Source organism: Thermogutta sp. (assembly GCF_039793925.1).
In the GTDB taxonomy this organism is placed as follows: Bacteria; Planctomycetota; Planctomycetia; order Pirellulales; family Thermoguttaceae; genus Thermogutta.
Genome location: NZ_JBAMME010000226.1, coordinates 16,148 through 73,818, shown reverse-complemented (window position 1 = coordinate 73,818; position 57,671 = coordinate 16,148). Strand labels below are relative to the sequence as shown.

Annotated in this window: 39 protein-coding genes and 2 pseudogenes; 27 read left to right on the top strand and 14 right to left on the bottom strand. The window is 55.6% G+C overall.

Features of this window, described 5'->3' with window-relative positions:
• The first annotated feature begins 77 nt into the window (after positions 1–77).
• Positions 78–1,547, top strand: coding sequence for a pectate lyase (locus ABJK56_RS09785; RefSeq protein WP_347244482.1), 1,470 nt, complete (start codon positions 78–80; stop codon positions 1,545–1,547).
• Between the two features lie 118 nt (positions 1,548–1,665).
• The gene (locus ABJK56_RS09780) at positions 1,666–3,552 is read left to right on the top strand and encodes a sulfatase-like hydrolase/transferase (RefSeq protein ID WP_347244481.1); all 1,887 of its coding nucleotides are present in this window, start codon (positions 1,666–1,668) and stop codon (positions 3,550–3,552) included.
• 750 nt (positions 3,553–4,302) lie between these two features.
• On the opposite strand, the gene ABJK56_RS09775 is transcribed toward ABJK56_RS09780, so the two are convergent.
• The 5 genes from ABJK56_RS09775 to ABJK56_RS09755 form a co-directional block, all read right to left on the bottom strand.
• Positions 4,303–5,688 carry a Gfo/Idh/MocA family oxidoreductase gene (locus ABJK56_RS09775; protein WP_347244480.1) on the bottom strand — a complete coding sequence of 462 codons (1,386 nt, stop codon included), beginning with the start codon at positions 5,686–5,688 and terminating at the stop codon, positions 4,303–4,305.
• Positions 5,689–5,909: 221 nt separating this feature from the next.
• Positions 5,910–7,790, bottom strand: coding sequence for a DnaA/Hda family protein (locus ABJK56_RS09770; RefSeq protein ID WP_347244479.1), 1,881 nt, complete (start codon positions 7,788–7,790; stop codon positions 5,910–5,912).
• A gap of 468 nt (positions 7,791–8,258) precedes the next feature.
• Complete coding sequence (locus tag ABJK56_RS09765) at positions 8,259–9,239, bottom strand: GNAT family N-acetyltransferase (protein WP_347244478.1); 981 nt, start codon at positions 9,237–9,239, stop codon at positions 8,259–8,261.
• A 19-nt stretch (positions 9,240–9,258) separates the two neighbouring features.
• Positions 9,259–10,008 carry an NAD(P)H-hydrate epimerase gene (locus ABJK56_RS09760; RefSeq protein ID WP_347244477.1) on the bottom strand — a complete coding sequence of 250 codons (750 nt, stop codon included), beginning with the start codon at positions 10,006–10,008 and terminating at the stop codon, positions 9,259–9,261.
• A gap of 181 nt (positions 10,009–10,189) precedes the next feature.
• On the bottom strand, positions 10,190–11,665 hold the full coding sequence (locus tag ABJK56_RS09755; RefSeq protein ID WP_347244476.1) for a hypothetical protein: 1,476 nt from the start codon (positions 11,663–11,665) through the stop codon (positions 10,190–10,192).
• Between the two features lie 646 nt (positions 11,666–12,311).
• On the opposite strand from ABJK56_RS09755, the gene ABJK56_RS09750 reads away from it, so the two are divergent.
• The 10 genes from ABJK56_RS09750 to ABJK56_RS09705 all read left to right on the top strand — a co-directional run bounded on the left by ABJK56_RS09750 (position 12,312) and on the right by ABJK56_RS09705 (position 25,494).
• The gene (locus ABJK56_RS09750; protein ID WP_347244475.1) at positions 12,312–13,481 is read left to right on the top strand and encodes a glycosyltransferase family 39 protein; all 1,170 of its coding nucleotides are present in this window, start codon (positions 12,312–12,314) and stop codon (positions 13,479–13,481) included.
• 223 nt (positions 13,482–13,704) lie between these two features.
• A complete protein-coding gene (locus tag ABJK56_RS09745) occupies positions 13,705–16,986 on the top strand; it encodes an AsmA-like C-terminal region-containing protein (RefSeq protein ID WP_347244474.1) in 3,282 nt (1,093 codons plus the stop codon).
• Between the two features lie 177 nt (positions 16,987–17,163).
• Complete coding sequence (locus ABJK56_RS09740; RefSeq protein WP_347244473.1) at positions 17,164–17,484, top strand: hypothetical protein; 321 nt, start codon at positions 17,164–17,166, stop codon at positions 17,482–17,484.
• A gap of 207 nt (positions 17,485–17,691) precedes the next feature.
• Positions 17,692–18,546 (top strand): diaminopimelate epimerase, encoded by an 855-nt coding sequence (gene dapF, locus ABJK56_RS09735; RefSeq protein ID WP_347244472.1) that lies wholly within the window; start codon positions 17,692–17,694, stop codon positions 18,544–18,546.
• Positions 18,547–18,552: 6 nt separating this feature from the next.
• Positions 18,553–19,353, top strand: a complete 801-nt coding sequence (locus ABJK56_RS09730) for a lysophospholipid acyltransferase family protein (protein ID WP_347244471.1) — start codon at positions 18,553–18,555, stop codon at positions 19,351–19,353.
• Positions 19,354–19,465: 112 nt separating this feature from the next.
• Positions 19,466–20,740: an exodeoxyribonuclease VII large subunit gene (xseA, locus tag ABJK56_RS09725; RefSeq protein WP_347244470.1), complete on the top strand. Its 1,275-nt coding sequence runs from the start codon at positions 19,466–19,468 to the stop codon at positions 20,738–20,740.
• Positions 20,741–21,178: 438 nt separating this feature from the next.
• Positions 21,179–21,952, top strand: coding sequence for a MotA/TolQ/ExbB proton channel family protein (locus tag ABJK56_RS09720; RefSeq protein ID WP_347244469.1), 774 nt, complete (start codon positions 21,179–21,181; stop codon positions 21,950–21,952).
• A gap of 11 nt (positions 21,953–21,963) precedes the next feature.
• Positions 21,964–22,377 (top strand): biopolymer transporter ExbD, encoded by a 414-nt coding sequence (locus tag ABJK56_RS09715; protein ID WP_347244468.1) that lies wholly within the window; start codon positions 21,964–21,966, stop codon positions 22,375–22,377.
• A 34-nt stretch (positions 22,378–22,411) separates the two neighbouring features.
• Positions 22,412–22,855: a biopolymer transporter ExbD gene (locus ABJK56_RS09710; protein WP_347244467.1), complete on the top strand. Its 444-nt coding sequence runs from the start codon at positions 22,412–22,414 to the stop codon at positions 22,853–22,855.
• Positions 22,852–25,494, top strand: a complete 2,643-nt coding sequence (locus ABJK56_RS09705; RefSeq protein WP_347244466.1) for a hypothetical protein — start codon at positions 22,852–22,854, stop codon at positions 25,492–25,494. Before ABJK56_RS09710 ends, ABJK56_RS09705 begins: the two co-directional genes overlap by 4 nt.
• Before the next feature lie 2 nt (positions 25,495–25,496).
• Here ABJK56_RS09705 and ABJK56_RS09700 read toward each other — a convergent pair whose 3' ends face one another.
• Together ABJK56_RS09700 and ABJK56_RS09695 are read right to left on the bottom strand one after the other, a co-directional pair.
• A complete protein-coding gene (locus ABJK56_RS09700; RefSeq protein ID WP_347244465.1) occupies positions 25,497–28,298 on the bottom strand; it encodes a GDSL-type esterase/lipase family protein in 2,802 nt (933 codons plus the stop codon).
• Positions 28,299–28,482: 184 nt separating this feature from the next.
• Entirely contained in the window at positions 28,483–29,832 is a 1,350-nt protein-coding gene (locus ABJK56_RS09695) for a Gfo/Idh/MocA family oxidoreductase (protein ID WP_347244464.1), read from the bottom strand.
• Positions 29,833–30,504: 672 nt separating this feature from the next.
• Between ABJK56_RS09695 and folE the strand changes: the two genes are divergently transcribed.
• The 8 genes from folE (at position 30,505) to acpS (ending at position 39,509) form a co-directional block, all read left to right on the top strand.
• Positions 30,505–31,176 (top strand): GTP cyclohydrolase I FolE, encoded by a 672-nt coding sequence (gene folE, locus ABJK56_RS09690; protein WP_347244463.1) that lies wholly within the window; start codon positions 30,505–30,507, stop codon positions 31,174–31,176.
• Positions 31,177–31,202: 26 nt separating this feature from the next.
• Entirely contained in the window at positions 31,203–34,394 is a 3,192-nt protein-coding gene (locus tag ABJK56_RS09685) for an FAD-binding protein (protein ID WP_347244462.1), read from the top strand.
• Positions 34,395–34,427: 33 nt separating this feature from the next.
• Positions 34,428–34,895, top strand: a complete 468-nt coding sequence (locus ABJK56_RS09680; RefSeq protein WP_347244461.1) for a YkgJ family cysteine cluster protein — start codon at positions 34,428–34,430, stop codon at positions 34,893–34,895.
• Positions 34,896–35,407: 512 nt separating this feature from the next.
• A complete protein-coding gene (locus tag ABJK56_RS09675; protein ID WP_347244460.1) occupies positions 35,408–35,731 on the top strand; it encodes an HU family DNA-binding protein in 324 nt (107 codons plus the stop codon).
• Positions 35,732–35,928: 197 nt separating this feature from the next.
• Positions 35,929–36,147 carry a hypothetical protein gene (locus ABJK56_RS09670; protein ID WP_347244459.1) on the top strand — a complete coding sequence of 73 codons (219 nt, stop codon included), beginning with the start codon at positions 35,929–35,931 and terminating at the stop codon, positions 36,145–36,147.
• Positions 36,148–36,748: 601 nt separating this feature from the next.
• Complete coding sequence (locus ABJK56_RS09665; protein WP_347244458.1) at positions 36,749–37,687, top strand: dihydroorotate dehydrogenase; 939 nt, start codon at positions 36,749–36,751, stop codon at positions 37,685–37,687.
• 183 nt (positions 37,688–37,870) lie between these two features.
• The gene (gene trpS, locus ABJK56_RS09660; RefSeq protein ID WP_347244457.1) at positions 37,871–38,842 is read left to right on the top strand and encodes a tryptophan--tRNA ligase; all 972 of its coding nucleotides are present in this window, start codon (positions 37,871–37,873) and stop codon (positions 38,840–38,842) included.
• Between the two features lie 256 nt (positions 38,843–39,098).
• Positions 39,099–39,509 (top strand): holo-ACP synthase, encoded by a 411-nt coding sequence (gene acpS, locus ABJK56_RS09655; protein WP_347244456.1) that lies wholly within the window; start codon positions 39,099–39,101, stop codon positions 39,507–39,509.
• A gap of 40 nt (positions 39,510–39,549) precedes the next feature.
• On the opposite strand, the gene ABJK56_RS09650 is transcribed toward acpS, so the two are convergent.
• Positions 39,550–40,692, bottom strand: coding sequence for an LptF/LptG family permease (locus tag ABJK56_RS09650; RefSeq protein ID WP_347244455.1), 1,143 nt, complete (start codon positions 40,690–40,692; stop codon positions 39,550–39,552).
• 364 nt (positions 40,693–41,056) lie between these two features.
• Between ABJK56_RS09650 and ABJK56_RS09645 the strand changes: the two genes are divergently transcribed.
• Positions 41,057–41,575 carry a UvrB/UvrC motif-containing protein gene (locus tag ABJK56_RS09645; RefSeq protein ID WP_347244454.1) on the top strand — a complete coding sequence of 173 codons (519 nt, stop codon included), beginning with the start codon at positions 41,057–41,059 and terminating at the stop codon, positions 41,573–41,575.
• A 182-nt stretch (positions 41,576–41,757) separates the two neighbouring features.
• Positions 41,758–42,828 (top strand): protein arginine kinase, encoded by a 1,071-nt coding sequence (locus tag ABJK56_RS09640; RefSeq protein ID WP_347244453.1) that lies wholly within the window; start codon positions 41,758–41,760, stop codon positions 42,826–42,828.
• Positions 42,829–42,912: 84 nt separating this feature from the next.
• Here ABJK56_RS09640 and ABJK56_RS09635 read toward each other — a convergent pair whose 3' ends face one another.
• From ABJK56_RS09635 to ABJK56_RS09615, 5 genes are all read right to left on the bottom strand, one after another.
• Positions 42,913–44,454, bottom strand: coding sequence for an arylsulfatase (locus tag ABJK56_RS09635; RefSeq protein ID WP_347244452.1), 1,542 nt, complete (start codon positions 44,452–44,454; stop codon positions 42,913–42,915).
• A 95-nt stretch (positions 44,455–44,549) separates the two neighbouring features.
• Positions 44,550–46,934, bottom strand: coding sequence for a PPC domain-containing protein (locus ABJK56_RS09630; RefSeq protein WP_347244451.1), 2,385 nt, complete (start codon positions 46,932–46,934; stop codon positions 44,550–44,552).
• Between the two features lie 108 nt (positions 46,935–47,042).
• Positions 47,043–48,437, bottom strand: a complete 1,395-nt coding sequence (locus ABJK56_RS09625; RefSeq protein ID WP_347244450.1) for a DUF1501 domain-containing protein — start codon at positions 48,435–48,437, stop codon at positions 47,043–47,045.
• A 19-nt stretch (positions 48,438–48,456) separates the two neighbouring features.
• On the bottom strand, positions 48,457–50,049 hold the full coding sequence (locus tag ABJK56_RS09620; RefSeq protein WP_347244449.1) for a DUF1549 and DUF1553 domain-containing protein: 1,593 nt from the start codon (positions 50,047–50,049) through the stop codon (positions 48,457–48,459).
• Between the two features lie 316 nt (positions 50,050–50,365).
• Positions 50,366–51,988, bottom strand: a complete 1,623-nt coding sequence (locus tag ABJK56_RS09615; protein ID WP_347244516.1) for a glycine--tRNA ligase — start codon at positions 51,986–51,988, stop codon at positions 50,366–50,368.
• Between the two features lie 514 nt (positions 51,989–52,502).
• On the opposite strand from ABJK56_RS09615, the pseudogene ABJK56_RS09610 reads away from it, so the two are divergent.
• From ABJK56_RS09610 to ABJK56_RS09590, 5 genes and pseudogenes are all read left to right on the top strand, one after another.
• A pseudogene (locus ABJK56_RS09610) lies at positions 52,503–53,216 on the top strand (DUF5752 family protein).
• Positions 53,143–54,099, top strand: a complete 957-nt coding sequence (locus tag ABJK56_RS09605) for a hypothetical protein (RefSeq protein WP_347244448.1) — start codon at positions 53,143–53,145, stop codon at positions 54,097–54,099. The pseudogene ABJK56_RS09610 and the gene ABJK56_RS09605 overlap by 74 nt, the downstream one beginning before the upstream one ends.
• A 2-nt stretch (positions 54,100–54,101) precedes the next feature.
• A complete protein-coding gene (locus ABJK56_RS09600) occupies positions 54,102–54,398 on the top strand; it encodes a glycosyltransferase (protein ID WP_347244447.1) in 297 nt (98 codons plus the stop codon).
• Positions 54,386–55,192 (top strand): trehalose-phosphatase, encoded by an 807-nt coding sequence (otsB, locus tag ABJK56_RS09595; RefSeq protein ID WP_347244446.1) that lies wholly within the window; start codon positions 54,386–54,388, stop codon positions 55,190–55,192. The genes ABJK56_RS09600 and otsB overlap by 13 nt, the downstream gene beginning before the upstream one ends.
• Positions 55,189–56,697 (top strand): annotated as a pseudogene (locus ABJK56_RS09590) (trehalose-6-phosphate synthase). Before otsB ends, ABJK56_RS09590 begins: the two are co-directional and overlap by 4 nt.
• Positions 56,698–56,897: 200 nt before the next feature.
• On the opposite strand, the gene ABJK56_RS09585 reads toward ABJK56_RS09590, so the two are convergent.
• Positions 56,898–57,671: EF-hand domain-containing protein (locus ABJK56_RS09585; RefSeq protein WP_347244445.1), on the bottom strand; the 774-nt coding region annotated here is incomplete at its 5' end.

Sequence of the window (57,671 nt, the reverse complement as noted above, 5' to 3'; positions counted from 1 at the left end):
GGCGTCAAAGGCTATCGATGCCGCAAAAACTAAAAACTTTAACAAAGGTGTCGGCGAGAAATTGGGGGAGGAAAGCCGTGCGACGTCGTGAATTCTGTCAGCGGATAGGAATTGCCATTGGGGGGTATGCCTTTTTCGGGCAAACTCCCGCATTTGAACCCGAACAACAGAATCCAGCCCTTCGCGGAAAAGCCCATGATGCCCTTGTGCGGGCGGTCCGATTCTTCGATGAGAAAGTTTCGGTGGAAGGGGGCTATGTTTGGGCGTATTCCGAAGATTTACGCTTCCGGGAAGGGGAAGGCCCTGCTTCTCCGTCTACGGCTTGGGTCCAACCACCGGGGACTCCGAGCGTCGGAATGGCGCTCCTCAATGCGTATCGACTGACGCAAGAGTCGATATGTCTTCAAGCGGCCACCCGCACGGCCCACGCACTTGTGAAAGGCCAGCTCGTTTCCGGAGGTTGGGATTATCGAATCGAGTTTTCGCCCGACGCCCGGAGGAGTTACCGTTACCGTCAGCCGCCAGCAGGTGGCGAGAAAGCACGCAATATGTCGACGCTGGACGATGATACAACACAGTCGGCGCTACGGTTCCTCATCGAGTTCGACCGCACAACCGGGATGGCCGATAGACAGGTGCATGAGGCTGTTCTTTATGGGCTGAATTCGCTCCTGGCGGTGCAGCGTCCTAATGGAGGCTGGCCACAGCGATTCAGTGCCCCGCCGCGCCTTGAAGACTATCCGGACGTATCTGCCTCCTATCCCGAGGACTGGCCGCGCCAGTGGCCTGGCACTCCCTACTACGATTGTTACACCCTCAACGACAATGCCCATAACGACGCCCTTAAAACAGTGCTTCTGGCCTGGCGGGTTTACGGAGACGAACAATATCGCATGGCTGCCCGTCGGGCGGCGGAGTTCCTGCTGAAAGCCCAGATGCCAGACCCCCAACCTGCTTGGGCCCAGCAATACGACCCGCAAATGCGTCCGTGCTGGGCACGTAAGTTCGAACCCCCGGCCATATCCGGCGGCGAATCGCAGGGCGTTTTGCGGACACTCATTTTGGCGTTTCACGAGCTTGCCGAGCCACGATTTCTCGATCCTATTCCCCGAGCTCTTGCCTATCTGGAGCAGTCCGCGCTGCCAGATGGAAGATTGGCCCGATTTTACGAATTGAAAACGAATCGGCCACTCTATTTCACGCGTGATTATCAATTAACATACAGTGACGCCGATCTTCCGACGCACTATGGTTTTAAAATAGATAATCATGTTGGGACTATTCGGCAGCTTTATGAACATGCCCGTCGGATGGGGCCACAGCCGCTACTAAGATTGGAACTTCCATTCCCTACTCTCCCTTCTACCCTGGTGCACGCTGTGGAACGCGTGCTGAAAGGAATTGATGAACAGGGACGTTGGGTCGAAATAGGGAATCTCAAAACAAGCGGAAAAGCCGCAACGGGGAGTCGGATCATCACTACGCGAACTTTCATCCGAAATATTGGTGTGTTGGCTCAGTATCTTGCAGCCACACGAAAAGAATAATCGCCCATATTATCGGGGGAACGAGCCTCAAAAAGAGCAGTATGTGAGTACTAAGATGGTTCTGGAAGGACTGTTTATCTAGCGATTGATCGTGCTCGGTGGGGAGGAGTCCGTCATCATGAGACGTCAGCAAACTCTTGTTTTATCAATCGGAGTACTGGTCGTTGGATTGGGCATGTGTGCGGCCACAACTTTGGCATTTGACGCTGCGCCCCGACCGAATATCGTGTGGCTGACCACAGAGGACAACGCTGCATGCTGGTATCGGCTCTATAACCCGGCAGGGGCACCGATGCCCAACGTGGAACGATTGGCGAAAGAAGGAATCGTTTTTAATAACGTCTATTCGTGTTCGCCTGTCTGTTCGCCGGCCCGAAGTACCGTTATCTCCGGCTGCCACGCACCGCGGTTGGGTGCACAGTGGCACAGGAAAATCTTGCCAGCGAAGCTTCCTCCGGGCCTGCATATGTTTCCCTGGTACCTGCGCCAAGCCGGGTATTATACGACAAATAACAGCAAAGAGGACTACAATTTTGCCCCTTCCGAGAAGATAGATGTCTGGGACGAATCTTCACCGCGGGCCAGCTATCGTCACCGCCGTCCCGGTCAGCCCTTTTTTCACGTACAAAACTTTGGCGGAACACACGAAAGTCAGTTATTCCCCAATAAAGACAATTCCGAACTGGAAACGGATCCCAACTCCGTAGTTTTATTTCCCTACCATCCGGATACGCCGCTTTTCAGAAACAAATATGCGCATTATTTGGATCTGCATCGCGAAGTCGATCGGCAGATCGGCGACTTTATTCGGCAGCTTGAAAAGGACGGAGTAATCGATGATACGTTCGTCTTCCAATTTGGTGATAACGGCGGCGTGTTGCCGGGGAGCAAGGGGTACGCCCGGGAGGACGGATTGCACGTTGCTTTGATTGTTTATGTTCCCAAAAACTGGCAACATTGGGTGCCTGTGCCGCGTGGCTCGCGGGTCGACGGAGTGATTCAATTCGTTGATTTGGCTCCGACGGTGCTCAATCTCGTGGGAGTGCCAATCCCGGAGGGAATGGACGGCAAGCCATTTCTAGGGCCGGGCGTGACATTCGCAGAACTCAACCAGCGGAACCAGGCCTTCGGTTATGCCGATCGTTTTGATGAGAAATATGACCTCGTCCGTTTTTTGCGAAAGGGAAAATATACGTACTGGCGAAATTATCAACCTTTCAACTTTGATGGTCTCTATAACGAATATCGCTATAAGCAGGCTGCTTATCGGGAATGGTGGGACCTGTATCGGAAGGGGCAACTCAACGAGGTGCAAAAAACCTTTTTCGAGCCGAAATTGCCCGAGTGTCTTTTTGATATTGAAAAAGACCCCCATGAAACCGTCAATCTGGCGAATGATCCGCAGTACGCCCAGGTCCTTGCAGATTTGCGACGAACGATGCACGATTGGGTCACTGGATTGCCAGATCTCGGCTTTATTCCCGAGCCAATCTTTGTTCGAGAAAGCCAGGGTGATGGTTATTCGTACGGCCAGCGGAATAAGCAGCGCATTGCCAGACTAGTCGAAATCGCCGACTGGCAGCTTCGGCCGTTCGCGGAGGTTGCTCCGATGTTGGAAAGAGCATTGCAAGCCGACGATCCTTTACAGCGGTACTGGGCGGTCATCACATGCAGTGCGTTCGGCAAGGAAGCGCGTGCGTTTGCTGCAACCATCCGCAGAATGGCGGTAAGCGATCCGGATCGGTTGGTGCGGGCGCGGGCGGCCGAGTTTTTGGGGCTGGCGGGCGAGGAAGATCCGCGACCATTCCTGACGGATATCCTTAAGCAGACTGAGGATCCTGTGGAGGCCAACCTGATTTTGAACACGGTTGTGCTTCTCAAGGATGGGCCGCCCCGGCTGGAGTTTGATCTCACGCCTTTGCGTTCGGCAGTCTGGTTTAATGCACCAGGGGAAGTAGCACGCCGGGTCAGATATATGATGGGCGAACGAGAAGAAAATGAGTAGCAGGTTTCGGGGGCAAACAGGGGAAAACACGCTCATTTGGCGGGCAGATTCCGCGATTTCCAGGCGGCGGATTCTATTGCTTCGCAGGCTGACGCTCTCAGCATCAATCGCGCAACGCATCGCGTGGTGGTTTCGCAACAGTGTGCACATCCGGCACTAATCAGGAGATCGGGACTGGATGGCATAAAACTCTGGCAAACAGGGCCTTCCCCAATACGGTCGAAGGCCGCTTTGATGTCGGTGGCGGGAGCACTTCACCCCCGGGGAATGTTACTCGGCGGCTTGACAGAAACCCAGATTGTTTGAGTCGAGCTTGCGTGCAACGTGATCCGCCAAGCATTAAGCCGTGTCGCTGGCTGACTTTTGTCTAGGAGATGGGAACTCGGGTTAAAAAATCGTCGCCAGGGCACTTGATGACGATGTGCAGCGGGTGGCGATGGGCCTCAAACCGTCGCGTCGAGCGAATGAACAGCCGTCAGCCGACCGGAGTTCCAGACTGTGATCACATTCTGGTGATTGGCGGAGATGCGATGCTGCGTGAACTGGCAGCGTGAAGGTTGCACTTACCCCGCTGATCAAGACGGCCAGGAAAAGGATGGTTATCTTGCGCCAATTCGGAACCGGGCGAGGACAAGCGGTGTCTCCAAACAGGACGACGGAACGCGCTGTTACTCAAAAGATACTCACAAACCCGAACTCAAACGTGTTGTTGTCTCTGTGCACGACTTTCCAATAATTGGAGAGAGTCCATCACAGCGTCCATCCCTTGCGGTAAGTCGGACGAAGGAGCGCATCCGCTTCATCATTTCCCACGATACGGCAGGCGACGGGATCGTATTCCAGCGGCTCGTTGAATCGACCAGCCACGTTGGCCGCCAAAAGCAGTTCAATGACAGGACCTGTGTGATCGAAGTTGGAAAACGGCTGGCCTGTGCTGCGACACGCGTCCAGCCATTCGTATTCGTGCCCCCTTACCCTCGGATAACGCTTGGGTGGCTCCGTTTGCTCGGGAAACTTCTCCAAGGGTAGAATCTGACACACTGAATTGTGTGCATTCGTATGGACAATCCCTTTTTCTCCCACGAGGAGGGTGCCGGAACGGGGCGTCCAGCTTTTGTCCTTCCACTCCAGATCTCGACCCGCAATCTCCTCAAGTTTTGTCCAGACGCCCTGCCGTCGCAGTTCATCCTCGTTGGCGTTGTACCAGTGGATGATCGCCGGAGGCTGAGAAGATCGGGCGGGAAGATAAAACCGTACGAACTGCCAGCGAGGGAAGCCGTGAGGAGCTTTCTCAGGAATCTCGCTTTCAATCCGGATTCGCTTGGCAGAGCTTGCAGGAGGATCCCATAATTCGCGTAGTTTCAATGCCTTAAAGGCAAGGTTAAGTGAGTGCGAACCACCTCCGCCCAGGCACCCGGTGCCAAAATCCCACCATCCACCCCAACCCGAAACATACTCCGGATGATAGGGGCGTTCCGCCGCGGGTCCCAACCAGAGCTCCCAGTTCAAATGTGCGGGAACCGGTGGTTGATCCTTCGGGGGAGTTCGTGCCCCACTTCCTCCGAATACGAACCATACGTGGACCTCCCGGATGTCCCCAATGATGCCATCTTCCAGTAGTTCCAGGGTACGGCGGAACGAATCGGTTGCCATCCCCTGATTGCCCATCTGGGTGGCTACTCGCTTCTGATTGGCCAGCTCGCGCAATACTCGGGCTTCGCGAACGTCGTGACTGATGGGCTTTTCACAATAGACGTGCTTGTTGAGATGAAGCGCAGCCGCCGTGATAACCGCATGCGTGTGGTCCGGCGTCGCAACGACCACCGCATCGATCTGGCTGCTCTTTTCATCGAACATTCTTCTGAAATCCTGATACGAAGTAGCGCCCGGCAGTTTTGCGGCGAGCTTTCCTAGCTGTTCCGTGTTGGCGTCACACAATGCAACGAGCTTCGCTCCGATTCGGGCGAAGGTGGGTGCAAGGTAGCTTCCCCGTTTGCCAAGCCCCACTGCGGCGTAGGCTACTTTTTCATTCGCCTCATAGGAGAAAACCGCTCTACTAGAGGGCAAAATGCACCAGGCAGTACCGGTGGCGAGCGACTGTTTGAGCCACCTGCGGCGAGTGATTCGGCGGGCCATGAGTCAATCTCCCGGCTCCAGAGCGATGCATACATCGCGCGAGTGGAAGCCGTCTCCCGACAGCTCGTGACACGCTTCGAGGCCTTGGTTGGTCTGCCGTTAGTATAACCGCCTCTGTCCGGCAAGCAATGCTCGAAAGCCGGCGCCGGGTGTGATAGCTTGGCGTGGCAGTGCGATGCGGACCTGGAGCAACTGTCGCCGTCAGTCGAGCACAGATTGGATCATCCTGTACGAAGCCGGCGTTCAATCTCGTGAATCGTCTGCCAAATGGAACGATGCCCATCTGAGACAGCGGCGGTCTCTTTGCCCGAAAGCCATTCTTCCACACGCTTTTGGGCCGAGATGACCGTGGCGTGACTCCGTCGTCCGAAAAAGCGACCAATCTCCGACAGATTGGCTCTTGTGCATTTCCGAGCGAGCCACATAGCGAGCATACGCGGCTGCGCCACGGTGCGATCTTTCCTGTCACTTTGAAGTGCGCCGGGGGGAAGAGCAAACGCTCGACAAACTTCGCGTTCGATATCGGCGAGCGTCACCTGCTTGGTGCCTTCTGGTAGAAGATCACTGAGGATCTCGCTGGCGAGCTGGCAATCGGGGGCCCTCTTGAGCGCCTTGGCAGCGGCCTCCAAGCGTCGCAGGGCACCTATGAGCTGACGTACGCTTCGCGCGAACGACTCGGCAACCCACTGCTGGACCTCCCGATCTAGGGCAAAACTCGCCGCAAGGCAGAAATTCTCAACGATTTTCGCCCGTGTGGCAAAATCTGGCGGATCGATGCGACAGACGATTCCCCCCTCCAATCGGCTCCGCAGCTCAGGGGTCAATTCTCGAAGTTCAGAGGGAGGTCGGTCGGCAGCACACACCACCTGGCAACCATTCTTCATTAGGCTGTCGAGTGTGTAGAGAAGCTCGATCTGCGTCTGCCGCTTGCCTCCGAAAAATTGCAGATCATCCAAAATAAACAGTTGGACACCCCGGTATTTCTGACGAAAAACAGGGATTGTTCCTGATTGGAGAGCCTCCACGTAAGCGCTGGTAAATTGCTCGGCAGAAAGATATAGCGCGGCAACCCGGGGATTCCTTTTTTTCACTCCCTTCCAAATACCCTCCAGAAGGTGTGTCTTACCGACACCGCTCGGTCCGTGAATCACCAGGGGGGAATAACTCCCCAGCTTTCGTGTCACTGTCTCAGCAGCGGCATACGCCAGTCGGTTGCAATCCCCTACAACAAAAGTTTCCAGGTCAGCGAACCCCGATTGGTCGGCTCGATGGCCGGGATTCGATTGGGGATTGAGGGGCGTCGGCGTAGTTCGCGCTCTGTGGACATGCGAGGTCTTTAAGGGTTCTTCCCCGGTTGCAAGCGCGTCGTCTTGCCGATTACGGCCGTTGGATGTTACGTCTGTGGTGTGACAGATTATCCGCAAAGAAGGTTGTGACGAGACGCAGTGGCCGGTTGTAAGCGGGCTCTCATCCTTGCCGGGATTGACTGGTCCTTCCGCATAGATGTGAGGTGCGAAGCATTCAGGCTCACGGGGCGCGTCCTCGAATGTTTCCCGAGTACCAGGGGTTTCCTGGGTACCGACTCCCGACACAGATGGTTTGCCCGTCGTAGGTGAATCGCAAGTGATGCACCCAGGACTCGCGGCGTCATTTTCTGCGGAATGCTCACAGGAGCGCGCTGCATGAGCGAAGAGTGGCAAATCGTCCAGTGAAGGCGGATGAGTGTGAGAGGAGGTGGTCCGGCGTGAACTGGCCCTCTTTGCTGTCGCAGTCACTGCTCGAGTGCCGTCATGGTTCGAACGTGTGGTCGGCCTGGAAAGTATGGGCTCTTCATCCTCCGTTACACTGAGATTTTCGTTCCACTCATAGTGAACTTCAGGGATTTTGCCGAAGACTGCCTTGCAGGCTTCCTCGATCGCGTCATGAAAGACGGTTCGAATCCAATCCACATAAAAACTGTTTGCAACCTGGAGCGTAAGCCGGGCACCATCCCAAAGGAAGCGCGTACGTCGGCCGAACCATAGGGCATAGCGATCATATCCGACCTTATCGGCCAGCACCTTTCGGAGGGCCGATATGACTTCCTTTTCATCCCTGGTCACTGCTCCACCGCTCCTGCTGCGCGTACCTTCAGCGCACTGGTTCCAGTGATTGCTCCATGTGATTGCCGCTGAACAGGCTGCGCAATCAGATGAGTTGCGCGTGAGGGATGAACTGAGTCATCCTCAGCCTGCATGTGTGTCACCCGATGAGCGTGATTCTACCGCTGACAGCACTGCTGTCAAAGCCCCGCAACTGGGTTGGCGGACGGAATTTTCTGTGGTCGTGTTTCAAGGGTAAGACCACTCCGCAAAACACAAAACGTCTTTGCCATCGAAAAACTTTTTAGAGGGTTGCCCATCAACCGTGGCGTGGGGAAAGATTGTTACGGAATCAGTCACGTCGTGTTGCACGACCACATGCGTGCGTCATATATTATAGAATGGATTCAAGTTGTGATTTTTTGTGAATCTTTCAAGAGAATGAAGAGCAGTATCCTGGTGCACGAGGCCTGGCGTGTCAATCCGGCGTCACCCGGTGACGGGACCTGCTGCCCCGCGGTCGTCGTTAAAAACGAACAGGAAGATGTCCCGTTCCTCCAGAGGTTGCATACCCAGCGACTCGTAAACACGCAAGGCCGGAATGTTTCGGGTATCAACAGCGAGGAGGAGCCCGCTCCGCTTTCGTATCCGAGCCATCCATTGGGCGTAACGAACCGCTTCCCTGCCCCAGCCGTGTCCCCGGAACTTTGGAATCAGTCCCATGTAAACCAGCTCGAGTTGGTCAAAATCTGGATGATCTGTGAGAACCAGGCACCCGACCGGCTCATTTTCATGTGTGATTACAAACCACAAGTCGGGAGAATAGACCCCCGCCGCGCGGTAACCGGCTAACACATCTTCCGTTTCTCGGATTCCGTTAAGTTCAGGGCAGTCAAGGGTACCGACGTAGGTTTCTTCGACAATTTCCGCGAATTCTTTGCCGCCCCATGATGTTACAGGCACGAAAGACAGCTCCGACGAGGGAAGCTCGCGTGGAAAGTCGCGCGCGGGGGAAAGAAGATAGCGAAGCCGTGCAAGGGGAGAAAATCCGGTGTTCTTTAAGGGCTCGTGAAAGATCGTTTGGCCCACTGAAAGATTGGCAAAAATCAGGCGTGTTTGCGAGCTACGCAAGTTGAAAATGATCCCGCTGAAAAGTTTTTCGGCCGTCGTGAGTGGTTCGTTCTCGCGAAGTCCCGGTGCCGAGATCACGGCCGTCCTGCCGGGATACATCGTCCACAGGATGGCTCCGACCACTTCATCCCCTCGCTGGGCCTGAAGAATCCCAGCCGTGCCTGGAGGGGATTTGCGGAGATGATCGAGAAGACGCTGGAGCTGGGCATCGCGGTCATCTGCCGGAAGGTCCTTGCACAGCAACCAAAGGTTAAGACGGAAAGTTTCCCGTGAAGCGGGACGAACCACCAGCCCCGTTTCGCCCGGACTGCCTTTCAGTTGTTGGTTGGAATCCTCCATAGTACTCTCTCGTTTAGCGTCATCTTAGGCGGGAAACTTCCCTCGCGTATTCCTCTGCCACTTGCATGATCAGTCGTCGCGGCACCCCAATGTCCACCACCTCCACGTGGCCCGCAAATTGCACGGCCTGGGGCTTTAAAAATCCTGGTTTCATCACGGCGAAAGTCACCGTGTGATCTGCTCGCACACAGGGCTTTCCCGGTTCCCCAGTGTCGCAGTCCCAGCCGCTGGGAAGATCCAGGGCGAAGACGTGGGCCCCTGCATCCTTGGCGAAGTTGATCGCCTCTATGAAGCCGTCGAACGGTGGCCGGGGATCTCCAACGGCCCCTGTGCCCAGCAGCCCATCCACGATCCACTCGGCCTGCGTAAGATAGCCCTTCAACTCCTCGCTGTTCAAATCTGCGCCGATTACTTTCATCGGCAACCCGGCACGGTCCGCGATTTGATAATTGAGCAGGGCATCTCCTGTGAGAGACTCACCCGGAGAGGCCAGTAGCAAAAGCACGTCAAACCCTCGCAAATCGAGGTGCCTGGCCACCACGAATCCGTCGCCCGCATTATTGCCCTTCCCACAGCAGACAACGACACGGCCATTTATTCCCAAACGTTCCAGCACGTCGGTGGCTCCCCGGCCGGCGTTTTCCATGAGGACCGGCCCTGGGATTCCGAAGTCTTCGACGGCCCTGCGATCCAGTTCCCGGACCCACCGTCTGGGAAGCACAACATCGCGCAACCAATCGCGCTGCCGACCGTGGAAGTCCCCGTCCATGTGTGACGGTCCTGTACAACGTGGGTCGTGATTTGCCGATAAAACTCTGAACTGTACCACCAGTTTACCAGAAGAGGGCCCTGTTTGGGCCCTCCCAGTGTGCATGGCGAGGTTTGGCCTATTTAGTTAACCCAGCAAGTTCGCGATGGCACGTTACTTATTGCCGGGCTGCCCTCCGATTTCAGTGCACATCTCGGGGCATTTCGAGTGTCCGGCTTTCAAGCCCCGCAAATGCGAGGCCCAGGTATACCACGAATCCTACCAGGAATGCGGCAACTGGTGGGCATGGGACAAGGTTGATGTTGAGCACCAGATTGACCGCGCCCACGCAAAAGCCCAAGATCCAGGAGACCCAGCCTGCCGGGTTGAAGCCTGCTCGCGGTCCTGCCCAGCGGTTGCCACTGAGCAGATAGTCGGCAGCCATCGCCCCACATACAGGACCGAACGATGCGCCGATCACGGAGAACACCTTCACAGCATTGCCGGCATATCCGGAGAGTACGAGAGCGATAGAACACAGGGCCCCAATACCGCAGGAGACGAACGGATTGACCTTGGGCAGCGTGGTTTTGAAGCTGTTGGCTGCAATGAAGCTGGAGAAACATGCCGGCGGGAAGGCCGCAATAGCAAGCAGGTACCAAAAGACGGCTGGGGTCGTTGCGCCCAAAACGGGCGAAAGTTTTTCCATGAGCAGCGTCGTTTGCAAGACAGGAGGCTTCCCTGCGAGCTGTGCGCCGACTGCACCGGCAGCGATCACAAGGGAAAGCCCCCCGGTCAGGATGATGGCCCCAGCAATTCCCACCAAACCACCCCATTTCACGTCATTTTCGTCCCGGTTGCCCATCCCGAAATCGACACCGGCGGCTCCGGCTGTGGCGAAGAACCCAACCACATAGGTGGAGACCGCCAGAAAAATACCCCATACTGTCAGCGAATCGTGAGCCTTAACCTCTTTGGCGTTAGAGTCCTGGTCCGTTGCCAGGGTGCCATCGGCAGCTACCTTCACAGGAGTTTGGCCATCCTGCACAAGCTGCGCGTGATTCATCCTGGTGACGCCGCCCAGAGACGCCAGCGTGAGGATAATCAGAATCGAAAGTGGCAACAAAGGCAGATAAGTAGCGACGCGCCCCACATATTGAATCCCCTTGATGCCGATGAGCGTCGCCAGGAGTACAAAGGCAATGGCCACTATAGAAAAAGTCACTGAACCCGGTCCCGCGCCGAACGGTTGACACAACAACTGGGTGGTGAAAAATGCATTCACCGCCAACCACCCGAATTGCAGAACCCCCATCAAGAATCCCGGCATGATGAATCCGCCCTGCACGCCGTACGTGGAGGTACCCACGATGTAAAGAGGAAGTCCCGTTTGGACGCCGAGCTTTCCAGGAATGAGATAAAACAGGTAATGACATATCAGGGCGGACACAATCAGCGCCAGAATAGCAATCCCTAATCCTTGGGCGAGTGCACCGCCTGCTGAAGCCGGTATGCCGCTGCCTTTGGCCAGCTCTTCCAGCATCGGCAATTGATGCCAGAAAACGAACCACAGGAAAATGCCCGCGTAGGTTGGCGCTGTACTCGCATACCAGGGTGTCCGCTGGTCCTTGGGCACCGGACGGGCGCTTGCGACATAATCTGGCAACTGTGTTGACATAGAGTATTCCTCCTCACTTGAAGACAAAGCCGGCGAAACCTCCACGTTTCGGGTTCATGCACTGATAGCACAATCTCAGTTGGCATTGAGTATAACTCCCGAAAATGAGTTGTCCATTACCGCCCTGCAGTTTTGGGGGTCGAGAAACGACAACAATGTCTGGCAAAATCTGAGTGAGCCTGGCGCAAACAGGAGGAACCGAACCTGCATTTTGCCAGGGGATTTTTCCGGCAATTCTCACTCGCAGTGTGACGAGACCGGAAAGCAGTAACTTGGTTATTTAGCTTAGTCGCTGCGAATTGCTGAGATTGCCCCTCTATGAAAAAGTTCTCGGTTTTTCCCCTGCTTTTAAGTTTCCCTGGCTTCAATGCTTTGTCCGGTTCGGCGCTGTTCTGCGTTGACGCAATAGGTGAGGTCCTGTAGCATACGTGCGTCTAGCCACTCTTGACCCCACGATGGATGCTGGAGAACCGACATTGTATGCGCCAGAGGATTCCATGGATGGAAAGTCGTATCTCGCCCGATGTGTGAATATCCGAATCCATCGCAAGCTCCGATATCGCCCTCAGACAGGATCTCCGCATGGACGCTAGCGGGAATCTTCTTGCTTGGCCTGGCAGTACGACTGGTCGCAGTGTGTCTCTGGATGTGGCGCTTTGGTGGCGGATTCATCTTTGGTGATAGCGAGAGCTATTGGCATCTTGCCCGCGCCATCGCACGGGGAGAGCCCTACCAATATGGGGTCACCGGGGCGATTTTCCGCACGCCCGGATATCCCCTCCTTCTTGCCCCATTATTTCTCGTTTTCGACGATCCACCCATCTGGCTGGCACGTCTTGAAGGTGCCGTTCTAGGCGCTGTAACGGGCGTGTTGGTTTGTTTGTGGGGAAAAGAACTATTTAACAGGCATACGGGGATCCTTGCTGGAATATTGACGGCTCTGCACCCTGAATTGATTCTGGGATCCATTCCCGTATTGAGCGAAGCAGGCTTCGCGCCGGCATGGGTACTGGGGATGTTTCTCTTTGCTCACAGTTGTAGACAGAGTGATTCAGGTGAAGTCTGCGTTTGGCGATCTGCGTTGGGTGTTGGCGTCGCATTTGGACTGGCCACGCTAATTCGCCCCAGTGCTCTTCTCTGGCTTCCGTTTTTGGCGATCGTCCAGCTCCTCATATGGCGGCATTTGCTGCCCTCCTGGCAGGCCTGGGCAGCCACTGTGGCAGGATTTGCCCTGGTCATGGCACCGTGGTGGGTCCGTAACTACTGGATGACCGGGAGGATCATTTTGACGACGACTCAAGTGGGGGCAAGCCTCTATGACGCCTGGAACCCGCAGGCCAGCGGCGGCAGCAACATGGATTTCGTGGTCGAGAAACTACGGGAGGTTCAACGCAACTATCCGGATGCTGATCCCCTGTTCTGGGAGCTGGAATTGGATCGCAGATTAAAACGTGAGGCCGTGACGTGGGCAATCGAGCATCCCACGGGTGTCCTCTGGCTTGCTTTTGTGAAGGTACGTCGCTTCTGGAATATTGTGCCCAATGATCCGGGGTTCAATGTGTTTCCGGTGAATCTGGTAATGGCTGTCGCCGCAGTGTTGACCTTTGCTCTGGCGATCGTGGGCATGCTCCGAGGGTACACACGGCGCGTGGTGCTGATGACCTGTGTATTGCCAGCGGTGTATTTCACACTTTTGCACATGGTTTTCGTCTCCTCGCTGCGATATCGCATCCCCGTGGTACCGGGTTTGATTGTGCTGGCGAGTAGCGCATTGGCGCTGAGGTCGTTCCCGCGTCGTAGCAACAAGGAAGATTGATCAGATTTGTGGGACGCCGACTGTGGTGGGGTGAAGTATGCAATGGAAAGAGCGAATCACGAGCTGGAAAGCAAATGGCTCTCGAGCGAAGCGGGTGCGTTTTGCGCGAGAGAATGCCTGATGCGCATGCAGCGGTGCAGGGTTGGACATTTCACAGGGCAAGATCGGGACCAAAGACAACTGATGCCTCGGAGCATGGGGCACCACACTGCTGGAGATCTGGTTGCCTCACGGTAACACTGTAAACACCATGACCTGGCGGCGGCTGATTCAAGAGATCGGGTTCTTCCTGAAATGGGGCCTTGCTGTTGCCCTGGTCGCCGGGTTTTTCTTTGCCATCTGGCTCTATAAAAGGGTGGATGATGAGCTCCGCAGCGAAATTGAGCGGCGATGTGCGGTGCTGTCTCCTCATTTGCGTATCCGAATACGATCGGCTCAGTTGTTGCCTGGCGAAGGAATTCAGCTTCGCGGTGTCCGCATTACCGTCACAGATCTACCCAAAGTGACGGCTACAATTGCCGAAATTGAGGAAATCATGCTGGCGGGACCAGTGGCGTACAAGGAGTTGCTGTCTGGTGATGTTCCCGTTGAGCGAGTCATTGTCCGTCGGCCGCATGTGCGCATCGCCTGTGGTACCGATGGACAGTGGAACATTTCTCGTTTACTTCCTCTGCCAAAACTGCCAGGAAGCAAACATCCTCCAGTTTATATAGAAAACGGCATGATGGAGATCATCGACCTTCGTGGGCCGATTCCGAGCGTCATTGCGTATCGGGACATTCAAATGGAGATCTCCAGTGAGTCTCGGTCGCAGTCGGACGGATCGAATGCCGGGTCTCGAAAATTCCGTGGCACAATGACAGGCGATTTTGTACGCCGAATCGATATTGAGGGAACGTTCGATTCCGGAGCGCCGTGCTTGAGACTCACTGGCGCAGTCGACTCACTGGAACTCTCGCCCGAGTGTCAGGCCGCTTTTCCCCGGGAAGTACGACGCACCTTGCGTCCATTAGAGCATCTTCGCGCGCAGCTTTCTTTGACATTTCACATTTTCTGCTCGGCCGGCAGCAATCCGGTGGTGGATTACGACCTTTCGGGCCAAGTTCGTCGGGGACGCCTCGATGATCCACGACTGCCGTATGCCATCACAGATATCCGCGGCTACTTCACCGCCGCACGAGACGAAGTGTCATTCACTGATGTCACGGCATTTTCGGGTTCGACGGCATTTGTGGTGCGTTCGGCCAAACTTTTGAACTGGGATTTGGCACAACTGGCTGATCTCGATATGCAGATCAACCATCTGAAGTTTGATCCGGCCCTCCTTCCGCTTTTGCCCTCCAAACTTCAGGAGGAATGGCCGAAGTACTTTCCCGAAGGCACAGTCCATCTCACCGTGCGTTTGACGTCTTTGCAGGGGCAGCGTCATTTTCACGTCATTGCCAATCTGGAAAGTGCGTCGTTTGCCTATTATCGCTTCCCTTATCGGCTTCAGCAGGTTCAGGGACGCCTCGAACTGACGCCCGAGCGGCTCGGAATCCAGCTCGTAGCGATGGCTGGGAATCAGCCCGTGGAGATTCGCGGCCAAGTACTCAATCCTCTGGCTGGACCGGTGACCCAAATCAGCATCAGTGGCCAGCGGATCGCTCTGGACGAGCGGCTGCTTAATGCGGTTCTGGATACCAAGAGCCGCCAGACCCTGCGGGCGTTGCATCTGAGCGGTTCCGCCGATGTGTGGCTTGGATTGTGGCAGAACGAACCAGGTGGCGTGCTCCATCGACAGATGGAGGCGACGCTCAATGGATGCTCGATTCGCTATGAAGCTTTCCCGTATCCGATTTCCGACATCACCGGTCGCATTGTTATGCGGGATGATGCGTGGTCGTTCCAGGAACTTCGGGGAAGAAGCGGTCCGGCAGAGATTTCTGCCCACGGTACGCTCCTTCCGCAAAATGGAAGTTCCACTTTTCGCCTCGATTTTGAAGCGAAACAGCTTCCTCTGGACAACGAACTGAAAGGTGCCTTTCGCGACAACCACATCCGCCAGATTTGGGAGGAGCTTGATCCAGTAGGCACCGTTCAAGTACGGGGGACGATCCTTTACACCTCGGGTGAACCTCTCGACGTCAAACTGTGGGCCAGTCCGGTGGATCGCGGCTTGACTCTTCAGCCTCGATCTTGCCCGTACCGCCTGGAGGGCATCGTGGGCAATTTGACCTACGAGGCCGGGACTCTCTCGTTTCAGGGGCTCCGTGGACATCACGAGAACACCGAGTTTCAAGCTGACGGATCCTGCGAGCTTGCACAGAGTGGCGGCTGGTCTCTCGATCTCCGCAACCTGTGGGTTGACCGCTTGATCATTGATCGGGCGCTACTTCTGGCCTTACCGGAAGCCCTGAGCCGTCCCCTTGCTCGTCTCAATATCCAGGGGCCTGTGGTCGTGCGTGGGCAGTTCCGGTTGATCAGACCACACCAAGCTTCGCCTGGTAATTCCGTTACCGACGAAATCGCTTCGGGCCGCGATCCAGTCGGCCAGTCGAGCCCTCTCCAGGCAGCATGGAATGTGGTGATCACTTTGGTTCAAAACAGCATAGGGACGAGCCTGGTGTTCGGAAATTTGAACGGAAAAATTCGTTTCCAGGGGGAATATTCAGAGGGAAACTTTACAGCCGATGGGGATTTGGATCTGCACGCCCTTCAGGTGCTGGGGTTGCCGATCACCCGGTTGCAAGGCCCATTCCGAATTGCCAATGAATTGATCATTTTTGGTGGGGACTGGGCTGTAGGTGAATTTGCTCGCAGGAGCCCGACGGTCAGTCAATCGGCAATGTCTCGCCAGCCTATAACGGCAGAACTTTTTGGAGGTACGTTATCCGGGGCTGGTTGGGTCCGTCTTTCCGACAGATTCGAGTACGATGTCGCACTTTCTTTGCTGAAGGCAGATTTCCCGGAGCTCGTCCGGGAGTACCAGTCTAGTTCGTCAATTATCCGTGGGACACTCGATGCAGCCGTCCGATTCAAAGGTCAGGGTGACGATATCCAGGGATTGGCCGGTTATGGGAATTTCCAGCTCCGGGAAGCGAATGTCTATGAACTTCCCCTGATGATCGCCCTTTTGAAGATTCTGAGCGTTCGACAACCAGATGCGACAGCGTTTAGCGAAAGTTCAGGGCAATTTCGAATTGCCGGACGACACGTCTATCTGGACAGCGTTACTTTTTCGGGCGATGCATTCAGTCTGACCGGCCAGGGTGAGGTAGATTTGGATGGGAACCTGCGATTGATTATGCGGGCGATGCTAGGACGTCGCGAGATTCAGGTCCCCGTGGTCAAGGAGTTGTTCCGTGGCGCCAGCGAGCAGATTGTCCTCGTTCATGTAGGAGGGACTTTGAAAGACCCAATTGTGCGACGTGAACCTTTTCCTGGCGTGAACGAGGCCCTCCAAAAGTTCCAACTGGGAAACAGAAATCCGCGTGGCAGTGAAGCCATTCTCGGGGAACGTTGAAAAACGGACCACTTTTGAGGATCCAATTACCATGTGGTGCTTTAGACGAGCTTTCGATCAGGTGGAATAAGCATAGGTTTGATGGGACGAGGAAGAAAGTAGCAACTTGCAGAGAATGCGGCAAAGGGTTCTTCCTCCTCGACTGTGACGACACAATATCAGTGAGGAGGTGGCACGATGAGTGTTGGACCTCTTGGCCCCATTATCTCCGCGATCGCCGGTACACCCTTGGCTCAGGGAAAAAATGAAACCGACACCAACCAGGTGCTGCGCGAAAGCCAGGAGAGGCGTGTGGCAGCAGATCGGCAGGCAGAGGCCGCCGCAGGAATTGGCGAGACGGACGGTGAAAATCACGAGACAGAAGAACGCGATGCTGACGGCCGCCGTCCCTGGGAATTACCCCCTGCGTCGCAGAAAACGGATGAAGTTGAAGATCAAAAGCGGAATCCGGGCGATCCGCACGGTGAGCTAGGACGCCTTATCGATTTGACTGGATGAGTTGAGGCGTAAAGTCCGGGAGATTGGAAACAGAACCATTCTAGCGGTGACCTCCAAGGAGAGGGCTGTTGTACGGTAAGAGAACAACCATGGTGGTCACGGAGGATTCATAACGAGTCCGATCCGCATTCTGCTCCATCGAAATGTGACTGGCATGTACAATCAACGTTTGCGAGGAGAACATCGTGCGGATAAAGGAGCGGACGGATGAAATTTGTGAAAATGCACGGCATTGGAAACGATTACATTTTCGTCGATTGCTTTGAACAATCCCTTCCCGAGGCACCCGAGCTTCTCGCGCCGAGGATCTCCGACCGCCACTTCGGAATCGGCGGTGATGGACTCATTCTGATTCTTCCCTCGGAAGTGGCTGACGCACGGATGCGGATCTTCAATGCCGATGGTTCCGAAGCAGAGATGTGCGGCAATGGCGTGCGATGCGTAGCCAAGTATGTCTTCGAGAGAGGGCTGAGCCGACGGAATCCACTGACGATTGAAACTGGACGAGGCATTTTGCGTCTGCAGCTCAACGTGCAAGAGGGCCGGGTTACGGATGTCACCGTCGATATGGGTGAGCCAATTCTCGATGCAGCGCGAATCCCCACAACACTGCCGGGCAATCCGGTCGTTGAGGCTCCTCTGATTCTGGACGACGGAACTTGCCTGAACGTGACATGCGTATCCATGGGGAATCCCCACTGTGTGATCTTTACTGAAGACCTTACGGACCAAACTTTTCGCCGGCTCGGTCCGATCATCGAAAAGCATTCTGCGTTTCCCCAGCGCGTGAATGTGGAGTTCGTTCGGGTTTGTTCACCCCAGCGGGTGGACGTGCGGGTTTGGGAACGCGGATCAGGCGAAACGCTGGCCTGTGGCACCGGTGCGTGCGCCGTATGCGTGGCAGGAGTTCTTACTGAGCGAACACAACGAAAATTGACCGTTCACCTTCCGGGCGGCGAACTTTTGATAGAATGGGCACCATCGGGCAGTGTGCTCATGACGGGACCGGCGACAACTGTATTCACCGGTGAATGGCCTGCTGACATTGAGCCGACTAGATAAACCGCTATGGCGCAGCCAGGTAAGCTTTCCGGAGATGGATCGCCGAAATGGCCTGTGAGGGTGGCTGCCCACGTGACAGCGCTGCTCCTCCGTACCTGGATGAGTACACTGGACTACCGGGTGTGTTACGAAGATCGCAGTATCGACCCTGTATATCCTGAATGTATAGGCCCAAAACTCTATCTGTTTTGGCATGAATATATTCTATTTCCGCTTTATTTACGGGGACATTGTTATTTAACAATGCTCGTATCCCGGCACAGAGATGCGAATTTGTTGACCGAAGTGGCCAAGGTTTTGGGATTTGATTTTGTTCGGGGTTCAAGCCGTCGGGGAGGCGATCAGGCCCTTCGTCAATTACTGGATGTCGGACGGTGTCGCCATCTCACGATTACACCCGATGGTCCTCGTGGACCACGGCGACAGATGGCTCCGGGGGCAGTCTACGTGGCATCGCGGTTGGGGGTACCGATTGTGCTAATGGGGTTTGGGTACAATAAACCGTGGCGTTTGAACAGTTGGGATCGGTTTGCCATTCCGCGGCCGTTTTCGAGGGCGCGTGCCATCACCAGCGCACCCATCACGATTCCGCAGAACCTGGATAGAGAAGGCATCGAATATTATCGCCAAATGCTGGAGAACCAGTTAAATGTGCTGACGGAGGCCGCTGAGGAGTGGGCTGAGAGTGGCGAGTCTCGGGAGAATGAGATGGCCCTGTTCAAGGCCCGGGCGGCTCATCCACCTTGGGAATGTCGTCGAGAAGGCATCGCAATTGGTGTGGATCCGTTGAATCGGTCGGCATACTAGGCAAAGCCTTTTAAACGATAGCTTCCCACTGGCTTATAAAGATTTTGGTTATCCATCGAAAAAACTGTCAAATTGAGCGCATCCTTATCTCTGTGATTATTTCGGGACAGCGATGTCAGACGAGTATATTTTTCCATCGCGGTTATTCGATAGTCAGTCGCACGTTTTTACGGTCTCTGAACTGACAGTCCTCGTCAAAGAGGTCTTGGAGAATGTGTTTGCCAGTGTGGCCGTCATTGGAGAGGTGGCAGATTTGTCAGTGGCCAGGTCGGGCCATTGTTATTTCACACTCAAAGATGAAGGGGCGCAACTGCCGGCCGTCATCTGGCGATCGCAGCGCGAACGGCTCACGTTCGACCTGCATGACGGTTTGCAGGTATTTTGCCGAGGGAGGCTGGACGTTTATCCGCCACACGGGCGGTATCAACTAATTGTGGAGGAAATTGAGCCGAGCGGCTGGGGTGCCAAAGAGCTTGCCCTCCGGCGACTCAAAGAGCGCCTGGCGCGGGAGGGATTATTCGATGCAGCTCGGAAGCGCCCTCTACCTCGCTGGCCCCGTCGAATCGGTGTGGTCACAAGTCCCACAGGGGCGGCAATTCACGATTTCCTGACCGCCCTGCGGGGACGCTTTCGAGCGGTAGACGTGCTCATTATCCCCGTGAAGGTTCAGGGGGAAGGCGCTGCCGAGGAGATCACGGAGGCATTTCAATGGCTGGAAAAATACGATTGGAACCTGGATGTGATTGTTCTCACTCGCGGTGGTGGAAGTATTGAGGACCTCTGGGCATTCAATGAGGAAAGTGTTGTGCGGGCAGTTGCGAGTTCAAGGATTCCGGTGGTGTCTGCAGTCGGCCATGAAATAGACGTGACGCTCGCGGATCTGGCGGCGGATGTACGAGCATTGACACCTACGGACGCAGCTTCCAAAGTGGTACCCTCCCAGGAAGAATTGGAAGCACTCTTGACAAGCTACGCCATGCGACTTCGCGCTCATCTCAATTTACGGTTGAAAGCGGTGCGGACGCAGTTGGAAGGCCTGGCTTCTCGTCCTGTGTTCCGTTTTCCCAAAGATTTGATTTACAATCGCAGTCAGCAGATTGATGAATGGGAACGGCGTCTCCAGGAGGCTGGCGACCGGCTGCTCGAGCGGAAGCGGATGACGCTTAGCGGTGTGGCCGCGCGACTCGAATCGCTCAGTCCCCTGGGGGTGCTTTCCCGCGGCTACTCGATGACGCTGACGTATCCGCAGGGAGCCGTGGTCCGGGAAGCAGCATCACTCTCCCCCGGTGATGTGGTACAAACTCGGCTGCACCGGGGAAGCTTCCTCAGTCGCGTCGAGAAAATAAACGGCGAGGGCGAACCTGTTCGTTTAGACCGCCCAGTATGATAGAACATTTCTCAGGAGGCAATCTGACCGTGACCCGCGCTGGGAAACGGTGGTTATGAAACGATCGTCAGGCATTTCAGGGTTGTTGGCGAGCATTGGTGGCTAAAGAAAGGATGTTGAAAAATTCGGTCATTTGTCAGCGTCGAGGTTGGTCGCAGAGGACGCCTCTTAGGGCGTTGCAGAGCGGGAACCATGCAGCAGACGCTCGATCGTGAAACAACACACATCAGGCATCGCTTGCGAGCAGGCTGTGTGGGCCTGCTGGGAGCGTTGATCCTTTGCACGGTTCCTTTTTGCGCGAATTCAATTCGCGCGGCTCCAACAGGGCGGTTCGATGGCTTCAGAGTGGGGTTTGAGGCAGCACCATTTCTGCCACTTCCCGAACCAAAGTCTCCGCCTCCGCAGTCGGCAGAAGCGAGGCCGGACTCGGGCGAAACAATGACCCAGAAAGCGCGAACAGCAACTAACTCACAGGAACCGCGGGTTGATCAGCCTTTGGCTCCCAGAGAAGCCGGGGAGTCGCCGTCCCGGCATTCCTCGTTTGGAGTATGGGAGATTATCAAAGCAGGCGGGACGGTCGGGTTTCTCATCATTGGCCTTTCCCTCGTGGCTGGTGCGCTGGTTGTGGAGCAGCTTATAACGCTTCGCAAAGCGGTGCTCATGCCCGCGGAGGTTCTGAGCCAATTGGCGCAGGCTCTGTCGGCTCGCGATCTGAAGGGGCTGGTGGCGATTTGCGAGAGCAACCCGTGCATTTTCACGGAAGTGCTTAAAGCCGGGGTGATCGAGTGGGAAGGCGGATGGCACCAGGTGGAAAAAGCACTCGAAGATGCGCTTACGGAATACACTGCAAGACTGCTTCGCAAGGTGGAGTACCTCTCTGTGATCGGTAACCTGGCCCCGATGTTGGGACTATTGGGAACGGTGGTGGGTATGATCCTGGCATTTAAAACGGTGGCCGAAACGCAGGGTGCCGCGCGGGCAGCGGATTTGGCACAGGCTATTTACCTGGCCCTTGTGACGACCGTGGAAGGTTTGATCGTGGCCATTCCCTCGCTGGCTGCATATGCCTATTTTCGTAATCGCGTGGACGAATTGATGGCAGAGGTAGCCGTTGCCTTGCAGCAACTTCTGGCACCCTTGCGGCGGCGCCGCCTGGCAACAAAGCCTCCTGCAGGTTCTCCAACAACACCGCCCTCGGGGCCTGTTCACTAATGAGAGCGAGCGTGCGTCCCCTTAGATTGCCGGTGAAGCTCAATCTCACGCCGATGATCGACGTAACCTTCCAGCTTATTTTGTTCTTTTTGCTGGCTGGACATCTGGCGCAACAGGAAAGCTCTGTTGATCTGGATCTACCCATGGCACAGACCGGCCACAAAGCGGTGGAAAGTCCTACCCGACGAGTGGTTATTAATGTGACCCAGGATGGAACTCTCATTCTCAGTGGTGAAACAATTGATTTGGAACGCCTGGGTCAAATCCTCGCAGCGGATCGGAGGGCGAACGAATCTATTGAGGTGCGAATCCGTACGGATCGCCGGACACCCTACGGAAAAATAGCACCCCTTCTCCTTCGTTGTGCGGAGAGCGGCATCTGGAATGTTTCCTTTGCGGTTATTGGGGAGGAGATGTCCCCGTAGAAGACCGCAAATTTATGGTGGATCAGGATGCGTCATGAGGCGGCAATCAGTCTTGAACGAGAGACAGGACCTGGATTTGCCGATGACACCTATGATCGACGTCGTCTTTCAGTTGATCATTTTTTTCCTCTGCACAACCCGATTCACACCGCTTGAGCAGGTCCTGCCCACTCCCCTCGATGAAGCCGGCGGATCGCGGAGTGTCGAGTCGCTTCCACCAGAAGTTATGAATCTGACGGAAGTCGTCATCAAGCTGACTGACGGGCAGCCGGTCAAAATTACCCTTAATAATCGGCAGATGGCCAATTTCAACGAGCTCGGGGTGACGCTTCGGGCCGTTGCTCGAGTTCGCGTGGATGTTCCCGTGGTTATCGATGCAAGCTTTGAAGTTTCCATGCAGGACGTCATCCAGACGTACGATTTATGCCGAAAGCTCGGTTTCCAGAGAATCCATCTAGCGGCTCCGCAGCGCTCATGAAATGGTTTTCTGCTTTTCTCGTTATCTTTTTAAATTTGATATTGGTGCCATCGCAGGGCACGGCGGACATTTCGGAAGACCTTCAGTTCATTCAATCATTGCGGTCTCGCCGGCTCTTTCGGATCGCCGAGTATCAGTGCCAGCTCTCGTTGCAAAGACCAGGCTTAAGCACAAGTGACAAGGCGGAACTCACCATCCAGTTTCTGGAAACGCTCAATGAGCATGCCCTTTATGCCGACATTGCCGGGCGGAGCGCCTGCTGGCAACAGGCTCAGCAATTGACCAGTAGCTTCGAGAAGGACCATGCTGATTCTGACTGGAGTCTCGTCGTGGGACTGGCAGGCGTCAAAGTTCTCGTCGAGCAGGGAAAAATCCTGCGGGAGGAAGCCGAGCTGACTCTTCTGGCCACTTCGTCTTCCTCTTCACCTGCGGATGAGATTATGATGCCCGCGCGAACGATTCTCCGAAAGGCTGGGGAGAAACTGAAGACCCTCCGTGAAAAAATTGCCGAATCACTGAGACGGCTGCACAAGGTGCCGGAGACGGAGGGCCTCCGACTTGGGGAACAACAACTTCTGAGCCTCGAAAGGCAAGCCCAGCTCTGGACAGCGCTTGCCGCGTTTGAACTGGGACGGACCTATCCTGCCGGGTCCGACGACTATCTCGCTATGCTCAATGAAGCGGCGAGCAACCTGCGTATGCTCAGCGAGTTGCCGCTGACACATCCGTTGGGTTTTCCCGCACGCCTCTATTACGCGGATGTCAGGCGTTTGCTCGGTCAAAAGGAAGAGGCCTGGAAAATACTGGACAATCTCAATAATGAGGCACTCTCTGAACGCCAACAGCAGCAACTGCTTGCGGCGCGTTTGCAATGGGTTACCACCTTCAAGGAAGAGCAACTGGCCAAAACGCTCTTTCAGAAGGCCGCGGGAGTTGAATTCGCTTCTTCACCGCCTTTGACCTACGCGATGCTTGAGGCGGCTGTTTGGTTTTGGCAAGCTGCAATGGAGAAAAAAGATCATAGTTCTGAGGAGTGGGAGGCGCAAATCAAAAAGCTGGTCGAAATCCTCCGACAGAGCGGGTCCACGTACTGGACGCACCGGGGAGAACTCCTCGTGGCGCGTGCCGCTTCCGCAAGTACCACTGCAAGCAGCACCACCCTCAATCTCTATGTGGCGGACAACGCCTACCGGGCTGGAAGGTGGCAAGAGGCCCTGGCAGCTTATGATCGTGTTGCCCAAGTGGCACAAAAGGCTGGGGAGGAAGACGTGGCTTTTCAGTGCGGTTGGGCTGCTGCGGCTATCGCACAGGAACAGTCACTGCATGAAGAGGCGTGGCAGCGGTTCAGAACGCTTTCGCGGGAGTTCCCTCGCCACGCAAAGGCCCCTGAAGCGGCTTTTCTGGCGGTCGTCAATCTTGGTCGGCTGGTAGCAAAAGACCAAAATAAATACCTGACGACCTATGAGACAGAACTCCGCGACTATCTTAACAGATTTCCCCTGGGTGAAGAGGCTTACCTCGTTCGATTTCGCCTTGCGCAACTCCTTGAGTATCAGTCAAGAATACAGGAGGCCGTTGGTGCGTATCTGGACTTCCTTGAGCAGTTGCCAGCAGAAAGCGCGAATGGAGGAAGCCGCACGCCTGATCAGGATGGCCATTCGAATGGACAGTTACCAGAGAGTACACGACAAGCCGTACTGGAAAAAGTGTTTTTGGGACTCGATCGGTGCCTAGCCGTTCTCTTCGAAGGAGCAGCGCACGATTCATCCGAAGAGGCTCACCAGGTGGCCCAGCGGCTTCATACCTGGAGCATCGCCAACAAAACTGGTACCGCGGATCAACGATATCGACTTATAGCCGAGGAGCGTGCGATCCGTCTGTTGCTGTGGGAGGGAAGAGATCCCGTCCTTGCGGAAAAAATCTTGCTGACACGCTTTCCTGATCCGGATCACTTTTGGAAAGAATTCCGTACGTTGGGCGAAGACATGTCAGTCAAATCGCAGTGGATAACCCTTTGGCTGGAGGTTATGGCACAATTGGGGCAAGAAAAAGAGGCGCAGTATTGGTGCGAACAACTTCGCAATTTGGAGTTCGATGTTCGCTGGGAGTGGGCGACCAGCGTCACGGGGAAACTTTCCCGGACAAAACCGGAGCGAGTTCAGGCTGTCGCGAGATGGGTTGTTGCGGCGGTGCCCGACTTTATCGAGCAATATGCTGCGCATTCCCGAGACTGGAGGTTGGAAGCCGGTCTGAAGTATGCCCGGCTGTTAGTCATGGCAAACTTGCGTGACGAGTCGCTGCAGTGGATGCGGCGGCTAGCCCAGGAGTTTCCCGAAAATGGGGAAATCCAGGAAAATCTTGCACTCCTCTTGGCTTATGCGGACGACGATGCTTTACGAAGCGAGTCCCTCCAGAAATTTCAGGAAATTGCCCGGCGAACTCCGGAGGGATCTCCTCGGTGGTTTCGGGCGAAGTACATGACGGCCTGGCTGCTCCACAATTTGGGGAAAACGCGGGATGCCTGGGACGTTCTGAGTCTCCTCGAAACTCTCCATCCGGACCTGGGAGGAGAGCCACTGCGGAGCAAAATCCTGTCCCTCAAAGAGCAGTGCCAGAGACACTGGACGCAAAGCAGATAGACTCACCCAGATTTTGTCGGTAGCTTGTTGCCCAGCAATTTCTCGACCATCGGTTTCAGAAGCTCCGACCACAATTCGTAGCCGTTATCGCTCAGATGAAGTCCGTCCTTGACGAAAAGCTCTGGTCGTGGATGCCCATCCGGCCCCAGCATTGGTTTTTCTATGTCCAGGAAGTACGCGTCTAATTCTGGATGCGCCCGGCAGTATTCCTCAATGACGTTGTTGGCGGCACGAATCCTCTCTATAAGGTGCCATCGGGCAAGCGACGGCTTGATCCCGATAAAAATGACGGGGGCGGTGACCCTTTCGGAACGGATCGTTTTTAGGAAATCGGCGAAGCGCCGACAAACGATTTCCGGCGATGCCCCGGCAGCAATGTCGTTATCCCCGGCATAGAACACAATCAATCGGGGATGATAAGGAATGACAATGCGCTTGGCATAGTGGGTGACCTCGTGAATCTGTGAGCCGCCAAAACCCCGATTGAGCGCGATCCAATGGGGAAACCACCGAGACACGTCCCATCGAACGATGCTGGAACTTCCCACGAAAAGAATGGCTCCCTTGGGTGGAGGATGAAGCTTGTCCGCCTCTTCGAATTCTCTGATAACGGGTTCCCAACGTTCCGGTCCCGTGTCTTTTTTCTTCTCTTCGTAACTCGCGAGCCTGGCGGAGAGTACATGACGCCGTGACACCTGTGCGTGATCCGTGCGGCGCGGACCGATTTCTTCAAAAGGAATTGTCTCAAAACCTGGAAGCGAGGACTGAACGGGTGCGTCTGGCTTCAGCTGCCAGTCTTCTGCCTCGGGATTGACAAAGAAACGGCTGGTGGCCTCGAGCGGAAGCGTCACATTGTTTTCCATCACGATATACGATCGTGCGCGATTCTCAATATTTGCCCAGGTTCCTCCGAAGCAGAAGTTTTTGCGAATGATATTGCCTTTCGGAGCGGCTGGTTCATCTTCCAGGATATTGACCAGCGCTGGATAGGAGTTTCGCCAGAGCTCACTCTGATAGGGTACGGCTTTAAGGCGTTGCATCATCGTGGTGGGCACGTGGTAGGAAGCCCAGCCAAGGCCTCGGGCGTCCACGTGCACAGCCGGCCGGCAATCGATGAAAATGTTATTTTCTACGAGATTGTCACGCCCGCCTCCGATAAATGCAGCACGTGTTACTCGATAAAAGATATTCCTGACAATCTGGGTTCCGCAGAACATATCGTCGAGGTAAACGCCCATACATCCGCGGTCTTGAAAACCGGATATATGGTGAAAGTAATTGCAAGAGATGACAGTGCCTCGCATGGTCCAGTCGCGGCCGCCGTAGATGGCTCCGGCGTCGTTGGATTCCAGGCACACATGGTCGATCTCATTCCACGAAATCGTATGGTTGTTGCCGGAGAAACCGACTGCCTGGTGGGGCGCATGGTGAATGTGATTGTGGAGGACGTGCTGGCCCACGCCGCCGATCGACACTCCGGCGCGATACATGGGATGAATTTGCCCGTAGTGATGAATTTCGTTGTCCTCGACGACGTGACCCGCGGGCGTGAGCGTGGCCCGATCGCCTCCTCTGGCGGAAACACCCCCTTCACCGAGCTCATGCAGATGACTCTGACGCACCACGCATTGACGACCTTCCCGTATTTGAACCGCCCAACCGCCCGTCAAAAGGAATTCGCAGTTTTCAACAGTACAGTTTTCGCAATTCTCACAGATCAGCGCGGTCCCGCGACAGTGGGCGAGCTTGAGACCCCGCAAGGTGACATTCTTTACCGAAACCAGCCGGATAATCTCCGAGATGACAGACACGGTGGGCTGGCCGCCTTCAAGCTGAGCGGCATCGGTGGGGGAGTCGGGCGGCCAGAAATAGAGCTGGCCGGTCTCTCGGTCCAGGTAGTATTCACCCGGCGCGTCGAGTTCGCTGAGGAGATTGAACGCGTACCACCACTGTCCTTTCCGATAGCCATAGTAATGGTATGGTGGTTTAACAGCAATCAGCGATCGACTGGGGTCAATGACAGCAATCGGATGTCGCTGATCGGACCAGTCCCAAAACCAGTAACCGTGAACCCAGGGGTCTTTTTCCTTCAGCCAGCGGGATGGGCGGTCGCCTTCGTAGATAAACTTGCCGACTTTATCACCCTTTGCACCACGGACATCGACAGGCTGTTCACCGAGGACGTCGACGATTTTAGTAAAACCTTCGTTGGGCCAGCGTCCCAATGTCATTCGGTGGTTGTAATAGAAAAGCTCGAGACCTCCACCTCCCGCCGAACCGTAATCTGAGATACCGAGTGCTTTGAGGTCGGCGATGAACACATGATCGCGCGCCTCTTGAGGCAGAAGCGGCGAGATATTGGCCACCTCACGGGCAGGTTTCCAGTTCGTGAGGAGTCGTCCGCCACTCCACAGAACCGAGCCAGGCGTTGCCGCTTCAAACTCGAGACTGGCGATTGAGTTCGGAAGACCCTGGAGGTTGATGGGTTCGGACAATTCCAGCCGTCCAGGTTCACAAACAATCTTAACCTTGACAGGCGTATTCTTTTCCCCGAGCTGATGCAAAGTGTGGACAAGTGGAGCGAGCGTCTGCCACGGACCGCTGCGATGCTCGGGATCTGGGGAGCGAGATAACCCAGACCAGCCGTCATTTCCCTGGGGAGAAACGTAGAACGTAACTTCACGCTCTGCGACCGGTTCTGCTAATGAGGCGTTTCCCCAGAAGGATAACCAACTGACGGTCAAGGAACTGAAAATCGCCCAGCGCACACGACTGACTTTCATTTGGGCAAGGTGGGAAAACATGATGTCACCTCTGCTTGTTCGACAAAATAAACAAAAGCCACGCACCCCTGCAGCACTATTCCCTTGCGGCACTCACGCGACTTGGGGGAAAACGCCAACGTACAACAACACTCTCCATTGGTTGCAGGCTGCGCCGCAAGGGCGTGCGAAACGCAATCGTACACGCTCTATGTGCCCCGGGTTATCAAACCTGCTCGGGATTGGGGTGTTGCCACGGGGCACGGTAGCTGCGTGCCAGCCGTTGGTTGGCAGCCTCATCGCCGACCACCTGGAGCTTTTCCGGGTCCCAGGTGATGTCGCGCCCAAGCTCCAGGGAGATATTAGCGAGGATGCAGCAGGCGGAGGAAATGAAACCCTGCTCGATGTCGGCTACTGGGCGGCTCCTGGAATCCACGGCGTCCAGAAAGTTTCGAATGTGCCGGCGAATCGCCGGGGCCACATGCCGCTCGAGGTCCTTTTCCGTTCGATCTTCGGGATATTCATCCAGCTCGTACTGCACATCCTGATGGACCGGTTCCCCCTGCCCTTCCGGGATAAAATCGTAACGGAACACGCTCGCGTGGAGAGTACCTTTGTCGCCGTAGAAAGTCGCTCCCCACGGATAATCAGGGTTGGGAGCCTTGCCCCATGTTCGATGTTCCCACACGACCGTCGCGTCGCCGAAATCGAAGACGGCCGTTTGTGTGTCCGGAACATTGGCCATGCTGTCTTTGTCCACGAGAATGCCGCCTGCCGATGAGATCCGTTTGGGCCAACCGAGATCCAGCATCCATCGCACCATGTCCAGCATATGGATACACATGTCTCCAATAATTCCGTTGCCGAATTCTTTGAAGGAACGCCATCCCCGGGGATGAATGGCTGGATTGTAAGGGCGGTACGGCGCGGGACCGCACCAGAAATCCCAATCCAAGTAGTCAGGAGGCTGTTGGTCGGGAACCTGTCCCCGCCGCCTCATATGGTAATAGCAATAAATTTCGACATGGCCGATTTTGCCGAGTTTGCCCTCTTTGATAAAACGGTCCCGGGCTTCGATGAGATGAGGCGTGCTCCGCCGCTGTGTATTGACTTGCACCACGCGGTTGTATTTCCTCGCGGCGGCCACCATCGCAGCCCCTTCAACCACGTCCACGCTGATAGGTTTTTCCACATACACGTCCGCTCCCGCTTTCATGGCCTCGATAGCGGCCAGCGCATGCCAGTGATCCGGAGTGGATACCTGGACGATATCGAACTCGTTTTCCGCCAGCATTTTGCGGAAATCACGATATATCCGGGGCTTTTTGCCGGATTTCTGTCGTTCCGCCACAATCTGAGCCGCTTCCTCGAGCATTCGACCATCGACGTCTGCCAGGGCGACGACTTCGCACGGTTCTACCTGCAGGAAGCGGAGGAGCACGCTCTTCCCATACCAACCGCATCCGATCAAGCCGATGCGCCGAGGTTTGGTGCGAGTTAAGCCCACGGCATAACCCGGCATGGTGGATAGTGTCAGGCCTGCCGCTCCCATTTTGAGAAAGTCGCGTCTGCGCATGGGGTGTCTCCTCGTTGTCCGAAAAATCAACATGCTAATAAAACCTGGCTAATGTCGCGAAACGTAACCCGGATTTCCATTCTCCGAACAATCGTCCGAGGATGTTGTCGATCGAGTGGAAATGACCGGGATCGCTTGCATTGATCCGTTCACGTGCCGAACGTTCACAGCCGCGAACTGTACAATTTGCGGTGAGTGGTCTTTTTTTACATGACTCACCCCGTGCTTGCGGTAGGATACCGGCCGAAGTGGCTCTTGTCCAGTATCGGACCCGTTCGGTCGTTTCGCCTTTCCGCTTGCGGGGTGCGACGTCAGTCCCTACAGAGTTGCCTAGGAAAGCGGTATGATGGTGCTCGGGCCGGTAAATTTTGCAAATCGCGAATCGGAGCTGATCGAGAGTGAAACCGGGTGTGGGACTGCTCAACGGCACTCTTCGCAAGAGATAAGCTGTCCAGAAACATTTTGGGAGATATGATTATTAAATTGATCTGAGATAGTCGGAAAAAGTTGTCGATTCACGCGAGAAGGGGATGTGAGGATTCCGGCTGCCGGAGCACGGGATCGACGGGCGAGGTTCCTCCAGAGTTGATGTCCCAATCCCAAGCAAGACTTGTGTTCTCACCGGTTTTGTAAACGAAGCGCACCAGGCCATATTGTTGAGGGTAGTTACCAATGAACCGAGAGGTTGACGCTATTCAGGCAGCCCAATCGTCGCGGGATAGCCAAGAGGCTAGTACGCAGCAGGCGAAAGAAAAACCGTCGCCCACGCAGGATCATCAGGTGGATTTGCAGCGCATTGAAAAGGCTGTGCGAGAAATCCTTTTGGCTGTGGGCGAAGATCCGGACAGAGAAGGTCTGCGGGAGACTCCGGCTCGCGTGGCCCGCATGTACGCCGAGCTGTTCCGCGGGTTGCGGTTGGATCCGCGTCGGCACCTCAAGAAAGTGTTTACTGAAAAATACGACGAAATCGTCGTCGTTAAGGATATTACTTTCGAGAGTGTTTGCGAGCACCATTTGATGCCTTTTATGGGCAAGGCGCACATTGCCTACCTGCCGGGAGGAAAAGTGGTTGGCCTGAGCAAACTGGCGCGGGTGGTGGAGGACGTTTCGCGGCGTCCTCAGGTCCAGGAACGCATGACGGAAGTCATCGCCGACCTGTTGATCGAGGAGCTCGACGCGAAAGGGGTAGCCGTCGTTGTAGAAGCCATTCACACATGCATGACAGTGCGGGGCATTCGCAAACCAGGGGCCGTGTGTGTCACGTCGGCCCTGCGGGGGGCATTTCGCACGAATCCTTCTACCCGAGCGGAAGTGATGACGCTGATCTATAATGGCCGTCATTGACGGCTCGCTTCTCCGGTGGTCATGGTATGGCGATCGATACCTGGGAGCAACAGCGGGTCCGCGTGTACGAGGACCTTTCCGGGTTGGTGAAAGGAAGGGTCCTGGCGGAGCCTGTTCTCTTGGAATTGTTTGCCCGGGATGCCAGTATCTTTCATATTCGCCCCCTGGTCGTCGTTCGGCCCCAATCGACATCCGATGTGTCGGCGTGCCTCCAGTACTGCGCCGAACACCGCATCCCGGTCCACGCGCGGGGCGCAGGCACAGGGATGGCGGGCGAGTGCCTGGGGCCCGGCGTCGTGCTCGATTTTTCGGCTTACATGCGTCGGCTGATCTCTGTCGAAGAGCGTGGCCAATTCGTGCGCGTCCAGCCCGGGGTGGTGTTCGAACGCCTGCAGCGCCACCTCAAAAGCTTGGGCAGGAAAGTGGCGCCAGAACCGTTCAATTCGGAGGTAACCACTATAGGCGGTGCTATCGCTCGGGGAACCTGGACAAGTCGATCTCTCAAATATGGCCTGCTGGGTGATTATGTACGCGAAATGACCGTGTGTCTTGCCGACGGCACCCGCGTCCATTTTGGCCAGGAATCTCTTACAGAGCATGCAGCGTCGCCGACGTTAGCCCCGAAAAGTCGTCTCGTGCTCCAAGTTGCCCAGTTGCTTCGTAACTACGAGCAGAACCGGACGAAGCAAGGACGGCCGAGGCTCCGCTCCGGGTACCGGTTAGAAGGCGTTCTTGCAGATGGCAAACTCAACATGCCGAAGCTACTGGCCGGATCGGAGGGGACACTCGCGGTAATGGTCGAGGCGACTTTGGAGACCGTCCCCGCGCTACCCGGCAGGGCGGTGGGCCTTTTGCTCTTTCCCGAGCTGGAACCCGCGTTTGATGCTGCGCTTGAAATATTAAACTTTCGCCCGCTGGCCTGCGACGTCATGGACCGCCGTCACCTGGGCCTTGCTCGTGAGGCGGAGTCCTGGTTTGGACACCTGATTCCCGAGAGCGTCGAGGCGGCGGTATTGATCGAAATGGAGGGATGGGATGTGGAGGAGGCCCATCAGGAACTTCATGGCTTAATTGAGAATCTGCGGACGCGGAAGCGATTGGAGTTTTCTGCGCAGACAACAACTGACGAATCAGAAATCAATTTTCTGTGGAAGCTGGCAAGAATTCCACAACCCATCCCCCAACTCGGGTCACGTAAATCTCGGCCGTTGCCGGTGGCGGACGATGTGGCCGTTCCACCTGAGCAGCTTGGCGCGTGCGTTTTCGCCCTGCAACACCTGCTCAACAAACTGGAAGTCTCTGCCGCTGTCTACTGTCAGGTCAGTCAGGGTCAGATTTACCTTCAGCCGTTTCTGCAGGAATCGGAACTTAGCAATCCCGAGCGAATAAGAGCGATCTGCGATGCAGTGTATGAACATGTTCTCAACTGTGGCGGGGGCGTGGGCCTCGGGCGTGGATGTGGGCTGAGTCGCAGCGCCTATCTGGCCCGCCAATGGGGACCGGAATACTCGCTCCTTGTGGAGCTCAAAAAAATATTTGATCCCCTGGGGCTTCTGAACCCGGGAAAAATCGTGGTGGATTCCCACACACGTGAATGGTGGCAGTATCTGGGCCGTCATGTCGGAGCCGATTGGATTGCTCTTTCCGCTTCCGGCACAGGCACTGCGGGTTCGGAGGACGCCGTTGATGAGACGAACACTCGCAACCGAGAACCGACCGTAGAAACCACTCCGACCTCCTGTACCGAAGCTGAGGTAGGGCTTCGAGACCCCCAGCTTACAAACGGGCGGACGGCATCAGCGCATGGGAGCGCGGTGAAAACGGATGATTCGAATCTTTCACCCGAGGGCAACCAGTCGGATGAGCGTCTGCCGGACATTCTTGTTTCACAGCTCGACTGGCATCCCGCAGCGGTGGCGTCCGTGGTGGCTCAATGCACGGCATGCGGCCATTGCCGTACGCAGCGCCCTGCTCTGCGGATGTGTCCGCTTTTTCGCTCCCAACCATTCGAAGAGGCGTCGCCACGGGCCAAGGTCACTCTCGTTAAGGCTGTCTTAACGGGAGAATTACCGCTCGAGACCATTACGGAAGATACCTTTCGCGCAATTGCCGACCTATGTGTGCATTGCCACATGTGTCGGGTGGAATGCCCCGCACAGGTGGATGTGCCTTATCTGATGCTGGAAGCCAAAACGGCGAATACTGCTGCCCATGGCCTTCCATTTTCGGACTGGCTACTCAATCGTGTGGAGACATTGGCGGCATGGGGCGCCCGGGCTGCACCGTTTATAAATTGGGCGTTGCAAAATAAGCAATTTCGGTGGCTCCTGGAAAAGGTTGCCGGTATTGCCCACGCACGCAAATTGCCCCGTCTGCAAAAAACAAGTTTTCTGCGAATCGCAGCCAGACGCCGGCTCCATCGACCGGTGCGCGATGCCAAGCCCAGGGTCGCCTACTTTGTGGATGTGTTTGCAAATTGGTTCGATCACCGCTTGGCTGAGGCTTTGGTTGCGGTGTTTGAGCATAATGGAATTGGGGTTTACGTCCCTCTCGAGCAGCGAACTGCCGGAACGGCAGCGCTCACCTCGGGAGATGCCGATTATGCCAGGCGGGTGGCACGTCGAAACGTGGCGGTATTGGTGGAAGCCGTTCGTCAGGGGTACGATGTGGTGACCGCAGAGCCGGCGGCGGCCCTCAGCCTGACTCGGGAATATCCCCAGGTCCTCGATGACGAGGACGCGCGGCTCGTGGCCGCTCACACGTTTGACGCCTGCGATTATTTGTACCGGCTTTATGAAGCGGGCAAATTGCGGTTGGACTTCCGAGGGCTGCCGCTCAGGTTGATGTATCACTGGCCCTGTCGCCTTCGGGCACTGGGTGTCGGACAGCCTGGACGTCAACTTCTCGAACTTGTCCCTGATCTTCACGTCGTGATGGGACCGGACGGATGTTCAGGTATGGCTGGAACCTATGGCCTGAAGCATGCCCATTACCGAACCAGTCTTCGTGTCGGTTGGTCGCTTCTGAACGCGATACGGGACCCGGAGGTAGAGGCCGGAGTCACGGAGTGCAGCACCTGCCGTATTCACATGGAGCAGGCCACGGCCAAACCGACGCTCCACCCGCTCAAGATTCTGGCTTTAGCCTATGGGCTCTGGCCAGGCGGGAAAGACGCTTTGCTTCGACCGAGCCGGGAGCGCACTTTGGCAGAACAGTAGAGTGCAAGTCTTTGGAGTTCTCCAGGAATTAAGATGAGGAAGGATACCAGCACGAACACCAGGCGAATTTCCGTACGACGGACCTCTCCGAGACCGTGGTACGCTGCCGGGCTGCGTTTTGAATGCACGGGATGTGGCTATTGTTGTTCCGGTCAGCCGGGTTATGTGTATGTGACGGAGGAAGAAATTGGAGCTTTAGCCGAGCGGCTGAGGATGGAGATCCAGGAATTCGAAACGCAGTTTGTCCGGTTATTGCCCAGCGGTGAGAAGAGTCTTGTCGAACGTCCAAATGGAGACTGTGTTTTTCTGGACCTCTACAGCCGGCGGTGTCTTGTGTATGAAGTTCGCCCGCGGCAATGTCGCTCCTTTCCATTTTGGCCTTCTCAATTACGCACCGAGCGGGACTGGGAGAAGGTGTGCCGCACCTGTCCGGGCTGTGGCCGGGGACGGGTCTATTCCCAGGAAGAAATTGAGCAACTGGCCCGGCTCATCGACATTTAAAGCTAACCGGTCGGTGGGCGGTGTGCTGATAACATAGGCAATTTTTTGCTTTGAACCGCTTGGGAGAGACCCGCGAAAACTCTCTGACTCGCGTCCGGGGTTCTGCGCGCCATGTTGGGTGTGAAGGAGTCCCCACTGCCCTTCTCCCGTCGCGATAGCCTAGCAGAAGTGGAATAACCACACTCCGTCGGCGCTGCCCGATGACAGTCGTTCAGAATTTTCAATCTGGTTGGAGTTTTCCGAAGTTTCCGCCGATAATGGTTGTGAGCATTCACCACGCTGTGTTATGCGACTTCAGATGCGATGCCGAGAGCGTTGGCATTTTCGGCCTGAGAGTGTCGGAAGAAGCTGTTGAAAACCAACCAAGAGTGCTCCCGGGACGGGTAGGGATTAGCTTCGGAAGAGTCGGGGACTTGACACTAGTTTCGCTCTAACCTAATGTTACAACTGGTCGGTAGGAACGCGGAACAGTGTCGAAACGATTCGACCGAGGTTGATCGGAGGAGCCAATTGTGACAAAGCGAGACATCGTGCGACAGATTGCGGAGGAACTAGGACTCCCTCAGTCGCAGACGCGAGAGGTTGTTCAACGGACGTTCGACGCCATCATCGATATCCTGACCACTGAACACAAAATTGAGCTGCGAAACTTTGGGGTCTTCAAGATCAAGCTGCGAAAGTCGCGGCGAGCAATGAACCCCAAAAAGAAAACGGAGATTCGAGTTCCAGAAAGATTTGTGGTCCGATTTAAACCCGGCAAGGAGTTGAGAAAACGACTCGAAGCGATGTCCAAAAAGCTCAAATCCGGGACTAAGGACGGTGTTCCGAAGGCTTGAACTTGACCTCACCGGGCCACTCTGAGCGAATGTATCGTTGAAATGAGCAAGATCGGCAGCTTCGATTGGGATTCTTGAAACGTGCCGGTTGGATTTGTCTCTCGAAAATTGCAAACGGCGCAAGATAGAGAGAAATCAACGGCGACCAGGGTCCTCAAAAGACCAAATCGGGATTTTGGTGCAACGGAGTGCCCCATATGCAAAAGTTCGTTCTCGCTGTGATTTCCTGCCTTTTGCTGACGATGGCCGTCGGGTGTGTTGTGCCGATTTACTCGGCTGACCCGGATCGGAGAGTCCAGCAGTTGATCTACACGTCCGAGAATCTGCGCTTGCTTTTGGATGAATGGGAGCGGGCATGGATGCTGGATCATCCCGATCATATGACTCCGTACCGCACTCATGGCGGCATTATCTGACCCGATTGCGATCGACACAAAACGCCGAATAAGCGATTGGCTTTCAGCCGCTGGCTTGTGCCGGAGAGACGTACGGAGGGCACTGCAGTCGGACCACACACAGAATTTCCACAAGTGGCACGCCCCGCCGTGACAGTGAACAGGAATCGAGGGCGCCCGGTGGGTCGGGAATCGCAGACAACGCCCAAGTGGGTGTGAACTAATTGATAGCGCATTCTGTCTTGTATGGTACACAGCGAAGGCGACGGGACCGGCTGACGAAATTGGTCCTGTCGCTTTTTGCTTTTCCAGTCTGCCACCTGTAGACTCGCCTTGGAAGCTACATCAGACGAGGTAAACCGGGATGGGGGACATTAAGCTGAGAAAACCGCTCAACTTTGAGAACGACGCCGAGATCGGCAGGCAATTTCCGCCTCGGTTAACAGCCGGTCCCGCGTAGGGTTTATGTTCTCTCGAGCCGCCGTGTCAAACTTACCCGTGTTGTTTGCTTGTCCGCGGTGGAATAGATTAGAAAGATCGGTGGCGATCTCTGCCGCTCTGCCGGCCCGGATGGCACGCCGTCGCGTATTTTTTCCTTCGCCTGGACTTGAGTGCAACACTGATGGAACCGGACCTCAGTCTCGAAATAGATGGCTTGAGGCTAGAAAATCCAGTCATGCTGGCCTCGGGCACCTTCGGAAACGCCGTCGACTGTTACGCATTTGCTGACCTGAATCGTCTCGGCGCTATCATACCAAAGACGGTCACCTTATCCCCCAGAATAGGAAATGCCCCGCCACGAACCGTAGAAACGGCAGCCGGGCTCTTAAACTCAATTGGCTTAGACAACGAGGGCCTCGAAGGATTTTGCACCCGATTATGGCGTGGGTTGGCCTCCCTCACATGTCCAGTGATTGTCAGCATTGCGGGGAAGACCGACGAAGAATTCGTGGAGCTTGCCCGGGCTATCAGTAAACTGGAAGGGGTTAAGGCGATCGAATTGAACCTTTCCTGCCCGAACGTGGCGGGAGGAATTGATTTTGCTACCGATCCGGCCCGGTGTGCGGCGGTGGTGGGAAAGGTGAGGCGAGTTTACGACGGGCCCATCTTCGCCAAACTGACCCCGAATGTGACCGATGCGACGGCGGTAGCCAAGGCGGCTGAGGCGGCAGGAGCGTCAGCCATCACAGCCGTCAATACGCTATTGGGTATGTCCGTGGATTGGCGTCGCCGACGTTCGCGGTTGGGGCAGGTGTTCGGCGGGTTGAGTGGTCCGGCGATTAAGCCGATCGCGTTGCGGATAGTGTACCAGGTAGCGCAGGCAGTCAGCATTCCGGTAGTAGCTGCAGGTGGAATCACGACGGTGGACGATGCTATGGAGTTTTTCGTGGTCGGTGCCAGCGCGATTCAGGTGGGTACGGCTTCATTCTACCGTCCAACTGCGGCCTGGGAGATTCTGGATGCGCTTCCCCGGGCGCTGAAGGAGTTAGGGGCGCGTTCTTTGCGCGAGATCGTGGGCACTTTTGTGGGCTCGAGCGTGTCATGTGAAATCGGGTCTTAGTGGCTTATCCCGACCTTGGGGGGACCGGGGTTTTCTACACGCGCGGGCTCCGGGCTTTTTATCCAAGCTGGTGCCGGTGAAAATGATGAAGAGGAGGCGTGCTGGTAAAGTTGCCCGGGCAGTACAGGGAGTTGTGTCACCGCGAATAGATTGATACACGCGGAGAAGGATAGGTTTAGAGATATGATTGTCGTTTCTGGCATTCAACCCACCGGTCGATTTCATTGGGGGAATTATTTCGGTGCCATTAAGCAATATGTCGAGCTGCAGGACCAGGCGGATGCCTCGTACTATTTCATCGCAAATCTGCACGCACTCACAACAGTGCGTGATCCTGAGGTTCTGCGGCGAAACACCATTGATGCTGCGATCGACTTACTGGCTTTGGGAATTAATCCAGACCGGGCCACGCTGTTTGTTCAGTCCGACGTTCCGGAAGTTTCCCAGCTTTGCTGGTTGCTCATGACCTGCACGCCAATGGGACTTCTGGAGCGGTGTCACGCATACAAGGACAAGAAGGCCAAGGGGCTCCCAGCCGATGCCGGGTTGTTCACTTATCCGGTGTTGATGGCAGCGGACATCCTGGCCTACGACGCGGACACCGTCCCGGTCGGTGAAGACCAAATTCAGCATATTGAGGTGTGTCGGGATATTGCGGGAAGCTTCAACCATCTTTACGGCGAAGTCTTTGTGATGCCCCGCGCCAAAATCATGGAAAAGGCAGCCCGGGTTCCAGGGACGGATGGTGAAAAAATGTCCAAAAGTTACAACAACACAATAGGCATTTTTGATGATCCCAAGGTGGTTCGCAAAACCATCATGAGAATTGTCACGGACTCGCGGCCCATACATGAACCAAAAGACCCAGAAACAGATCACCTTTTCCAGCTCTACTCGTTATTTGTGGGGGAAAAAGAACGCGAAGCAATGGCGGCACGCTACCGCGCGGGCGGATTCGGCTACGGAGAAGTCAAGCAGGCTCTGGCCGATGCGGCCGAAAAATATTTTGCGGAGGCTCGTGAGTATCGCAAAGAATTGGAAGCGAAGCCACAGTTTGTTCGAGAAGTCCTGGGGGACGGTGCCGCGATGGCCCGTAAAAAGGCGGCGGAGGTCCTGGCTCGGGCCCAGGCAGCTTGTGGCATCAAGTATGCGTGATAATTCTGTTGGTCCAAGGACGCGCAGGATGCTGGACGAGCGGCCGTTGCATTTCGAATGGAAAGAACTTGCCGCGATCGGTGGCTTTGTGATTTTTGGTTTTTTCGGACGCTCGCAACCTGGCTGTTTTTAGGGTAAGGGTAATTCCCCAGGCTGTACCGACACCGATTGGCGTTCGCTGTCGGCAGACGGTCAAGAGTTTTGGTGAATCAATTACGGTTATTGCTGGAAGCGCAAAGTTCGATAATCGCCGACGATGAGGGTGTTGGGGGTTGGCACTGATATTACCGAATGCCTCCGAATTGCCCGAATGATTGAAAGGCACGGGGAGGTGTTTTTGCAGCGGGTGTACACACCGGCTGAAATCGCTTATTGCCAGAGTCGCCGACAATCTGTGCAGCACTTTACTGGACGGTGGGCGGCCAAAGAGGCCGTTTTGAAGGCGCTGGGGACGGGTTGGGTGAAAGGGATCAGTTGGCTGGATGTTGAGATTCTCAATCGGCCTGGTGGTCGGCCCGAGGTGATACTCCGAGACGGTGCCAAAAAGGTGGCAGACAAATTGGGTGTGAAGCGGGTTTGGATTTCCATTTCGCATTGCCGAAGCCATGCCACCGCGTTTGCCATCGCCGTGGGAGCGGATTCGGAAAACGACGTGACCGGAGGTTAAGGAATCTGAGTGGGATGATAACGCGGCGCTCGAGAGGTCATCAGGTTTCACAATAAAGATACAAAAGGACACTGCCCGGAAGAGCTATTCCGAGATTAGCAAGCCAGAACCCCGGCGGTGGGATGGCCCCCGAAGACGTCAGTCCGTTAGCGAGCATCAGTAATGGGTAGTAAATGACGACAATTGGCAAAAACGACAAAAAGAATATCCCGAGGAAGTTTTCACTGCGGCAGTACATGGCAAGGGGGCAACCGAGGAGCACGAAACACAGGCTGCTGAATCCATTCGCCCACCGGCGGTACGGTTCCGTTTTGAGCTTGCGGATCTGGATTTCCAGTTGTTCCAGTTGATACCGCCAAGTCTTTTTCTGTTCGTCTGTGGCTTCGGCATGGCGGAGCAGCATTACCAGTTGGTGGGCGTCCTTTTCCAGTGTTTTCACCGCTTCCGGAATCTGCCACGTGGCGAGCCAGTCCCGATGGAGCGGTTCGATGGGCCTGTCGAAGGGAATGAGCTGGGAGTAGATATCGGACGCCCGCACCACCGCCGAGTTCTCGATTCTGGCCTCCGGTTTGCGACAGGTGATGATAAGCCCGCCCGCCTGACGATCTGTCGTGAGTTCGGCTTCCTCGGCTGACAGCACGATGGCCGGCATGTCGGGCTGGGTCTGAATGGTGATGAGGGGATTAATCAAGGTTTTCCCCTGTACGTCTTTGACCACAATGGAGAACTTCGGGGATGTGTAACTGCGTCGTGTCCGCAGCATGCTGTAGGCAATCTGTTCCACCGACTCCACGACAACCCGCCGCGCTCCGGGGCGTCCCCACGTCGCCGCCACATCATACATCCAAACAGTAAACAAACTGACAAAAAACGCAAACACAATGGTGGGCCGAACGGCGTGAATCGGGGAGAGCCCCAGGGCACGGAGGGCGACGATCTCGTTAGCTCCCGACATCCGTCCCAGAACTTGACTTACCGAGAGGAGGACCGCGATCGGGATTGTGATTCCCAGAATTTCGGGCAACAGATAAGGCAACATGCGAACAATTAAGATAGGAGGCAAGCCGCGGCTGATGCCCTCTCGGGCACCAATTCCAAGCGCAAGCAGCAACGTCAGGACCGTCAGGGCGGCCCCGAAGATCTTGAGCAATTCGGAGGTAACATAACGGGTAAAAACAGGCATGATGGTGGAAGCAACAACAGGCCACTATCAGGATTGTAGTTCTTTAGCAAAAAGTGACGCTTTTGCCAAGGCGGCTTGGAACGCTGTGCCAGACAATTGGGTACGGTGTGGCGTTAGGAAACTGGTTACTCTCCTATGAAGCAAAATATTCAGCTCAAAGAGGCATCCCAAGCAATGTTGACATGGTGGCCAAGGGTGTTAGAATCCAAGTTGAATCGCCTAAACCGCATGTGAGTTGCCCATCCTCAGGCGTGAGAAGCGGGCCCGCTACCCGCGATGACGAGTTTGATGTGGGCGAGACCCGTCGTATGAGGTGGATATTGCGGGTGTCCCGCTCTGTAATCTTCAAAAGAGGATTCTTTGTATGAAGTGCCAACGCTGCGATCGACCGGCGACCTACCATATCACGGAGTTGACGGGGCCAACCCCGGTTGAGGTGCACTTGTGCGAGCAGCACGCGCACGAGTATTTATCGGGAGGAAGCAAGGCCACAGTCGAAATGACGCAAGTGGCAGAGCAGGTGGCTCAGCATTACGCCAAACACATGGCGGTGGGACAGGCGGCCGAAGAAATGAAGCGGGCTGATCAACAGACCTGTCCCTATTGCGGAATCAGTTTCTACAAATTCCGAAGCCAGGGGCGTTTAGGTTGTCCGTACGACTACAAGGCCTTCCGTGAACAGTTGGAATTTCTTCTGGCCAATATCCATGGAGAAACGCGGCATAAAGGCAAACGCTCATCCAAACCTCCGGAAGTCGCTGCACGCCGCACGGAGCTGATCCGCCTGCGGCGAGAGATGCGTGAAGCCGTAGAGGCCGAGGAATATGAGCGAGCCTCGCAAATCCGCGATGAAATCCGTCGCATTGAGACAGAAGTTGTCTAGGACCCCAAGTACTTTTTTCGTGATTGGCCATGGGGAAAGAAACCATATGGTGGGCCTTTTCGGTTCCCGATCGGAAGTCCTTCCAACGTGGACTGCAAAAATCGGAATTATGACCCTGGGAGAAGAATGAAGGGGTTGCCTTACTGGTGGGAAAAATTCGTTTTGTGAAAGAATAGCAATCTATGATCTCGACACTCGACGATCTGATGCATGGTTGTGGCGAATGGCTTCGCGGTGAGGGACCGGAAAACGATATTGTCATATCCACGCGCATTCGATTGGCACGGAACCTCGCGGATTTTCCATTTACGAGCATCGCCACCGAAGCCGATCGCCGACAGATCTTGGACCGCGTGAAGGAGGTCGTCAACAACAGCCCTTTTCGCGACCAGGTGTTCTACGTGGATGTGGACACACTGTCGCAATTGGACCGCCATTTCTTGGTGGAGCGACAGTTGATTAGCCGGGATCTCGCTGAGGGACAGGGACCGCGCGGGGTGTTTATCGATCGGGCAGAGCGTTTCAGCCTCATGATCAACGAGGAGGATCACCTCCGGCTCCAGGCCGTGCAAAGCGGTTTTCAGCTGGAGCCCACATGGGAACTGATCAGGCAATGGGATGACTACCTCGACCAACATTTGGTGTTTGCATGTGATGAAGAATGGGGTTTCTTAACGGCATGCCCTACGAATGTGGGGACGGGGATGCGGGTGAGTGTAATGCTCCACCTTCCTGCCTCTGTGATCACCCGGCAAATGGACCAGACCCTTCGCAGCCTCGAGAAGTTAGAGCTGGTCGTCCGGGGACTTTACGGAGAAGGCTCTCAGGCAATGGGGGATTTTTACCAGGTCAGCAACCAGGTCACCCTGGGAAGGAGTGAAGAAGAACTCATCAACAAGATGGCCCAGGTCGTTCCCGCCGTTGTTGCCGCAGAAAGAAAGGCAAGAGAATTCCTTCTGGCCGAAGGGCACGAAAATCTCCATGATCGCGTGAGTCGTGCGTACGGGATTCTCAAGACTGCCCAAACAATTTCCGCCGAGGAGACGCTCCACTTGCTGTCGAGTGTCCGCATGGGAATCCATCTGGGACTCATTCAGGAAGTTCCCATCCAGCTTCTTAATGAGCTATTCCTTTTCACCCAACCGGCTCATTTGCAAAAGTTAGCCGGGAGCGAGCTCGATAGCGCTGACAGGAACATCGAAAGGGCGCGATTTCTCCGACGCAAGCTGGGCGAACTTTCGAAGAAAATCTGAGCGCCGCGCTCACCCCCTTGCCGCCCGAAAAGCCCTGCGGGCTTTTTAGTCAGCGCCGCTCCAACATGCCAGAACTTCCACCGTTTACCGAGAGCGGCCACTCTCGCGAATATTCTCCAAAAGTTTGCTGAGGCGTGCGACGATATTGGGATATTCGTTGAAAAGATTATTCTGTTCCCCAATATCTTCACGGAGATTATAAAGTTGGGCGGGAGGTGCGCCCGTGGGCACCTTATTCTCCGGTAACGACCAGCCTCCCGAGCCTCGACAGAGGAGGAGTTTCCAGTCGCCCTCGCGAATGGCAAAGTAGCCATTGGCGGAGTGCATGACCACAGGCGGTCGTTCCCACGACGCCTCAGGGTTTGTTAGAAGTTTGAGGAAGCTCACGCTGTCTTCGCCGGTGTGCTCTGGCAGCGATGTGCCCATTAACTCTGCGAACGTGGCCAGACAGTCGGTGAGGCAAATCGTTTTCGAGCATTGAGATCCTGGCGGAACGTGGCCCGGCCAGCGCACAACGAACGGCACGCGGTGCCCACCTTCCCAGACATCCGACTTTTGGCCCCGAAAATGATAGTTTGTGGCATGATTGAACTTTTGGAAAAACGGACGGATCGTCATGGTAGATCCGTTGTCACTTGTTACGATGACGAGGGTGTTTTGGCGCATTCCAAGGTTATCGAGGGCGTCGAGAACCTTCCCGACGCAGTCATCCACCTGGACGACAAAGTCGCCGTACTCCCCTGCCCTGCTCCTGCCTTGATATTCGGGAAGTGGTAGAACCGGTGTATGAGGAGCCGTTAGGGCAAAATACAAGAAAACTGGTTGGTGCGGTGACTCGCGACGGCAATCCCGCAACCAGGTTATCGCCTTCTCCGTCAGCGCGGGGAGTACCTGCTCGTGGTCAAAATCTTTGGCCTTCTTCCCTGGTCGCCAGTTAAAGGGAAACGCCTGCCCCTGAGTCTCCTCGGTCGGCGGTTGGATCACGTGATCGTTTTCGATGTAGCAGTAAGGCGCCATGTCCAGGGAGGCGGCAATGCCGAAAAAGTAGTCGAATCCCGCCGATAGAGGGCCTTCGGTCAGAGGCTTCGAATAGTCAACCCCAGGATCGTCTGTGGTGCCGTCGTGGTCTGTTACCGGTTGGCTGGTTGGCGACTGCCAGCCCAGACCGAGGTGCCATTTTCCGATGCAGGCAGTTCGATACCCCCGGGATCTGAGCAGCGAGGCCAGAGTGACTCGGTTTGGTTCGATAAGCGGCCGATCGAACCCAAGCAGGACCCCGCGCTGGAGACGAGTTCTCCAGGCATACCTTCCGGTGAGTAATCCATAGCGCGTGGGCGTGCAAACGGAAGACGGCGTATGGGCATCGGTAAAGATCATGCCTTCTCGGGCCAACTGATCGATCCGCGGCGTGGGGATTTTTGACTCCGGGTTGAGGCACGACAGGTCCCCGTAACCCAGATCGTCCGCCAGGATCAGCACGATGTGGGGCCGGTTGGCGTTTTGTACATCTTCAGCCTGGGTTTTCCCCCCAAGCGAGATCCAGACCCCACAAAGGGCAAGTGCTAGCCCCAAAATGATCTGCTGCTTGATGGTACGGCACCGAATCGTGGCTAATAGCGAATGCATCATCGCCCTCGTGTTTCTAGAGCCAAAGGTGGTGAATTTCGCCACTCGGAAATCGAGTATTCGCGGCCGGTGACGGAGACACGAGGCACCCTATCTTACTGCGACACCACCTCGAATGGAAGAGCTGGCAGCCATCCAGCGAAGAACTGTTGATTTCGGGTAGTGCTGGGAGCAGTGCCTTGTGGCCTGTTTTGCGTGAACATCCCCAGCAGCAAGTTGCCCCGCGTGCCCGGTTTGACTTTTTCCTTGTCGGCTTGAAAAACGAGCACATATCCCGATTGTCTGCGATCCACCTTCGCTAGCGTGATTCCTTCTGGGGCGGATGTTAACTGAAGTGTTATATTTTCGGGGAACCAGGCGCTGCCAGGAGGAAGTCGGAACTCTGCTTCGCCGCCCGCCGGTATTCGCACGGTGTCCCTGGTCTCGAAAGTCCACGGCACGGAGTAACGCCGACGGCCAGTCAGATTGACGGCGAATCTTTCGGCAGGGACCAGGTGATGGTAATAGAAGGCCTGCATCATATCGTCCGCAGGGACTGCTGTGCGGACAATTTCCCGCCCATTCACCTTGGCCTTACCGGCTATCTCGATTTCCACCAATCCGGATTCCGCATTGCGTGGGACCGTCAACGTTGCGACAACATGGTCGGTATCAGGAGGTATCCACCCTCCGCTGAGGCGCGTCCCTTCAGCACCTTTCGTGACGAATAGCTCAATGCCCTGATCAAACCCATCCCGACGTACGGCATAAACGTCGATTGGTACCACCATTCCCGGAGAAGCATTGATAACCGATGGAACCACGCGGAGTTCAAAGTCCGGCCGTGGCACACTGAGGCGGAGGCGATAGGCGAATGCCTCACCGCCCTGATGCTGCATATCGGTGACCTCGACAAAATACATGCCATCGTGGGGGAGTGTTACTTCCAGGTACGAATCGGCGTGGTGCGTCAGGAGACCCACGCTTCTATCTTCGAAATCATCATTGACTGCCACCACGTTGCCCTGCTCATCGAGAATCCGAAGCAGCGAGTCAACAGGTGAGAAAACACGGCGGCCGATCACCTCCGCGACCACTTTTTGTCCCTTGGTACCGGTAAACCGGAAGACGTCCTGGTCGCCGGGCCGGTCCATCCGCGCATTGATCACTGTGCCGATCGAAATCTTTTCCGCAGATTGGGGAGTATCGTTGGGTTCGTGTTCCATCGCCTCCGGCCAGTCGGACAGCGCGAATTGAACTGAGTGGGCCCAGCGTGCCCAGGCGGGAAGCGGCAGTGACCCGACCCCCGGCTGGCCTTTAAGACGCCGCAGGAAAAGCTGTTTCTCGGGCAGATTCCAGCCCATGAGCTGGAGCGTGATATCCTCGCCGATCCGCCCACCAACCGGGAAAACGCCGGTCACGTAGGGGACTTCCCCTACCACAATGCGATAAACAAAGTCATCCCGTCCGCGATAGATGGCGTCCTTTATTTCGATGGTGTAGTCGCCGTCGGCAGGAACATCAAATGCCAGAACGGGATCTGGATGAAACCAGAAATCGTCGACATAGGCCACTTCACGTCCCGAGGAATCCAGAATCCGCAGAGTTGCCTGAAACCAGCCGGGAACGGCGTCCGCGAGGTAGGGGATCAACTCCCGAGCCAGAACCGCCACCACCAGACGCTGTCCTTTTTTAGCCCGAATGCGAAAATGATCCACATCCCCCGGTTGGATCTGACCATTGAGCACCACGGGCATCTCTTCGTTGACGACGGTGGGTGATTCTTTGTCATTCGGCTCACTTTCCAGAACTTCCTTCCAAGGAGTGACGTGGAAACGCACCGGATCGGAAATCCCATTGGCTGTCTTTAGACGCAGGACATACCAGCCGGGTTGGACGTTCGGTGAAAGAGACACCTGCAGGGTTGCTCGTTCCGCAATCTGCGGATTGAACTGGCGTTTGGGATCGTTCCGGTACTTCCTGTATTCCTCCAAGGCCTTCAACATTTCTTCCGTGATGCCTTCTTCTGCCGCGAATTTGACAAGAAGCTGGCGGAAGGCCACCATGTTGAAACCTGCCCGCCGTTGTCGCATTTCGCGCCGAACCTTCTCTTGGATCTCCCGCAGTTTTTGAGCAAGATCATTGGCCTGTTTGTTTGTGAGCGGTTTGGTCAATCTGACAAACGTCGCTTGGGGAGATTCTGTGCCCGATATCTCAGGTGAAAGCGGTCCGATTAAGACGTCCGTTACGCCGTCTAAATACTGGCCCCCTACGACGATTTGCACACTAGTCCCGGACTGGGCGCCTGCCGGATAAGCATATCCGATGTGGGGCTCGCGCCGCGCTCTCATCTGCTGTGCCCCCGCGGTCGCGGACCAGAACATGCCCGCTATCACCGTGATGACACCAGCAAGTCTGATCGCTCCCCACACGGATTTTTGGTGGGATAATTGAAACAGTCCGGAGGGTGTCGGTTTGAAGTAGGCCTTCATGCACTTCATAAGGTTCACTCCCGCTGAGGGACAAGGAAATTTGCCGATACCCGAACGCTGATCTGCTTGATCAGCGTCCTCGCTCAGCGCCGCGGACGAAGCACCGCAGATCTACGGTTACATGATTTCCGTCAACAGGCCGCCCGATGTCACACCATTCCCCGGCTCGGGGATTAGGCGGACCATGTATCCCTGGGGATGACGGATGGTGGTTCCGGGATCAATTCCCAAGAGCTCATACATGCTAGCGATCAAGTCGGTTGGGTGCACAGGTCGCTCTTTGACTTCCGAGCCGTTCTTGTCAGTGGTCCCGACCACATGACCACCCTTGAACCCGCCGCCTGCCACAAGAGCGGAGAAGGCCGGCCCGTAGTGGTGCCGACCGCCGTTCCAGGGAGCCTCCCACGCGATCTTTGGCGTACGACCGAACTCTCCGCAGCACCACACGATGGTCGAATCGAGCAGGCCGCGATCGGCAAGGTCCTGAATGAGGGAAGCGAGGCCGCGGTCGAATTCGGGCAGTTTACGCCGCATGACCACGAAGTTCTCTTTGTGGGTATCCCAACCTTTGTAGTTGATCGTAATATAACGGACACCGCGTTCTACTAGTCGCCGAGCCACCAAACAGGATTGACCAAAGGTGGTCATCCCATATTTCTCGCGTACCGCCTGAGGTTCCTCGCTTGGGTCGAATGCCTTGCCACTTGTACCCAGAATGAGATCGTAGGCCTGCTCTTCGGCCTGTTTGACTTCCTGAATTTGGGGATCGTCTCCCATAGCTTGGCGCAGAAGGTCCAGGTTTTGCAGAAGTTCCCGGCGACTTTTTTGGCGCGCCACCGTCACCCCGGGAGATACGATCCCTTCGACTGTGAAGGGAGTTCGTGCCGGATCTCCACCCGTGGCGAACGGCTTAAACCGCGGCCCTAAAAATCCCGCCTCAGAGAAGCGACCCTGCGGTTCGGTCAGCACGATATACGGGGGGATCAAACCGTCGTATTCAGGCGGCTGTCCCTTGAAGTAGGCCACCACTGCCCCTACGGCGGGATAGACGATCCGATCTCCCGGCATGCGTCCGGTTTGCACAAGATAGGACGCCGTTTCATGCGCATTGACGCCGTGCGTCATGCTGCGGATGAGGCTGTACTTATCCGCAATTTTAGCCAGTTCCGTGAGCAGCTCGTTGATCCGAATGCCACTCACGTTCGTTTCGATGGGGCTTGTAAATGGTCCGCAGTAATCGCTGCCCGCCTCCGGTTTCGGATCAAACGTGTCCAAATGTGGTGGACCGCCCCACATCCAAATCTGAATCACGGCTTTCGCTTTTGCAGGCTTCGTGGCCGGAAGAGTCGGATCAAAAGCCCAGACATGACGCGGGACGACTCCCGCGCGGCCGAGGTAAAGGGCCAGCGCACCAAATATTCCCCGCTTGAGCGCAGCACGGCGAGTCAATCGCGCTGAAACTTGATGCCCTTCCGCATTAAGGACCACATGTGTGTTGGCGATATCACTCATGAGTGAACCTCCCTCCATTTCAGTGTCGGTACAAAAACTCCGTACTGTTCATCAAGGCCCAAATAAGATCAATCACCATTTCCCGCGAAAGCCGCGACGATTTAGCGGTGGTTTGTTTGAGGATTTCCCATTCCTTTTCGGTTGGGTATCGCGAGAGAATCGTGAGATAAAGTCGAGTGACCGTTTGGCGGGGATTGGTATAAGAGTTACGGGCCCATTCCAAACCCGGGCCCTGTTCAATTTTCGTCAGGATATGGCTGGAATTGAGAAGATGCAAACGCTGCGAGGCTGTCATACGGTTCGCACGCTCCGAGATGAGTCCCACATCGCGGGGTGGCCGACCAAAAAGCTCCAAAAAAGCACTTGTAATGCTGGCGTCCCCCAAGCGAACTGCCCGCTCTCCCTGAGAAATGATCGTGTAGGGCTCGGGCACCATGCTCCAGTACTCTTCACTGGTGCCTGTAATCTGGCAAATAGCATCAATGAGCACCTCAGCGTCGAGCCGGCGCGTCGGATAGTATGCAAAATACATCCCTGCCTTGGGATTTCGGCTTCTTGCAATGCATGACAACTGATACGTGCCCGAATTGCAAATGAGACGGTAAATGTGCTTGAGATCCCAGCCCGAACGAACCAACTCCGACTCGAGATAAGAGAGGACCTCGGGCGCCACGGCAGGATTGTCGTCACGGATATCATCCGGCTCGTGGATGATTCCCCGACCGAACAGCCAATACCAAATTCGGTTGACAACATTCTTGGCAAACCACGGGTTTTTCGGCGAGATCAGCCAGTCGGCAAACACCTGGCGGGGATCACGATCCGCCGGCAGTTGAATCTTAACCCCATCGGGAAACACCGCTTCCTGGGGAGGGGGTGGCTGCGTTGCGGTGTTTGCGTGGTACGGATCCCAGCTTACGATCTCTTCCTTCCATTCCATAGTGGATTTAAAGCTGATCTGCGAGAAAAAGGCTGCCATCCCTTTGAGTTTTTCCTCCGGCCATTGGTCTGCCCGAACGCCCATGAAAGTGAGTGCGACTGCCTGGGCAATACCTTTGGGACTTCGGTCTTGAGTTGCCCGATAAAAATTGACAGGTCCCACACGAAAGTTGCTGCCGCTAGAGGTGAGAAGCTCCCGCACAAACTGATCGTAGGGTTTATTTCGGGCCAAGGACGAATAGAGCCACCGATTATAGGCTTGCACAGCGTTGGGCCATAGGTTGATGGGGAATTCTGCCTTAATCCGGAGAACGTCTCCCCATCGCATGGTCCAGTAATCGGCGTACTCCGGCCGATTGAGCAACTCGTCAATCAACTTTTCTCTCTTTTGCGGGTCGCTATCTTCCAGAAACTTCTTGGCTTCGTCTTCCGTGGGCAACGTACCGATTAGGTCGAGGTATACTCTCCTGAGAAAAACCGCATCTGAACAGATGAAGGCTGGCGTGATGCCCTGCTCCTTCCACTTCGCCACCATCAGTTCGTCAATCCGATTGCGGACGCTGAACTCTTGGTCGCTGTCAAACGGCTCAATAGGTTGTGCCGAAACACCGGCAAGCACCGTCGTAACTGTCAACACAACCGCGAGAAGGCCGATTAGGCTAGAGCTGCGCATCTTATACCTTTTTGTAAAAGCTACCTAAATTGAGAACAAATCTAGTTGTCATTTCCTCCAAATAGCTAATGGCGCCAGGGGCACCGGATGCACCGAAAGACTCGGCGTCTCTCGACTAGGCCGAGAAAAACTCCCTGCGTTCAGACCCCTAGACATGCGACGGGGTAAGAACCGACCGCGCAAGAGTTGCCGATTAGGGAGTCAAGAATGTCTGTGAAAAAATTGGTGCCGGATCCACCCGTTTGTTGGGAAGGAGGTGGCCCTTGTAAAGTCGTAGCGGCCTCCTCTCCCTTTAAGCATTCAGCTATTCATCGGGTCAGTCCGGGACCGTGTACGTACCTCTGATCAGACCACGAATGACTTCCACGCAGTCATCAACTTTGATTCTCCACTGTCGGAGGGTATCGCGGTCCCTTACAGTTACGGTATCATCCTGAAGAGTTTGGCTGTCGACGGTGATGCAGTACGGCGTTCCGATCTCGTCCTGACGGCGATAGCGTCTCCCGACAGCCCCTTTTTCGTCGTAAAAGCAGTTGAAATGCGGCTTCAGATCCGCGTAGATGCGCTGAGCGATTTCTGGCATGCCGTCTTTCTTTACCAGTGGGAACACGGCAACTTTGATAGGGGCCAGTCTAGGGTGGAGGCGCAATACCACCCGTTTTGTGGGGACCCCTTTCTCGTCTGGCACCATGTCTTCGGCGTACGCCTCACACAGGAAGGCCAAGGCTGCCCGGTCTGCTCCGGCTGATGGCTCAATCACATGGGGAATGAATCTTTCCCGAGTTTCTTCATCGAAATAGGTAAGGTCTTTCCCACTGCCCCGATATTTCGGCTGACCGTCCGGTCCGAGTTCCAAGACCAATTCGTTTCCCTTTCGGATGAGTTTTCCCTCCATGTGACTGCGGAGATCGAAATCTCCCCGGTGGGCGATGCCCTCCAGCTCACCGAAGTCCCCCGGAGCCAGGAACGGAAAAGCGTACTCCACGTCAGCGGTACCGCAGGAGTAGTGACTTAATTCGTCCGGTGAGTGATCCCGCAGGCGCAAGCGTTCGCTGGCGAGACCGAGGCTGATGTACCAGTTGAATCGTCGCTGCCGCCAGTACTCGTACCAGGCCCGGGATGTTTCCGGTCGGCAGAAAAACTCAATTTCCATCTGTTCGAACTCCCGCGATCGGAATGTGAAATACCTGGGCGTGATTTCGTTCCGAAAGCTCTTGCCCATTTGAGCGATTCCGAATGGGATTTTCACCCGCGTGCTGTCGAGCACGTTTTTGAAATTTACAAAAATGCCCTGTGCCGTTTCGGGGCGAAGAAAAGCGACGTTTTCCTCCCCGCTTAAAGCGCCGACATACGTTTTAAACATCAGATTGAATTCCCGAGGAGGCGTGAGTGTACCCAGGGTTTTGGCGTCCGGGGCCAGCACCTGCGAAAAATCTTCTACCGTAGTGAGTGACACAAGCGGCGAGTGCCAGACAAGACGGTCGGCCTCCTTGGTCCGCAGATTGAAAAAACGAAGGGCTTTGTGTTCCACGTCGGCCACGGCTTCTTCACCGACAGCTTCGGTCGCCACGAAAATTCGCTGGCCATTGTATTCCACCCAACGTCCCTGGACCTGGTCATACCGGTAGCGCTTCTTGGTTTCCCGACAATCGACCATGTAATCGTGAAAGAGGTCGTAATGGCCGGAGCATTTCCACACCTGAGGGTGCATGATGATCGTGGAATCGATGCCTACCATTTGAAACGCCGAGGGAGCACCTGGGGGCACGACGAGTTCGTTATGGGATGTGACGTTGTCGTACCACCACGCTTCGCGAATATTTCGTTTGAGCTCGACGCCCAGCGGGCCGTAGTCCCAGAAACCGTTAAGCCCCCCGTAAATTTCGCTGGATTGGAAAAGAAAGCCCCTCCGTTTGCACAGCGCTACAAGTGCATCCATGTTCATATGTCTGCTTCCTCCGAACGGTTGCGACGCGGACTCCCTGTGAGTACGGATGTTGTTCGAGATTGCCGTTCCCATGGACTATAGATTGGCCACGCAAACCGTCCAATTTACCTTGCGGCGCGGCTGACGTCCATTCACCACAGGCGGACAGGAGATCAGGGCAGGCACGTTCGGTAGGGTTGACTCCCTCGCGCATGGTGCTAAAAAACAAGAAACCAGAGAACAGTTTACCAAAAGAGGGATATCATTCTGGGCTCGCGGTGCACAAATTAGGCCTCATATCGTCTATTCAGATCATTCCCAGATAGCATTGGGTGGTCGGTCTAGAGCCCGACGTGAAAATGTGTCATCAAAGCCGCCGGTGGGTTGCCGAGTGATGGTTGCCCTGTGAACCGGCGGAAGGATCGATGTTGGCACCGAGAAGGCGCGTCTATTGGGTGCACCAAACAGAGACCGATCTGGCGTGTCGGCAGGGCTGTGAGGGGAACTGAAGAAGGAGAAGAGGAGAATGACGTTTATTCTCAAAGACTGCGCGCTGATTCCCCTGTCAACGGGGCTCAGAGCGAGCAATCTCAGCGAGTTTAAAGCGGCGCTGGCGATGGCCCCGACGGAGTGCATCTATCATCATTTCTAGGGCGCCCTACTTCAGCCGCGATTCGATGACCCGGAGTTCAAAAACGACTTTGCGGTTTGGATTTATCGGGAAATCAGAGACGAAGTTTTGGCTGAGCTGCTGGCGATCATCGATCCCGCTGACTACAGCGACCTTGAGTTTCTCCGAAGCGAAATCATCGAGCTGATCGAGCAAAGGATCGAACAAAAAGAATGGCTGGCGTGGATCCCAGCCACGCGACCGTTTTATTTCCTCCGCGCTCAGATTGTGGTTTTTGACACGGGACGCAGGGCGGAGACCGTCGAAGATCTGGCAGCTTTGCTGCCGGAGCTTTCACCGGGTTCGGTGTTTTACCACGTGATCGATGCCAGACGGCGATCGCCAGTGTGCTGTGACGACTTCTCGGCCTGGCTGACAGGGCTGGGAGAGGAATATGACCCCTTAAGGCACGCGCTGGCGGAAATTGATCCTTACTTCGGAAGTTTGACTGACCTGCGTTCCCAACTCGTTGAGGCATTCCAAAGTTTTCTAAGGCATGACGGAGCTCCTGGAACGCTACGCAGAGGTTGCTGGTGCCGATGCGGTGGCCCAGTTACGACAGTTAGCTGAGCCGCTCAAAGGCATGAAGGTTGTCCATGTCAACTCAACAAGAGTGGGCGGGGGAGTCGCCGAGATTCTCAATCAATTGGTTCCTCTGCTCCGTGAACTTGGTTTGGACGCGGAATGGCATGTTATCGAGGGGAATCCGGCGTTTTTCACGTGCACGAAAAAATTTCATAACTGTCTGCAGGGTGCCGTCGATCGGCCCAGCGAGCAAGATTTGGCGATTTACGAACAGGTCAATGCGGAAAATGCGGAGCGACTGGCCCCGGTGCTCAAAGAAGCGGACGTAGTTTTTATCCATGATCCCCAGCCCGCTGCGCTCATTCGACACTTTCCTGATCGCAAAGGGAAATGGATTTGGCGGTGTCACATCGACGCCAGTCATCCAGACCGAATCGTGTGGAGGTATCTGCGGCAGTTCCTTACAGCTTACGATGCGAGCATCTTCTCCCTGCCGGACTTTGCGCGGGCACTTCCCCACCCTCAATATCTGATCGCTCCAGCGATCGACCCATTCAGCGGGAAAAACTGCGATCTTTCGGAAGAGTTCATCGACGCCGTGGCAAGCGATTTCAACTTGGACAGGACTCGTCCCTTGCTTGTTCAGGTCTCGCGATTTGATCGCTTCAAGGATCCCCTTGGTGTCATCCGCGCGTACCAGATTACCAAGCGATTTTTTCCCTCCGTTCAGCTTGTGTTGGCGGGAGGCGGAGCTACCGACGACCCCGAGGGAGGGATGGTCCTTGCGGAAGTTCGTGCGGCTGCGGCCGGCGATCCCAACATCCACGTTCTGGAACTTCCCACTGACGCCCATCGCATCATTAACGCCATCCAGCGTCTGGCCACTATTGTTCTCTTCAGAAGTCCACCAGGGAGGGCTTTGGGCTAACGGTGACAGAAGCGCTCTGGAAAGGCAAGCCGGTGATCGGTGGGAACGCAGGGGGAATTCGACTGCAGGTGATCAACCATCACACCGGCTTCTTGGTGAGTTCTCCGGAGGGAGCCGCCATGCGAATCCGGTATCTCTTGGAACGCCCTGATCAGGCCCAGCGAATGGGTGAGAAAGGGCGAAAATACGTGCGAGAAAATTTCCTCATGACTCGTTTGGCGCGGGATCACCTGACGTTGATGGTGGCGCTACTGCGTCGGGAAATCGAAAGGATTGACATGACTCAATGGAGATCCTGAAAAAACCCGACAAATTGCCAGCGATTGTCGATTCATTGGCACAGGGGGCCGATGGGATTCTGCTTTGTGATTACGACGGGACGTTAGCACCTTTTTGTGAAGATCCGCGCAAGGCCGTTCCCTATCCCTGGGTGTCTGCACTCTTGGGGGACATCCAGCGGGAAGGAACGCGAGTGATTGTGGTAACCGGACGGCTCGCTGAGGATCTGAGGATCCTTCTTCCTCTCTCGGGGGCTGAAATTTGGGGGAGTCATGGACGTGAGCGGCTTTTTCCGGACGGCCGACGGTGGGTGTGGAAACCCGATCCGAGAGCCGACCAACTCCTCGACGCTATTAACACAGAGCTGGCTCGGGGATGGCCGCACGTGCGCATGGAACGCAAAGTGGGCTGCCTCGCAGTCCATTTTCGGGGCCTGCCCGACCAGGAAGTGGAACGGTTGCAACAGACAGTTGAAGACCTCGTTCGGCGGCGCGATCCTGCTGGCCTGCTGGAAAGAAAAGCTTTTCACCTTGGAATGGAACTCCAGGTACCGGGACCGACAAAGGGGGATGCGGTGCGGGGTGTTCTTCAGGAACTGGGTGATCGGAGAACTGCGATAGCTTTTCTGGGAGATGATCGAACCGATGAGCATGCCTTTCGGGCCTTAGGGGAGGCGGGACTGAGTGTGCTCGTCAGCCCCCTTCCGCGAGCGACATACGCGGATGTTCGTCTGGAAAATGAAGCCGAGGTCTACGAATTTCTTCGTTGCTGGCTGAACGCTGCGAGGAAAGGAGAAGATCATGACGGCCAATAAAAAGGTCAACGGCTGCTCATCGTTTCCAATCGGTTGCCTCTCAAACTGACTCGCGAGCGAAACGGGAACTGGCTTCTCGATCGTGGGAGCGGTGGGCTGGTGACGGCGCTGGCCCTTGTGTTGAGAAACCGGGGGGCGTGTGGATTGGCTGGCCGGGCGTGCCCCAGGAAAAGGCGCCGCCCAACCTTGGTGAGCTCCTTGAGCGAGCAGGCCGCGACCTGGGCTACCGGATCGCACCGGTTGGATTGTCCCGGCGGGAACAGCGACTTTTCTACGAGGGATTTTCCAACGAAGTCATTTGGCCCTTGTTCCATGAATTCCCTACGCTAGTGAATTTCGATCCGGCTTATTGGCGCGCCTACCAGCAGGTCAATCGCAAGTACGCGGAGGCCATTGCCGCAGAATCTCAGCCAGATCATTTCGTCTGGGTCCATGATTATCAGCTCATGCTGGTAGCCGAGGAGTTGCGTGCTTTGGGGGTGAACAGTTACGTGGCTTTCTTCCTCCACATTGCGTTTCCACCGCTGGATGTCTTTCTCAAGATTCCCTGGCGGTTGGAGATTCTGAACGCCCTTTTGCAGTTTGACCTCCTAGGAGTGCAGACAGCCCGCGACCGACGAAATTTACTGGATTGCCTCCGAGCCCTAATGCCCGACGTGAAATGGCACGGGCGTGGACGCGTGGTTGTGGGGCAGGTGAATGGCTGATTTGTGCGTATTGGAGATTTTCCCATCTCCATTGACTACCGTTCTTTCGTTCGCCGGGCAAGCTCCAAAGAAGTCCTGACAGTCAGGGATGGAGTGCGTAAGACACTGGCTGAATGCAAAATCTTGCTGGGAGTCGACCGGCTCGACTACACCAAGGGGATTCCTCACCGGCTGCAGGCCTTCCGTGAAGCATTGCGGGCGTATCCCGACCTGGTCGGTAAGACGACGCTCATCCAGGTTGTGGTGCCGAGCAGGACCGGCGTCCCGCAGTACCGGCGGTTGCGAGCACAGATTGAACGGCTTGTGGGGGCCATCAACGGCGAGTTCACGAAACCGGGTTGGGTTCCCATCCATTACATCTTCCGGTCCCTTGCTCCCGACGAACTCCTGGGGTATTACCGCGCTGCAGATGTGGCGCTTATCACACCGCTCAAAGATGGCATGAACCTGATCGCCAAAGAATACTGCGTGACAAACGTGGATAATGACGGTGTGTTGATCCTGAGTGAATTCGCCGGGGCAGCTTCTCAACTTCAAAATGGGGCTATCCTTGTGAACCCGTTCCATGTGCAGCAGGTTGCCTCCGCGATTCATCAAGCATGTACGATGCCGATCACGGAACGCAAACGGCGGATGAAAAAACTGCGGCAGTCCATGCGCAAGCAGGATATTTTCTGGTGGGTGGATTCTTTTCTCCGTAGCGCAATTGCCAAGGATCTCAGCGAGTTCCCGCAACTGGAGGAATACATGCCCCTCACGACTCCTTCAGAAACGGTTGCTACTACTACCGTGTCGTAGTTAGATTCCCTGGGGCCGGCGAACCGGGAGCCTGTGACCTCCCGGGGAGATCAACCCTTGCACCGCCCGCTCTTTCGCGGGACTGGTCCACTTTGTCATGACAAGACTTCGTCCGACTGCCGTGGCAAGCCGTCACGCGATGCGGGAACTGCGATTGACTGAACCCGCCGATAACACAACGCAGGCCAGGCCTATCAAGATCACTTTGCTTTCAGGCATTCTTGTGGGGTGATAACCCCATCTCCATTGAGATCGTATTTTTGGAATTCGCGGAGTTTGTCGGATGTCCATTTATCTGTAAACTCGGCCATGAAGATCTGGCCGTCTTTGTCCTTATCACGCTCTTTGAACCAGGATGGGAGATCTGTGGGCAGCCGTTCCCAAGGCAACCTCTGGATAAATCGTTTGCCCGCGCGGCTCGATACCTGCGAGGCGGTCGGCTGGCCGCTCTGAGACGAACTTGCACCTGATTCCCCGGCGAGGTGCCGGCCAATTTCTTCGAGCGTTAGTTCACCGTTCCCGTCCTGGTCGGCCTTGGCCCAATCGCTTCCCCGCATTTTCGCCCACTCGTCTTTTTCCAACTTGCCGCTATGGTTTTCGTCGTACTGGCGCACAAGACTTTCCGCGTATCGACGAATTCTTTCATCCAGTGGGGGTGGCGGAGGCAGGCCCAGCCCGCTTTCCCCTCGACTTTGACCTTGCGACGCCGATGCCGGGGCTCCTCCGCTGTTCTGGACAGCTCCGGAAGTGGTGGTGGCGCTGGTTGGAAGTCCGAAGCCCGGAACGGTCGGAGTAGTGGAGGCTGTAGTTGTACTGGGCGGACCGAATCCCGGCACGGGCACATTGGGGCCGATCCGCAGCACCGTGACCTGCTGGGCCTGACTCTGGGTGGTCGAGGTTGATCCGGTGCTGGGAGTTTGTGGGTTCTGCTGCGCCTGGTCGTCGCCGTAGCGCTGTTTGTAATAATCGATGAC

Excerpts from the sequence above, each read along its gene's own strand:
- ABJK56_RS09750 (WP_347244475.1), top strand. The coding sequence starts at position 12,312 with ATGTGGCGCTTTGGTGGCGGATTCATCTTTGGTGATAGCGAGAGCTAT.
- ABJK56_RS09740 (WP_347244473.1), top strand. The coding sequence starts at position 17,164 with ATGAGTGTTGGACCTCTTGGCCCCATTATCTCCGCGATCGCCGGTACA.
- ABJK56_RS09665 (WP_347244458.1), top strand. The coding sequence starts at position 36,749 with ATGGAACCGGACCTCAGTCTCGAAATAGATGGCTTGAGGCTAGAAAAT.
- xseA (WP_347244470.1), top strand. The coding sequence starts at position 19,466 with ATGTCAGACGAGTATATTTTTCCATCGCGGTTATTCGATAGTCAGTCG.
- ABJK56_RS09635 (WP_347244452.1), bottom strand. The coding sequence starts at position 44,454 with ATGCATTCGCTATTAGCCACGATTCGGTGCCGTACCATCAAGCAGCAG.
- ABJK56_RS09680 (WP_347244461.1), top strand. The coding sequence starts at position 34,428 with ATGAGGAAGGATACCAGCACGAACACCAGGCGAATTTCCGTACGACGG.
- ABJK56_RS09630 (WP_347244451.1), bottom strand. The coding sequence starts at position 46,934 with ATGAAGTGCATGAAGGCCTACTTCAAACCGACACCCTCCGGACTGTTT.
- ABJK56_RS09720 (WP_347244469.1), top strand. The coding sequence starts at position 21,179 with ATGACCCAGAAAGCGCGAACAGCAACTAACTCACAGGAACCGCGGGTT.
- ABJK56_RS09620 (WP_347244449.1), bottom strand. The coding sequence starts at position 50,049 with ATGCGCAGCTCTAGCCTAATCGGCCTTCTCGCGGTTGTGTTGACAGTT.
- ABJK56_RS09700 (WP_347244465.1), bottom strand. The coding sequence starts at position 28,298 with ATGTTTTCCCACCTTGCCCAAATGAAAGTCAGTCGTGTGCGCTGGGCG.
- ABJK56_RS09685 (WP_347244462.1), top strand. The coding sequence starts at position 31,203 with ATGGCGATCGATACCTGGGAGCAACAGCGGGTCCGCGTGTACGAGGAC.
- ABJK56_RS09640 (WP_347244453.1), top strand. The coding sequence starts at position 41,758 with ATGATCTCGACACTCGACGATCTGATGCATGGTTGTGGCGAATGGCTT.
- ABJK56_RS09625 (WP_347244450.1), bottom strand. The coding sequence starts at position 48,437 with ATGAGTGATATCGCCAACACACATGTGGTCCTTAATGCGGAAGGGCAT.
- ABJK56_RS09710 (WP_347244467.1), top strand. The coding sequence starts at position 22,412 with ATGAGGCGGCAATCAGTCTTGAACGAGAGACAGGACCTGGATTTGCCG.
- ABJK56_RS09775 (WP_347244480.1), bottom strand. The coding sequence starts at position 5,688 with ATGGCCCGCCGAATCACTCGCCGCAGGTGGCTCAAACAGTCGCTCGCC.
- ABJK56_RS09755 (WP_347244476.1), bottom strand. The coding sequence starts at position 11,665 with ATGTCAACACAGTTGCCAGATTATGTCGCAAGCGCCCGTCCGGTGCCC.
- otsB (WP_347244446.1), top strand. The coding sequence starts at position 54,386 with ATGGAGATCCTGAAAAAACCCGACAAATTGCCAGCGATTGTCGATTCA.
- ABJK56_RS09670 (WP_347244459.1), top strand. The coding sequence starts at position 35,929 with ATGCAAAAGTTCGTTCTCGCTGTGATTTCCTGCCTTTTGCTGACGATG.
- ABJK56_RS09730 (WP_347244471.1), top strand. The coding sequence starts at position 18,553 with ATGGCGCAGCCAGGTAAGCTTTCCGGAGATGGATCGCCGAAATGGCCT.
- ABJK56_RS09650 (WP_347244455.1), bottom strand. The coding sequence starts at position 40,692 with ATGCCTGTTTTTACCCGTTATGTTACCTCCGAATTGCTCAAGATCTTC.
- ABJK56_RS09615 (WP_347244516.1), bottom strand. The coding sequence starts at position 51,988 with ATGGATGCACTTGTAGCGCTGTGCAAACGGAGGGGCTTTCTTTTCCAA.
- ABJK56_RS09605 (WP_347244448.1), top strand. The coding sequence starts at position 53,143 with ATGACGGAGCTCCTGGAACGCTACGCAGAGGTTGCTGGTGCCGATGCG.
- acpS (WP_347244456.1), top strand. The coding sequence starts at position 39,099 with ATGAGGGTGTTGGGGGTTGGCACTGATATTACCGAATGCCTCCGAATT.
- ABJK56_RS09705 (WP_347244466.1), top strand. The coding sequence starts at position 22,852 with ATGAAATGGTTTTCTGCTTTTCTCGTTATCTTTTTAAATTTGATATTG.
- ABJK56_RS09695 (WP_347244464.1), bottom strand. The coding sequence starts at position 29,832 with ATGCGCAGACGCGACTTTCTCAAAATGGGAGCGGCAGGCCTGACACTA.
- ABJK56_RS09760 (WP_347244477.1), bottom strand. The coding sequence starts at position 10,008 with ATGGACGGGGACTTCCACGGTCGGCAGCGCGATTGGTTGCGCGATGTT.
- folE (WP_347244463.1), top strand. The coding sequence starts at position 30,505 with ATGAACCGAGAGGTTGACGCTATTCAGGCAGCCCAATCGTCGCGGGAT.
- ABJK56_RS09765 (WP_347244478.1), bottom strand. The coding sequence starts at position 9,239 with ATGGAGGATTCCAACCAACAACTGAAAGGCAGTCCGGGCGAAACGGGG.
- ABJK56_RS09645 (WP_347244454.1), top strand. The coding sequence starts at position 41,057 with ATGAAGTGCCAACGCTGCGATCGACCGGCGACCTACCATATCACGGAG.
- ABJK56_RS09780 (WP_347244481.1), top strand. The coding sequence starts at position 1,666 with ATGAGACGTCAGCAAACTCTTGTTTTATCAATCGGAGTACTGGTCGTT.
- trpS (WP_347244457.1), top strand. The coding sequence starts at position 37,871 with ATGATTGTCGTTTCTGGCATTCAACCCACCGGTCGATTTCATTGGGGG.
- dapF (WP_347244472.1), top strand. The coding sequence starts at position 17,692 with ATGAAATTTGTGAAAATGCACGGCATTGGAAACGATTACATTTTCGTC.